The following is a 50,245-nucleotide window of genomic DNA, read 5'->3' on the forward strand; positions in this document are numbered from 1 at the left end:
CAAACTATTGGTACTTTAGGCGGAACAGGACGAGTGACTGGCCCTCACCTGCATTATGAGTTCCTAGTCAATGGTGTTCACAAGAACCCAAGAACCGTTAAACTTCCGCAATCTAAGTCATTAACTGGTAAAGATAAAGCCACCTTTATCGCCAACGCCAAGTTAAGGCTAGAAAAACTTGATCGCTACGGTGAACTGCTCGCGACTCGTTAAACTGTTTTAAGAAAAAGCCCGCTACTGCGGGCTTTTTTAATCTTCTACAATGATATTCGCGTTTTCTTCAACCTTGTGCTGCCGACCCAACATCAGCAAGCATGGTGTCAACACCAAAGTTAATACCGTTGCAAACGCTAGCCCTCCAGCAACGGCGGTTGCCAATTGCGACCACCACTGAGTGCTTGGCGCACCGAACTCAACTTTCTGATTAATCAAGTCGATATTCATCTCCAATACCATAGGTAGAAGACCTAGAATTGTCGTCACTGTGGTTAGCAGAACTGGACGCAAACGCTGCATCCCTGTCCTTAAAATCGCATCTCGCTTATCCATACCGCGCTTGAGAAGTTGATTGTAGGTATCAATCAAAACGATGTTGTTATTCACCACAATCCCCGCCAAAGCAATAACCCCAATCCCTGACATGATAACGCCAAATGGCTTTTGGAAGATAAGTAAGCCAACAAAAACGCCCACGGTGGAGAACAGCACAGCACTGAGGATTAAAAATGCCTGATAGAAGCTATTAAACTGAGTGATCAAGATTAACGCCATCACTACTAAAGCGATCAAAAATGCCTTCTGTAAAAAAGCGGAGGAGTTTTCCTGTTCTTCATTCTGACCACGAATTTTAAACTCTACCCCGTTAGGTAAGTTCAGGCCAGTAAGCGCTTGTTCAATGTTGGGCAGCTCCAACGCTAAGTTGTAGCCCTCTTTCATGTCGGCAAAAATATTGATCACTCTATGTCCGTCTATACGCCGGATCGTGTCCTGTTTGTGATCAGGAACAATGCTGGCAAAATTGGTGATAGGGACCATACCTGCGGCGGTTTTGACTTTAAGCTGATCGAAACGGCCAATATCTCGCTTATCCTCTGGGTAACGCACCAGAATATCGACCTCTTCAGTGGCATCGTCTGGTAAGTAGTCCCCAAGTTTGAGGCCATTAGTGACAAACTGAACTGTATTGCCTACCAATGTCGCATCAGCGAGAAAACGGGAGGCATCATCACGACGAATGTCTATCTGCCAGTCGATGCCTTCTTTACTCGATGTATCACTAATATTGGTAAAAGCAGGGGACGAATCGGCCCAGTGGCGAACCATTTTAGCAGCACGATCTAGCTCTCCTGGGGTACGCGTCGACATTTCGATAACCAGATCATGCTCCACAGGCGGCCCTGCATCTGGAAACTTGTACTCGATTTCTACTCCAGCATATTGGTCGGTCGTTTGCTTTAGTTCATCAATAATGGTTTTCACTTTACGACGGTACTGCCAATCCACAGGCGTGATCTGAATCTGTCCGATTTCATCGTCGCCACCCGTTTTGGTATAAACGCTTTCAAATTCATCATGACCTAGCATGACAGATTCGATATCACGCATGATGACGTCTTTTTCATTGATCGACAGATCGCCATAAGAACGTACTTTAACAGTAAAGAATGGCGGGTCTACTTCAGGGAAAAACTCTGCACCTAAGCCCGCTTTGGCATAGGTAAAGCCGACTCCCACAGCAAGTAAAATCGCGCTTAACAGAATCTTTAGTGGATGGCGTAAAGCGATGTTAAGTGTTTCAAGGTAGAGTTTAGTAAGCCCAGTGGCCTTGGAAAAGTCGCCATCATGCAGAGCAACCATTTTCTCACGTTGCTGTTTAGTGACATGCTGTGGCTTGCCAATCAAACCACCTAGTACAGGGACAAACAACAATGCCATCGCCAATGATGCTGCCAATGTAGCAATCAGTGTTAAAGGCAGGTATTTCATAAACTCGCCTGTAATGTCTGGCCAAAATAATAACGGAGCAAATGCTGCTAAGGTTGTTGCGGTCGACGCTGTAATAGGCCATGCCATACGTTTAGCGGCATCCCGATACGCATCTCGGCGAGCTGCTCCTTCTTGCATTCGACGATCAGCAAACTCCGTCACAACAATCGCCCCATCCACCAGCATGCCGACCGCCATGATCAACGAGAACAGCACCACAATATTGACCGTCAAACCAAAAACAGAAAGAACCAATAACCCTGTGAGAAACGAGCCGGGAATGGAAATACCCACCAATAGTGCCGTTCGGACACCCAAGATAGCGATGATCACCACAACAACCAGAATGATCGCTGACAGAATATTGTTTTGTAGATCATTGAGCATCATTTTGACGTCTTTCGACTGATCCCAAGTGTATTTCACTTGCAAATTATTCGGCCAGTCAGCGCGCTTTTGACCTTCCTCCATCACCTGCTTGATCAAAGCGACAGTCTCAATAATGTTTTCGCCCGCTCGCTTTTTAACATCCAAAACAATTGCAGATTCGCCATCAAGACGCGCGTAACTTTCAGGATCGCGAAACGCTCTGCGAACCGTTGCGACATCACCGAAAGTGATCACTTGTTTGCCTTCTACCTTAACTGGCAACTCTAGAACATCTTTCAACGAATCAAATACGGATGGAACTTTGACAGAGAAACGACCATAACCAGTGTCAACGAAACCTGCCGCCACGACTCGGTTATTGAGGGCAATCAGATTATAGATATCCGCTTGGTCTAATCCGTAGCTTTCCATTAATAAAGGGTCAACAATGATCTCGACAATGTCTTCCCTATCACCAGCGATATCGACTTCTAAGATCTGACGGAAACTCTCCAGCTTATCTCGGAGTTGACGGGCTATTTGCACTATGGTGCGCTCGGGCACCGTACCATACAAAACCACCGTCAAAGCCGGCTCTTCTGAAGCGAACGTTACCTCATTGACCGTCGGCTCATCACTGTCTTCCGGTAATTTGGGCTTCGCTAAGTCCACCGCTTCTCGCACATCCGCCATGGCTTTATTCAGATCCACACCGACACTGAACTCCAACTGCACAGAAGCATGCCCTTCGGAAGCGGTTGAGGTCATCTCCTTGACCCCTTCAATCGAGCGCAACTCTTGCTCGATTGGACGAACCAAGAGGCGTTCAGCATCGGTAGGTGAAATCCCCTGATGCCCCACGGATACATAAATGATTGGAATGGTGATATCTGGGCTGGATTCTTTAGGTACCGTCAGGTAAGTCATAACACCAGCTATCAAAACGAAAACCAATAGCACCAATATGGTACGGGTACGAGATAAAGCCGCATCAATTAAGGCGTACATAATGACTCCTTACTATTGCTGCTCGACAGCGATCACTTGATCGCCGTCTCGTACAAAACCTTGCCCGGTGGCGATAATACTGACCTGCTCACCCAAGCCTGTCAGCCACACGCCGTCCTGCTCTGCTTTTACTAGCTGAATCGGAATAAAGTGCACTCGTTCATCGACAAGCGTTTTAACCCCTAAGTTGCCAGATTCATCCAAGGCCAACATTGCTGGAGTCACCTTCACCGCCAATTGCTGCTTAAGATTGAGTTCCACTTCTGCACTGATCCCTGCAGGGATTTTTTGCTGTGGATTAGGCAGAATAATTTCGATCGGAAAAGTATTGGTTGAAGCTGAAGAAATCCGAGAAATATAACGAACCTTACCCTCGACTTTTTCGCCACCAATAAAACTGACTGACGCAGGCTGGTTTAGTGTGAGGTCTTGGATATGCCGTTCGCTCACATCGGCTTCAATCACTATCTGACTAAGGTCAATCAAACTAGCGACCGGATCACCAACGCCAACAAAATCGCCGAGTTCGATATCTAAACTGTCGACAATACCGCTAAATGGTGCCGTGACCGCGGTGTTTCTCAGAGCAATCTTGGCATTACTGACCATTGCTTTGGCTTCAACTAAGGCTGCCTGCGCATTGCTGAAAGCCACCTCACCTTGTAATCCTTTATCCTTAAGTGACTGAGCCGCCTTGTATTCTTTCTCACGCACTTTGAGCATGGCCTTAGCACGCTCAAGCTGGATCTCCAAATCCCCTTTATCAATCAAAGCAATGGTTTGCCCCTGCTTGACGCTATATCCCTTACGTACTTTTAACTCAACGATTTTACCCGCGATCTCTGCACCGAGCTTGGCCTGTTTTTCTGGTGCGGTTCTGCCGTATAAGTCGATAGATTTATGGGTACTTTGAGCAGTAAAGGTCTGAAAGGCCACTTTCGCCAATGGCACAACCTCTTGTTGATGCTCAGGCTGACCACCGTCCGCTTTGAGTGTACCAAGGCCAAGCCAAATTGATAAAATGAGAATAATAACGAGTGAAACAATGTAGGGTCTGACCGCGAGAAAACGGAATAGTGAAAATCTGCCCATAACAATCCTTTGCTGAGTAAAAGCACCAACGCTTATAAGCTCAGGATATAAATTAACCAATAAAAAATAAAATACAGTCGGACAGTAATTTAGCCGAGGTCTCAGTTCTGGCCGAGTTGCATAGATATTTGGCAGAAAAAAGCCGCGACTTAGCGCGGCTCTTCAGATAAAGCTTTTGATTTAGACACTGAATGAAGCGCCACAGCCACAAGTTGTTGTCGCATTGGGGTTACTAACAAAGAAACGTGAACCTTCCAACCCCTCGGTATAATCTACTTGACCACCAACAAGATACTGTAAGCTCATTGGGTCAACCACAAGCGTGACGCCGCTATTTACAATCGTGGTATCGCCGTCATTGACACTCTCATCGAATGTGAAGCCATACTGAAAGCCGCTGCAGCCCCCACCCGTAATGTAAACACGCAACTTCAGGTTTGGATTTTCTTCTTCAGCGATTAGCGCGCCGACACGTTGTGCCGCTGCATCTGAAAATGTTAGTGGGATATTTAGTTCGCTCACGATGACCTCTCTCACTCATGTAAATCCAAATCACTGCACACAGTTTTGGATAAATCATCTTTCTATAATCGGTCCATTATCTAATACCTGAGTTATCCGTTCAAGTATTCACCACCTTTCGTCGATTTTTTTCATAAAAACTCCGCTTTCTTGATGGAAAACTGCCCATAATGTGGCGTAAAGCGTTTTCTTGAATAGGAATCGGCGGGTACAATGCCAGCCAAATTGGTCCGAGCAATCAAAAGAGGATATATCCATGACCAAATCAGCAGAGCTTTACGAAAAAGCACAACAGACTATTCCTGGTGGCGTTAACTCTCCAGTACGTGCTTTCAATGGCGTTGGCGGCTCACCTATTTTTGTAGAACGTGCAGATGGCCCGTTGATTTTCGATGCTGATGGTAAAGCGTATATTGATTATGTTGGCTCTTGGGGTCCGATGATCCTTGGTCACAACCACGCGGTCATTCGCGAAGCAGTGATTGAAGCAGCGCAACGCGGTCTTAGCTTTGGTGCGCCAACGGAATTGGAAATCCAAATGGCAGAACTGGTCTCTGAGCTCGTACCATCAATGGAACAAGTCAGAATGGTCAGCTCTGGTACAGAAGCGACCATGAGTGCTATTCGCCTCGCACGCGGCTTTACCAACCGAGACAAAATTATCAAGTTTGAAGGCTGCTACCACGGTCATGCAGACAGTTTGCTTGTAAAAGCGGGGTCTGGTGCACTGACACTTGGTCAACCAAGCTCTCCAGGTGTTCCTGCCGATTTTGCAAAGCACACGCTAACCGCGACATTTAATGATTTAGATTCTGTTCGCGAACTGTTCGCAGCCAACAAAGGCGAAATCGCTTGTATTATCGTTGAACCCGTCGCGGGCAACATGAACTGTATCCCACCAGTCGCAGGATTCCACGAAGGCTTACGTCAAATCTGTGATGAAGAAGGTGCACTGCTTATCTTTGATGAAGTCATGACTGGTTTCCGCGTCGCTTTAGGTGGTGCTCAAGGCTATTACAATATCAAGCCAGATATCACTACCCTAGGTAAAGTCATCGGTGGTGGTATGCCTGTGGGAGCTTTTGGTGGCCGTAAAGACGTAATGCAATACATTGCACCAACAGGCCCGGTTTATCAGGCTGGCACACTGTCTGGCAACCCAGTAGCAATGGCAGCAGGTTACGCTTGTTTAAGCTTATTGAAAGAAGAAGGTAACGAGAAACGCCTAGCCTCAAAGACCAAACAATTAGCCGATGGTTTTAAATCTCTTGCCGAACAACACGGCATTCCAATGGTCGTGAATCAAGTCGGTGGCATGTTTGGTTTCTTCTTTACGGAACAGGAAGAGATAAACTGCTATGAAGACGTCACTAAATGCGACATCGAACGCTTTAAACGCTTCTTCCACCTAATGCTAGAGCATGGCGTTTATCTAGCGCCGTCGGCTTTTGAAGCCAGCTTTGCGTCGTTGGCGCATGGCAGCAAAGAGATTGAAGCGACATTAGAAGCAGCAGATCGCTGTTTTGCTATTCTAGCCAAAGAAGCGTAATTCAACATGATAATAAAAAAGGCTGCGCATGCAGCCTTTTTTATCGCCAGTTAAATACCACTAAAACTACCAGAAGAAAAAGAATCAGTGCGAACCAAGGAATTTTTCGCTTCGGCTTAATCCCCCCACAACAGGATTTATCATCATTACAACAGCCCATAATTTCATCCTACGCTGATAACATTTTGATATTGCATTGAAGACTCAATGTTTTACAGCCATTATACTGCTATCGCGATGAATAATTGGACAACAAACGTGTCAGAAAAACTAAAAATAACTTCCAGCCATTGGGTGTTGATTATTTCCTTACTTGCTGCTGGCTTTGCCTGTTTCCTGTTAGTTGAACCTTATATCAACTCAATTGTGATGGCATTTATCATCTCTCTACTGATGTTTCCTATTCATGAGTGGATTGAAAACAGAATGCCGAACTACAGAAATCTCGCATCGCTACTCTCTTGCACCTTGCTTACCGTTATCATAGTACTCCCGCTACTATTCGTTTTTGCCGCGATTGTTCAGCAGGGCTCCGCCTTTTCACAGAATGTGTATCAATGGGTAACGCATGGCGGCATCCAGGCTTTGTTTGAACATCCTTGGGTGGTAAAAGGCTTGTCAATCATCAATACCTACTTACCTTTTGATGAGATTCAACCTCAGGAAATCGGTCAGAAAGTGGCTCAGTTCGCCACATCATTTGGTTCGAACTTAGTCGGTATCAGTGCAAAAATCCTAGGCGATGCCACTAACTTCCTACTCAACTTTTTCCTGATGTTGTTTGTTTTGTTTTTTTTGCTTCGAGACCATGACAAAATCATTGCCGCGATTCGTCACATTCTACCGCTGTCTCGCAGTCAAGAGGACAAACTACTGGATGAAGTTGAACAAGTATCTAAATCCGCCGTTATGGGGTCATTCCTAACCGCAATCGCTCAGGGCTTTGCGGGTGGTCTTGGAATGTGGCTCGCTGGTTTTCCTGGCTTATTTTGGGGCACCATGATGGGTTTTGCTTCCTTTATCCCAGTCGTCGGCACTGCACTTATCTGGATTCCAGCTGCCGCTTATCTTTTCCTAACCGGAGATACTACTTGGGCAATCTTCCTAACTATTTGGAGTATTGCCATTGTCGGCTCGATAGATAACCTACTAAGACCGCTTCTTATGCAAGGCAGCGCAGGGATGAATACCTTGATGATTTTTTTCTCTCTGTTAGGCGGTCTTCACCTCTTTGGCTTGATTGGCCTTATCTACGGCCCTTTGATTTTCGCCATCACTATGGTGCTGTTTAATATTTACGAAGAAGAATTTCAGGACTTCCTCGACGAACAAGATCAAAACTAACATCTAAGGAACAGGAAAACTTCAAGAATGCGGGGGATTATGCGAAAATCCCCCGTCTTTTTTTCAGTCAGAGTCCATTATGTCTGCCTATATTGCACCGAGCCAAATTGCGCAACGACAACTCGCCTACTTTAAAGGTAAACATGTTCTTGTTGCTGGGGAATCAGAAGATCTGTTCCCTCTAGAGCTAACCAAACACTGTGAGTCCGTCACTGTGTTCACGACTAATTATGGATATTATCGTCAGCTGGAGCCCCACTCTCAGCTCACTACCGTGTTTGGCGCGGAGTTTACTCAGCAGACTCAAGCCGACATGATTCTACTGTACTGGCCTAAAGCAAAAGCGGAAGCGGAGTTTTTGCTGGCTATGTTGCTGGCCAAACTAGGGCCAGAAACTGAAGTCGTCGTTGTTGGTGAAAATCGCTCGGGGGTAAAAAGCATCGAAAAGATGTTTAAACCCTATGGACCAATCAATAAATTCGATTCAGCAAGACGTTGTTCTTTTTACTGGGGACAATGCCTTGAGCAGCCTGCTGAGTTCAATCTAAACGATTGGTTTAAGCAGTATCAGGTTAGCTATCAAGGGTATGAACTGACGATCAAAAGTTTACCTGGGGTATTCAGTCACGGTCAGTTCGATACTGGTAGCCAATTGCTGTTAGATTCTCTGCCAGCGCTGTCAGGAAAAGTATTGGATTTTGGTTGTGGTGCCGGAGTGATTGGCTCAGTGATAGCAATGCGCCATACTGAGATTGAACTCGAAATGTGCGACATCAGTGCACTAGCGGTTGAATCGAGTAAAGCGACACTTGACGCCAATGGATTACAAGGACGAGTGTTTGCCTCAGACATTTACTCTGATACCAGCCAAGATTATCAATTTATTATCAGTAACCCGCCTTTTCATTCTGGTCTAGATACCAGCTACAGTGCCACGGAGACCCTATTAGCTAATGCGCCAAAATACCAGAATACCAATGGTCAACTGTTGATTGTTGCCAATAGTTTTCTCAAGTACCCACCCATTATTCAACAGGCGTTTGGTAATTGTGAGACGCTAAATAAGACCAACAAATTCGCTATATACTACGCAAAGAAGTAATTAATAGGCCCGAACCTTCCCTTTCTATCGGGCTCATTTCTTCCAATATCGCAAAATTTGCGCATCTCACCACGCTTTAATTTAGACTTACTTGTCAAAGTAAAAAAACTCGTTAATTTTGTCATTCAAAGAAAGTTACGTTTTTACTTAGGCAAGTTTATCGCTTGCTTTGACAACGGAAAGTCTAGTTAGCTCATGTTCAAGTTGTATCGAAAACAAAGATTTAAGCGCCTACAACACACTTTGATGTTGGCTTTTCTGGTGCTTAGCATTACGCCTCTCACCATTATTGCGCTCTTCTTTTTACAATCTCACACCAAAGATCTACAAGAACAAAGTACCTCTCACCTAATCTCAGTGCGTGACAGCAAACAGCAGCAAGTCGTCGATTACATGTATGCCAAAGAATCAGAGATCATGGGCTTCGTGCGCTCCGAACTGGCTTATGCCAGTGGCGGCCGCTTTTATGGATTGGTCAATGCCTTTCGAAGTTTAGGTTTAGATATTGAGCAAGCCCGTGATTATGCGCAGCAACGTTACATTCCGGGCTCTGGAGATCAAATAAAAACGTCAATCCTTCCTCAATCCAATGTTTACAATGGCTCTGAACGGTACCGATTGCTTCATAAACGCTACCATCGCGCCTATCTAGAGCTGCTTAAACGCTCTGACTTCGACGATGTTTTGCTCGTCGACTTAGAAGGTAATGTCACCTATTCGATCTACAAAAACGATAACTACGGAACGAATCTACTGACTGGTCGTTTTCGAGAGACCAACTTAGGCAGCACTTTCCATGAGTTGAAAACTCAAGTCACCAAAAAGCGTAAATCCAATGAAGACTATACGCCCGTCATTGTTTCCGATTTCAAGATGGATAGAGGTAAACCTGTCGCTTGGCTCGGTGCTCCTATCGTCCAACAAGGCTACCTTCACAGCTATGCCATGTTCCGCTTACCAAACAATGGCATAACCAAGCTAATAGCCGATACAAACAATGCCTCAGCAATGAAAACCTTGCTGGTCGGTACTGACCATCAATCAAGAACGATGGCGTACGAGCAAAAAGATATCGACAAGAGCCGCGCAGTGGTTGATTTAGCATTAGAGGGCAAAACCGATTTCGGAACATACACAAATATGGTCGGTGAAGCGACTATTGCGGCTTACAGCCCAATTTCGTTTAAAGGTATCGACTGGGCGATTGTGGTAGAAGTTCCCGAAAAAGAGGCTTTTGCACGGGTCCACCAACTCGAAACTGTGTTTGTTTTTGCCATGCTATGTGCAATCGTGCTGGTAGTTGCCGCGTCTCATTATTTATCCAATTTTATAACCGCTCCTTTGTTGAAGCTAACCTGGGCTGCAGAAAAAGTCTCGGCAGGTGACCTCGATACTAATATGATCAATACCGAGCGGAAGGACGAGATTGGTCGACTGGCTATCAGTTTTGAACGCATGCAACGCTCTATTCGAGACAAAATACTGTTGATAAAACAGCAGAACGAGGAGCTAGAAAGTAATCTTAAACTGATACAAAAACAAAATGATGAACTGCAACTCGCAAATAAACTGAAAGACGAGTTCCTCGCCACCACTTCTCATGAACTACGCACACCACTCCATGGCATGGTAGGCATCGCAGAAGCACTAATCTCCGGTGCTAATGGGCCAATTACCGCCAATCATAAGTACCAACTTGACATCATCATCAGTAGCGGCCAGCGACTCGCAACCTTGGTTGACGACCTACTTGACTACCACAAAATGCGCTACGGAAATCTCGATATCGACACCCAAGCAGTCGATATCTCTGGTGCCACGCGCTTGGTACTCGAACTATCTAATCATTTATTAGGTAATAAACCCATTCGCATCATTAATCAGGTTCCTAACGAGCCGCTATGGGTAAGCGCTGATCCTCAACGCTTAGAGCAAGTGCTTTACAATCTCGTTGGTAACGCCATCAAATACACCACTGAAGGTAAAATCGTTATTTCCGCTACCCAAGTTGACGAAAATATCAGAGTACAGGTGGTGGATACAGGTCAGGGAATTCCAGCTGATCAGCTCGAGCACATCTTTGAACCACTTATTCAAGCAGGTAGCGATAGCAGCCGCTATCGGCAAGGTGCAGGTTTAGGGCTGTCCATAAGCCGTCAGTTAATCGATTTAATGCAAGGCACGCTGTACGTCAGCAGCCAACCTATGGTTGGTACAACATTTAGCTTCACTTTGCCCATCGCCTCAAGCGAGCAGATATCTTTAGCAAATCATATCGAAGGCGTACATTTCATTGCTCCAGAAAATAATGACCTCGAATTATTCGAAGGCTCAAACTTACCAGAAAACCCAGACGGCCCCTTACTCTTAGTAGTCGATGATGAGCCCGTCAACCTACGTGTCTTAGATAGCTTCCTTCGCCTTGAAGGCTACCGAGTACGCACCGCTAAAAACGGTGAAGAAGCTATTGAATCCGTTCATCATGAAAAACCGGAACTGATGCTACTCGATATCATGATGCCAGGAATGAGCGGTTACCAAGTATGTGAAGTATTGCGCAAAGACTACGACCATGCTCAGTTGCCCGTCATTATGCTTACCGCCTTGAATCAGCCCGATGATCGAGTTCGAGGTTTTGAAGCTGGCGCCAATGACTACCTATCAAAACCTTTTAATAAACAAGAGCTCGCTGCAAGGATTACAGCACATTTAACCGCTAGCAAGGCTGAAGTGCGTAGAATTGAAAACCAGCAGTTGCAAAATGAGCTGAAACAACGCGCCATGGTTGAAGCCAGTTTATTGGAGACACAAGGACGCTTATTAGAACAATTAGAGTCCGCACCGGAAGCTATTATCTGTGTTCGCGACGACAATAAAATACGCTTTACCAATGATGCCGCCTCGCGTCTATTTAAGCGCTCCACAGAACAGTTGAGGCGTTCCAACGCGGATGAATTAATTGCACCGAAATTCCTCATGGTAGATCAGCAGCACTACTGTGGCGTTATTGATATTTATGTTGAAGATGTTCGTCAACACTTATCCGCAGATATATTAAAACTTCCTGAAGGGTCAGGACTAAAATCCATGTATATTTTCGATGTTGGGGGCGGAGTCAATGCTGCGCGAATCACCAACCTTGAAACAGCCATCGAAGCACTATCTAGCTACGCTTTTGAAGGTGATAAAGCGAAGCTTCAGGAATTGAAAGAACTTGGTGGAGAATTCACACGCTTGGCTGATCGTGTGACTGCGGAAAACCAATCTAAGCAAGATACCATGCGTGAAGTGCTGGTCGATTCAATGGCGAGTGCTCTGCTCTACTGGGAGAATGTTACCGGCCAAAGCAAGTTTGTATTCGCTGAACAAAGTGGTTTGTGGCGTGTATATCTTGACCGGAGCACACTGCAAACCCGTACTTTAGATAAATACCTTCGAATAGAAACCTTACCAAAAACACCACGCTGGCGAACGGTTCTAAATTCCTTGGACTACATTTTGGAACATTGTCAGGAAATGAGTCCAGAACGCACTCATATTGAACACTTGCGAGACAAGCTTCAACACCTTCTTACCAACTAGATGCCTCAACTAAAAAGCCCGCCCAGCGGGCTTTGTTTTGTCTAACCTCTCTCAAAGACAAATTCATCAAATGAGTTGGATATCAAAAGTTTTTACACAAAATAAAACAACTTAAATTTAAGCGGAAAAATCCGATGCTATTTGGCCCTTACTAAACCAAAGTGGCCGTTATTTAGCAACTCATTGAAGAAAATAACTCAGTTTGCGAACATAATCACAACAAGACGGCAGAATTAATTTTCCGTTATAAATTAACCCTAAAACTCTTTAGTGACAATGGTCTCATATACTAAAAAACAGCATAAAAACAAAGAAAAAAAAGACAAAAAACGAAAGTAACTACTCACTTACAACCTTAATCATCTTCAATAATGCGATCCAACTCCAATCAAAAAACGAGTGAATATTTGAGCAGAAAAAGAGTGGATTAACGAAATTAACGTCTTTAGTGTGTTTTTTAACGTTTTTAACGAGATGGGCAATTGCCAAATTTAACGTAAAGGTGTTTTCTTAACTTGCCTAAGGCCTACAGGCCACTCAATCGCCTTATGCTCCTCCGCATATTAAGGATACGATTGAGGTAGGTTTTAGGGAGCGTCTATCCATTGACGACATTCGATTCCATACAGTGAAATGAAAGCAAATAGTAAGGAACAGCTATGCTTGCCAATATTAAAAGAACAACGCTAGCAACAGCAATTATTGCAGTAGCGACAATAGGATTTACTTCTGTCGCTACCGCCGCTGAACGCAGTGAACTAACAGTACACCCTAAAGAATTCACCACTTTTGTACGCAATTTCAACCCGTATTTAGGAGCCACTAACCTTCACACAACAACAGACTTCTTATACGAGCCTCTTGTTGTGTTTAACGAAATGCATGGTAACACTCCTGTATTCCGTTTGGCTGAAAGCTTCAAAATGTCTGATGACCTAATGAGCGTTACTTTCGATATTCGTAAAGGCGTGAAATGGTCAGATGGCGAAACCTTTGATGCAAACGACGTTGTTTACTCTTTTAACCTAGTAAAAGAGAAGCCAGAGCTGGACCAAAGTGGTATCAACTCTTGGGTGGCTGGTGTTGAAAAACTGAATGACTACCAAGTCAAATTCCGCCTAACTGAGGCGAACTCTAACGTTCCTTACGAAATTGCTAAGGTGCCAGTTGTTCCTGAGCATATTTGGAAGGATGTTAAAAACCCAGCGACCTTCACGAACGAAAACCCGGTAGGTTCAGGCCCGTTCACTGAAATCGATACCTTTACTGCGCAACTCTACATTCAGTGTCGTAACCCGAATTACTGGGATGCAGACAACTTGGAAGTGGATTGTCTTCGGGTACCTCAAATCGCCAACAATGATCAGTTCCTTGGAAAAGTGGTTAACGGCGAAATGGATTGGACGTCGTCTTTTATTCCAGATATTGACCGCACGTATGCAGCGTCAAGCCCTAGCCACCAATACTGGTATCCACCAGCGGGTACTCAGGCATTCGTCATCAACTTCAATAACCCAGATGCAGCTAAGCATGAAGCCTTGAACAATGTTGATTTCCGTCGCGCGTTCTCTATGGCACTGGATCGTCAAACCATCATTGATATTGCTTACTACGGTGGCGGTACAGTTAACGACTTTGCTTCAGGCCTTGGTTATGCATTTGAAGCTTGGTCTGACGAAAATGTTCACAATAAGTACAAAGCGTACAACACTTACAATGTTAGGGGTGCAAAAGCACTGCTAGACAAAGCAGGCTTTAAAGATGTCAATAAAGATGGCTTTGTAGACACGCCGTCAGGTAAATCATTTGAGCTCTTGATTCAATCACCAAACGGTTGGACAGACTTCAACAATACTGTTCAGCTAGCGGTAGAACAGCTCGCTGAAGTGGGCATCAAAGCCAAAGCTCGTACACCGGATTTCTCTGTGTATAACCAAGCCATGCTGGAAGGTAGCTACGATGTCTCGTACACCAACTACTTCCATGGTGCAGATCCCTACACTTACTGGAACAGTGCTTACAACTCAGCGTTGCAATCTGGTGATGGCATGCCTCGCTTTGCCATGCACTTCTACAAAAATGATCAGCTAGATGGCCTACTTAATAGCTTCTACAAAACAGCTGATAAAAACGAGCAGCTAGAAATTGCTCACGGCATCCAGCAAATCATTGCCGCAGATCAAGTAACTGTACCTGTCATGTCTGGTGCTTACATGTATCAATACAACACAACTCGCTTCACTGGTTGGTGGAATAAAGACAATCCCAAGGGCCGTCCAAACATTTGGGCTGGTATTCCTGAGCGTCTACTTCACGTTCTGGACCTAAAACCAGTTCAGTAAGCGTTCATCTGCGTGGCGCACATTCCGTGCGCCGCCTTTTCCCCAAAAACTTTAACCAATTAAAGTATGGCGCCAGTCGTCAGGGGGTTGTTCGCTCTCAATTTTGACTTTCGCTAGGAGCGACCTGAAACCAGAAACAGGGAAAATCTGGGCGAGTAAGGTGTAAGTTATGGGTTATTTTTTAAGACGTTTGTCATTTTACTTTGTCGCACTTTTAGTAGCCGCGACACTTAATTTTATCATTCCACGGGCAATGCCGGGCGATCCGGTCACCATGATGTTTGCTAACGCATCTGTCCAAGTGACGCCTGAGCGCATTGCCGCAATGAAAGAACTGCTGGGTTTTGTTGATGGTGGGCTCTTTGTCCAGTACGTCGCCTACATGAAAAACATACTCAGTTGGGAACTGGGGACTTCCATCCAGTTTTACCCACTCGCCGTTAATGACTTGCTAGGTAGCGCATTTGGCTGGTCACTATTTTTGGCGGGCACAGCGGTCATTCTGTCTTTTTCTATCGGTTCTATTCTGGGCATCTACGCGGCTTGGAAGCGCGGTAGCAAGTACGACGCATTCATTACACCGGGCATGCTAATCATTCAAGCCGTACCACAAGTCGTCATTGCTATGATTGCAATGTTCATATTTGCTATTGGCTTGAAGTGGTTCCCGACTGGCTATGCGTATACCGCCGGTACTTCTCCAGATTGGACGAGTTGGGCATTCATTAAAGATGTGGCTTATCACGCTGTCCTTCCTCTTTTCTGCGCGTCTGTTGTTCAGATCGGTGGCTTCCTTGTCAATATGCGCAACAACATGATTAACCTGCTAGCAGAAGACTACATCACAATGGCCAAAGGCAAAGGCTTGAGTGAGAACCGTGTGGTCTTCAATTACGCAGCACGAAATGCTTTGTTACCTAGTGTAACCGCCTTATCCATGGCGCTAGGTATGGCGATTGGTGGTCAGTTGATCATCGAAATCATCTTCAACTACCCAGGTTTAGGTTCAGTACTTTTCAATGCGATTAAAGCTCGTGACTATCAAGTTCTTCAGGGCCAGCTACTGATCATGACGCTATTCATGCTGTTCTTTAACTTATTGGCTGACATGCTTTATGTCGTTCTTGACCCTCGCCTACGTAAGGGAGGCAAATAATCATGAAGGGATTCATCAAACTCATCATAGGTAACCCAATCGCTTTGATTGGTAGCATCATCATCGGCATCTTCTTGTTTATTGCACTTGCAGCACCTCTGCTCAGTAAACACGCACCGGACAAACGTACAGGTAACCCACACGAGTACCCAGCTTTCATCGTGAAATCAGCGCAAGCCAACCCAGACGGCTGGGTGGCAGAAAACCTAGCAACAGACCGCCGCACGCTGTTGATGTCGAAAAAAGCCGATCACACACTGGGGACCACCCGCATGGGACGTGATGTCTGGTCGCAGTTTGTCCACGGTGCTCGAGTATCACTTGCCGTCGGTTTTGGTGCTGGTATTACTGTGTGCTTTCTAGCCACTGTGATCGGCATTTCAGCAGGTTATTTCGGTGGTCGCATCGATGACTTTTTAACCGCAGCAATGAACATCATGTTGGTTATTCCACAGTATCCTCTACTCTTCGTATTGGCCGCGTTCATTGGCGAGGCCGGACCATTAACCATCGCCGTGATCATTGGCCTAACTGCTTGGGCCTGGGGAGCTAGGGTCATTCGCTCACAAACTTTAGCTCTGCGTGAGAAAGAGTTCGTTAAAGCCGCAGAAGTACTCGGCGAATCATCTTGGCGCATCATCTTTGTCGAGATCCTACCTAACTTAATTCCAATTGTTGGCGCAAGTTTCATTGGTTCAGTGATGTACGCCATCATGATGGAAGCGACCATTTCCTTCCTTGGCTTAGGTGACCCTAATACCGTTAGCTGGGGCATCATGCTGTACAACGTTCAAACTTCATCCTCAATGCTTATTGGCGCTTGGTGGGAACTGTTTGCACCCTGTGCGGCCCTTATCTTACTTGTGACTGGATTGGCATTACTTAACTTCGCTGTAGACGAAATTGCTAACCCGCAGCTGCGCTCGCACAAAGGGATGAAGCGTTGGAAAAAACTAGCCCAGCAAGACAAAAAAGAACGTGAGCCAGAACTGGCACCACAAAATGCACTTTGGAGCGGAGATAAATAATTATGACAGCCCCACTCATTTCTATCCGTAACTTATGTGTTGATTACATTACAGCAGCGGGCGACGTGCGAGCCTGTAACAATGTCAGCTTTGATATCGCTCCAGGTGAAGTCTTTGGCTTAGCGGGCGAATCAGGCTGCGGAAAATCAACGGTCGCGTTCTCGTTAATGCGACTGCACAAGCCGCCTGCATTTATTACCGGGGGCCAAGTCATCTTCAATGGCGAAAACATTCTCAACTACAGCGATGAAAGAATGCAAGCCTTTCGCTGGAGCGAAATGTCAATGGTATTTCAGAGTGCGATGAATGCGCTGAACCCCGTTCTAACCATGGAAGAACAGTTTTGCGATGTGATTATGCGTCATACCAACATGACGCGTGAGCAAGCACGTAAACGCGCAGAAGGGTTACTAGAAATTGTAGACATTCATCCAAGCCGTTTGACTGACTACCCTCACCAGTTTTCTGGTGGAATGCGCCAGCGTTTGGTTATCGCCATTGCCCTCGCACTCAATCCTAAAATGATCATTATGGATGAGCCAACCACTGCTTTGGATGTTGTGGTCCAACGCGAGATTCTTCAGAAGATCTACGCTCTGAAAGAAGAATTTGGTTTCTCTATCTTGTTCATTACCCACGATCTCTCGCTGATGGTCGAATTCTCAGATCGCATCGGCATTATGTACTCCGGTGAATTGATCGAAGTCGCGCCATCAAAGCAAATTTTAGAAAGCCCTTACCACCCGTACACCAAAGGGCTGGGAAGCTCTTTCCCTCCACTCACTGGTCCAAAAACCAAGTTGACTGGTATCCCTGGCAACCCACTCAACCTGCTGGAAATTCCACAAGGTTGTCGATTCCAAGCAAGATGCGATCGTGTCCACGAAGCCTGTACCAAGATACCAACTCAACTGAAACAGATAGAACCAAGTCGTTTCTCAAACTGCCACCTATATGGTGAGCCAATAGTCCAAGCCAAACTCTAGCGCTGGAAGACAAAAACATAACGATTACTGGAGACAATAATGAGCAAAGAATTTGGTGAACTACTAGTGGAAGGGAAAAACCTCGTTAAAGACTTTCCTATTAACAGTAATGCGCTGCAGCAACCCATGATGCGCGCGATAAACGACGTATCATTTAAAATGTACAAAAGTCGCGGCTTGTCAGTGGTTGGCGAGTCAGGCTCAGGCAAATCGACCACTGCCAAGATGATCGCAAAGATGTATGCCCCAACCAGCGGCACCATTGAATATAAGGGGCGTGATATCCAGAGCATTGGCTCTCGTTCTGATCTAATGGCCTATCGCGAAGGCGTGCAAATGGTCTGGCAAGACCCCTTTGGATCTCTAAACCCAACCCATAATATTTTCCATCATATTGCCCGTCCATTGCTGATCCATAAAAAGGTCAAACCGGGCAATAAGAAGGAATTGGAAGAACGTGTTTACGACTTGCTTGAGCAAGTAGGACTCATTCCGCCTAAAGAAACCGCGCAAAAATTCCCGCACCAACTTTCCGGCGGTCAACGCCAAAGGGTCAACCTAGCTCGTAATATTGCTGTTGGCGCTGAGGTAGTACTCGCGGATGAACCAACATCCATGTTGGATGTCTCGATTCGCGCGGGCGTTCTTAACTTGATGGAAGAGATGAAGTTTGAAAAACAGATGTCACTTCTCTACATCACTCATGACATCGCAACCGCGCGCTACATCGCAGAAGATCTTGCCGTAATGTACGTCGGTCACATGGTCGAATGGGGAGATACAGAACAGATCATTCACACTCCCCAGCATCCATACACTCAATTACTGGTTTCCGCTGTGCCGGATCCAAGCAAGTCGATCCATGAACAGCTTAAAGGCAAGAAAGGAGAGATCCCTCTTTGGACACCTAACTCCCTAGGCTGCCCGTTTGCTGGACGTTGCCAGCATGCAACCAATCAATGCCGTGAACAATTGCCAGAAGTCACTCAACTGTCAGACAACCACTTTGTGCGTTGTTACTTGTATCAAAGCTAACACCATGTTGAAGCCAGCCTATAAAACTTGGCTCATCAGATTTGCTGGGAGATTTTAATGCTGCTACTTACGAACCATATTGGTTATGAATCTCTGGGACCAAAACAGGCTATTTTGATGGCAGATGTTCCCAACCTACCATCTTCCACTGCCCTTTTGGTCTGTGCAGATAGCCATCAGACTGTTGCATCACTGGATGTTGAGATTGGGACTCGAGTGGCAAATTGGCACCAGGGGTATTTTTTTCGCATTGATTTTTCCAGCGTGGAAACACTAGGGCGCTATTACCTTAAGTACAATAGTTGCCAGTCTTCTATTTTTTCGATCGCACAAGATCTGCTCTTCACCTCCACACTGTCTGACGTACTGCACTATTTTAAATCCCAACGCAGCAGCGGCATCTACGATCATCAGGATCAAAACATACCGCTACTAAACAGCAGTCAAACTGTCGACGTTCGTGGAGGCTGGTACGATGCCTCTGGTGACGTCAGCAAATATTTAAGTCATCTCTCTTATGCCAACTATCTGAACCCACAACAAATTCCAATGGTGGTGTGGAATATACTCAAAGGTCTTAAGTTATGCAGTACCAACGCAAAGCTGGCAGGCTTTACTCAGTTACGTCTCAAAGAAGAAGCTTTATTTGGTGCCGATTTTCTAGTCCGGATGCAGCACGAATCGGGATATTTCTATACCACAGTATTTGATAAGTGGTCGAAAGACCCAGAGCAGCGTGAAATATGCTCTTACGCAACGCAAGACGGCCACAAATCAGATGACTTTCAGGCTGGCTTTCGTCAAGGTGGTGGCATCGCCATCGCAGCATTAGCGGCAGCTGCACGTTTGGATACCCATGGCGACTTTACCACGCAGCAATACCTGAATGCTGCTGAGTCCGGTTACCACCACCTAAAAGAACTCAATTGTCACTACCTCAATGATGGCGAAGAAAACATTATTGATGAGTATTGCGCACTGATGGCCTGCGCAGAACTGTACAAAACAACGCAAAAGCATTTCTATCTTGAAGAAAGCCGATACTGGGCGGCACGTTTAACGCAGCGACAGCAGTCAGATGCACTTATCCAGAACTTCTGGTCAGCGAATAAGGACGGCTCACGTCCTTATTATCATGCGGCGGAAGCTGGCTTACCTGTCATTGCTCTATGCCTGTATTTAGAGATCGAAGATGACTCACAACAACGCCAATCAACAGTCGATACCATCACGTATGCCTGTCAATTTGAACTGACGGTTTCCACTAAAGTCGCCAACCCTTTTGGCTATCCACGTCAGTATGTTAAAGGCGTCAATCAAGTAAAAAAGGACGCTTTCTTCATCGCTCAGGATAATGAGAGTGGCTATTGGTGGCAGGGAGAAAATGCCCGTTTAGCGTCATTGTCTGCAATGGCGTACCTCGCTCAGCGGCATCTATGCGACGCTGAGCAAAAAAACAAGCTGAACCAGTTTGCCCAAAATGCTCTCAATTGGATTCTCGGCCTTAACCCGTATGACATGTGCATGTTAGATGGACACGGACGCAACAATCCCGACTATTTACCACACCTTGGATTTTTTAATGCCAAAGGAGGGATTTGTAACGGCATAACGGCAGGCTTCGACGATTCAGACGATATTGCATTTAACCCAGTAGGGCAAAAAGACGACATGCTACAAAACTGGCGCTGGGGCGAGCAATGGATTCCTCATAGTGCATGGTATTTACTTGCCATCATGGCTCAGCAAGCTCATTTCAGTCGCATAGAGGAGCACTAACATGACTGAGTATTTTGTCGGAATAGATGGCGGAGGCACATCTTGCCGAGCACGCATCAGAGATCAACACGGTAAGCAACTTGGAGAAGGTAAAAGTGGCAGCGCCAATATTCTTTTAGGGGTCGATGTGGCACTTCATTCTATTGTTGACGCAGTAACAATCGCTGCGCAAAAAGCCGAACTCGACTCATCTCAACTAAAACACATGCATTTAGGGTTAGCCTTGGCTGGTGCAGAACAAAGGTCGGTTTGGCATGAGTTTATGGTTCAAGCCCACCCTTTCGCTTCTATCGTACTCAACACTGATGCTTATGGGGCGTGCTTAGGCGCTCACAATGGCGACAGTGGAGCGATTATGATTGCTGGGACAGGATCTTGTGGCATTTATTTGTCCGGTAATGAGCAGCATGTTGTAGGGGGGCGAGAGTTTCCTATTTCCGATCAAGGCGGTGGCGCCATGATGGGGCTGACATTAATTCAAAAAGTGCTTATTGCTGAAGATGGTATTGGTGAAAAAACGCCTTTATGCCAAGAAGTGATGACCCACTTCTCCAACGATGTCGACCAAATTGTGAGTTGGTCGAAAAACGCCTTACCCCGTGACTATGGCCAGTTTTCGCCAATGATTTTTCGCCATGCGGCCCAAGCCGATTCATTAGCTATCTCGTTGCTTAAACAAACTGCAGCCGACATTGAAATGTTCATTCTCGCCTTACATAAGAAAGGTGCCAACCGAATCTGCCTAATGGGCAGCATAGCAGAGCGTATGCATGACTGGCTTTCGCCTCCTGTTCAACAGTGGATTGTTGAACCCCAGTTCGATGCCATTGAAGGGGCATTAATGTTTGCTGGCAAACCAGAGCATAACCTGTATTAAAGGGGATACCATGAGTTATCGTATTGACCTCACCGTTCTGTCTGAGCATAAGCAATACTGTCGCTTTGGTCTGACGCTACACAACCTGTCGGATCAAGCACTAAACAATTGGCATTTGCAGTTCATCATTGACCGCTACATCCTTCCTGATAGCTTTAGTCACGGTTCGATCAAACAAACAGGCAGCTTTTGCGTTGTTACTCCGGATAGCTACACACTCGACGCAAATCAGCATTATTACTGCGAATTTAGCATCAATACAGCGCCATTGCGCTTTTACACTGACGGCCTCAAAGATGCTTTGATTGTCAGTGACAATGATGCTAATGAGTTAGCAGTGACGTTGACGCCTATTGCTATCGCCTCCCCCTATCAAGAGCGCACCCAACTTGACCCGATACCTGCTGCGGAGCACTCACTGATCCCGGCACCCAACCAGATCAGTTATCAGGGTGGAACCTTTCATTTATCGGCCTCCAGCCAGATTACCCTGCAAACTGCGCAAGCCGAAAAAGCAGCGACTTGGCTAGAGACAGAACTAACTACTATTTTTGGCTATCAGGCCAAGGCCATTGGTCAAAGCGAAATCCTGTTTCGCAATAATCCAACCTTGGATGAAAGTCAGTATCAGCTGATCGTATCCGCTACAGGTGTCAGGATTGAATCGGCATCGGCTGCAGGTTTCGTACATGCCAGTGCCACGTTAATGCAACTCATAAAACAAGATAACGACCAATTATCAGTACCTTATGTCAAAGTAGTGGATAAGCCTCGCTTTAAATACCGAGGCATGATGCTCGACTGCGCTCGCCATTTCCATTCAATCGACGATATCAAACGGTTAATTAACCAACTCGCTCACTACAAGTTCAATACTTTTCACTGGCATTTAACCGATGATGAAGGCTGGAGACTGGAGATCAACGCTTTTCCTCAGCTCACGCAAGTAGGGGCATTTCGGGGAAGAGACTCGGCACTCAAGCCGCAATTTAGTCATCTTTCGCCAGTATATGGCGGGTATTATTCTCAGCATCAGGTAAGAGAAGTGATTGCTTATGCTCAAGAGCGAGGTATTACCGTCATTCCTGAAATTGATATTCCGGGTCACTGCCGAGCAGCGATTAAAGCCCTTCCAGAATTACTGCTCGATCCGAGCGACAAATCGGCATATCGCAGTATTCAGCATTACACCGATAATGTTCTCTCTCCTGCAATACCAGGTACTTACGAGTTTCTCGATAAAGTGCTTGAAGAAGTCTCCAGTCTGTTTCCAGCCCCTTGGGTGCATATTGGCGCCGATGAAGTGCCTGATGGCGTTTGGCTCCAGAGCGCGAATTGCCAAGCATTAATGGAATCTGAAGGATACCAGAATACTAAAGAACTTCAGGGGCACCTGCTGCGATATGCCGAGCAAAAATTACGCTCTTTGGGCAAGCGTATGGTCGGCTGGGAAGAAGCTCAGCACGGAGATAAAGTCAGCAAAGATACCGTAATTTATTCTTGGTTGAGTGAAGAGGCAGCCCTCAAGTGTGCCAAACAAGGTTTCGATGTTGTCCTACAACCAGCCCAATCGACCTATCTAGATATGGCACAGGATTATTCCCCTGAAGAACCTGGCGTCGACTGGGCGAATGTCATTCCTCTCGAAAGCGCGTATCGCTATGAACCTCTGGCTGACATTCCACAAGAAGACCCTATCCGTAAACGTATTCTCGGCATTCAGTGCGCGCTATGGTGTGAACTTGTCTCCCACCAGCAACGGCTGGACTACATGGTGTTCCCTCGCCTGACAGCCATAGCAGAAGCTTGCTGGACAATGAAACAACATCGCGACTGGTACGACTATCAAGCAAGGTTGAAAGGCCACTTATCTTTACTCGATAAACAAGGCATCAATTATCGCAACCCTTGGAAATAACTTTTGCTGGCGGCCATAGCCCTTAGCAGTTTTCTCTAGCAAATACATTAAGCCACCGTTTCAGTGGCTGTAGGAAAAGGAATAAAACATGAAATACGGCTATTTCGATAACGAGAATCGTGAATACGTCATCACTCGCCCTGACGTACCTGCGCCATGGACAAACTACCTAGGCACTGAGAAGTTCTGTACGGTTATCTCGCACAATGCGGGGGGCTATTCGTTCTACAACTCGCCAGAATACAACCGTGTTACTAAATTCCGCCCGAATGCGACCTTCGATCGCCCAGGACATTACGTTTATCTGCGTGATGATGAAACAGGTGATTATTGGTCAATCTCTTGGCAACCAGTGGCCAAAAGCCTAGATGAAGCAAACTACGAAGTCCGTCATGGCTTGTCATACTCTAAGTTCAAGTGTGAATACAGCGGCATTTCCGCGACGAAAACACTCTTCGTCCCTAAAGGCGAAGACGCTGAAATTTGGGATGTGGTGCTCAAGAACACCTCTGAAAAACCACGTACCATCAGCGCGTTCTCTTTTGTTGAATTCTCATTCAGCCATATCCAATCTGACAACCAAAACCATCAGATGTCTCTGTACTCCGCAGGTACGACTTACAATGAAGGTGTAATTGAATACGACCTGTACTACAACACCAACGATTTCGAAGGTTTCTACTACCTTGCTTCGACGTTTTCTCCAGATTCTTACGACGGTCAGCGTGACAGCTTCCTAGGTCTTTACCGCGACGAAGCCAACCCAATCGCCGTGGAAAAGGGCCAATGCTCCAACACGGCTCAGACTTGTTACAACCACTGCGGTTCTCTACACAAGCAATTTACCATCCAACCAGGTGAAGAAGTTCGCTTTGCTTACATTCTAGGTATCGGCAAAGGCAATGGTGAGCGCCTACGTGCTAAATACCAAGACCTAGCAGAGGTCGATAACGCCTTCGCTGGTATCAAAGCCCACTGGGATGAGCGTTGTGGCAAGTTCCAAGTGAAATCACCAAACGAAGGTCTAGACACCATGATCAACGCATGGACACTATACCAAGCAGAAACCTGTGTCGTGTGGTCTCGTTTTGCATCCTTTATCGAAGTGGGTGGTCGTACTGGCCTTGGTTACCGCGATACCGCACAGGACGCGATTTCAGTCCCTCATGCCAACCCAGCAATGACACGCAAGCGTATCGTTGATCTACTGCGCGGTCAGGTGAAAGCGGGTTATGGTCTGCACCTATTCGATCCAGACTGGTTCGATCCAGAGAAAGCAGATGTGAAACCGTCTAAGTCGCCAACGGTTGTTCCTACCCCATCCGACGAAGACAAAATCCACGGCATTGAAGACACGTGTTCGGATGACCACCTATGGTTAGTGCCAACCATCTGTAAATACGTAATGGAAACCGGTGAGCACAACTTCTTCGACGAAATGATCCCTTACGCAGATGGTGGCGATGCCAGCGTTTATGACCACATGAAAGCAGCATTAGACTTCTCTGCTGAATACGTAGGTCAAACCGGTATTTGTAAAGGTCTACGCGCAGACTGGAACGACTGTCTAAACCTAGGCGGTGGCGAATCTTCAATGGTGTCGTTCCTCCATTTCTGGGCTCTGCAAGAGTTCATCGACCTAGCGAAATATCTAGGTAAAGACTCTGACGTTGAGAAATATACCGAGATGGCAGCAAATGTCCGCGAAGCATGTGAAGCACACCTTTGGGATGATGAAGGCGGTTGGTACATCCGCGGCCTAACCAAGAGCGGTGACAAAATCGGTACAGCACAACAAGCAGAAGGTCGTGTACACCTTGAGTCAAACACCTTAGCTGTACTCTCTGGCGCGGTATCCCAAGAACGCGGCGAGAAAGCAATGGATGCCGTAGATGAGAACCTGTTCTCTGAATATGGCTTACACCTCAACTCGCCGTCTTTCGCAACACCTAACGATGACATCGGCTTCGTGACTCGCGTTTATCAAGGCGTGAAAGAAAACGGCGCTATCTTCTCACACCCAAACCCATGGGCTTGGGTTGCAGAAGCAAAATTGGGGCGTGGTGACCGTGCAATGAAATTCTACGATGCACTCAACCCATACAACCAAAACGACATCATCGAAAAACGGATTGCAGAACCTTACTCTTACGTACAGTTCATTATGGGCCGTGACCACCAAGATCACGGGCGGGCGAATCACCCATGGCTAACTGGCACATCGGGTTGGGCTTACTTCGCAGTCACCAACTTTATTCTCGGCGTACGTACAGGTTTTGACGGACTGACGATTGATCCGTGTATCCCAACCAACTGGCCGGGTTTCGAAGTGACTCGTCAATGGCTAGAGGCAACGTACAACATCAAAGTGGAGAACCCAGACTCAGTGAGCAAAGGGGTCAAATCGATCCTAGTCAATGGAGAAGAAGTGTCTGGCTCCGCGATACCCGTACAGCCAAAAGGCAGCGTTAACGACGTCGTCGTTGTACTTGGTTAACTACCCAATGAGCCTCTCTCGCAGAGGCTCTTTTGTTCAATAAAGGATTAAAGCAATGATTAAGTTTGGTACTGGTGGCTGGCGCGCATTTATCGGTGAAGAATTTACCAAAGATAATGTTCGCTTGGTTGCCCAAGCGCTGGCAAACATCATCAACCATGAGAAAGTCGCCGACAAAGGGTTCATTATTGGTTACGACCGTCGTTTTTTATCTGACAAAGCGGGTCGCTGGTTCGCCGAGGTGCTTGCCGCTAACAATATTCCCGTTAGCTTCATCGACAAATTTGTTCCGACGCCAATTGTGATGTTTAAAGCCAAAGCGATGGGTTGTGCCTACTCGGCATGCATTACTGCGTCCCACAACCCAGCAGATTACAACGGTATTAAAGTCTTTATTGAAGGAGGCCGTGATGCCGATGAGATAATCACTGAAAAGATCGAAACTCAAATTGTAACTTTAACTGGCGATAAAGTGCAAAGCGTAGAGTTTGAGCAGGCGGTTGAAGATAAACTGATTACCATCATTAACCCAATGAACGAATTCGTCGACTCGATCATCGACTTTATCGACATAGAAGCGATCAGAAAAGCCAATTTACGTGTACTGATTGATCCCATGTTTGGTGTGGCTAAAAACGCGCTGCAAACGGTATTGATCAATGGTCGCTGTGACGTTGATGTGATTAACGATGGCAAAAACCCTGACTTTGGTGGCTTGATGCCATCTCCCAGCGCTGCCACATTGTATCGTCTAAAACATCTTGTTGCAGAGCAAGGTTACGACATTGGTATTGGCACCGATGGCGATGCTGATCGTCTCGGCATCATCGACGAAAAAGGTCACTTTATTCACCCTAATGAAGTGTTGATCCTGCTTTACTACTACTTGCTTGAGTACAAAGGCTGGTCCGGTTCCGTAGTTCGTAACATCGCGACCACTCATATTCTAGACAAAATAGCAGCAGACCATGGTGAGAAGAGCTTTGAAGTACCCGTGGGCTTTAAGCACATCAGCTCACAAATGGAAGCCAATGATTCGCTGATTGGTGGCGAAAGCTCGGGCGGTTTGACGATTCGTGGCCATATCAAAGGTAAAGATGGCGTATTCGCCTCCAGTCTATTGGTTGAAATGATTTCAGTAACAGGTAAAAAGCTTTCTGAGCTTCTTGATGAAATTTATACCAAATACGGCTATGCCTATACGGCAGAAGGAGACTGTAGCTTTAAAGCCGGGCAAAAGCAGGCACTGCATCACATGATATATGTCGAGAAGCAACTACCACAGTTTGAGTTTGAAATTGAACACGTGAGCTACGAAGATGGCGCTAAAGTCTATTTCAAAAATGGCGGCTGGGTCATTGCCCGATTCTCTGGTACCGAGCCTCTTCTGCGTATCTTTGCGGAGATGGCGGACAAGGAGACCGCAGAAGGCATCGTTGAGCAGTTCAAAACATTCTTACAACTATAACTAGCCTAGAGATCAAAACACCCAGCGATTTGCTGGGTGTTTTGTCATTTAAAAAGCCAATACGCCTTGCGTTTCAACTTTAACCGCAACAGGTTGACCTATCGACAGTGGCTCTGAGGAGCTGGCCAATAATCGACTACCGCTTGCATCAATCACATAACGACAATGGTCACCCATAAACTGTTGCTCCAAAACCGTCACACTACTCTCCTCAGTAGCACTGATCTGAACATGCTGTGGGCGCAGCAACAGCTCACATTCTGCTTGTAGCTGAATTTCTTGCTGAGCTTGCGCCTCAACCACCCCTAACTCAGTTTCAAACTCAGACTCAGACACACGCTTCGCGATCAAGTAGCTGCCGCCTCCTAAGAAATCCGCAACAAATTTGCTCGAAGGCTGATAGTAAAGCTCACTCGCCGTACCATACTGTTCAATCACGCCGTGGTTCATCACCGCCATCTTATCAGCGAAGGCAAACGCCTCTTCCCGACTGTGAGTAACAAATATCGCCGTGACGCCATGCTTTTTGAAGATCTTACGGATTTCTGCAATCAACTCATGGCGAACCTGAGTATCAATGTTAGAGAAAGGTTCATCTAACAACAATAAGTCAGGCTTGTATGCCAATGAACGAGCAATAGCAACACGCTGCTGCTGTCCACCGGACAACTGATGTGGATAGCGCTCTTCGAACCCTGTCAGGTGAACCAGATCAAGCATTTCTGCCACTTTGGCTTTTCTGTCACCATTAGCCAACGCCTTCAGACCAAAAGCCACATTTTCCTCAACGGTTAAGTGCGGAAAAAGAGCGTAATCCTGAAAAATCATACCAATATTACGCTGCTCAGGCGGCAGCCAGTGTTTACCGTCATCAATTGTCATACAGTTCAAACTCATTGAGCCAGAACTGAGCGGTATTAAGCCCGCAATCGCTTTAAGTAAAGTGGTCTTCCCGCAGCCACTCGCGCCCAGTAAGCAAACAATCTCACCGTGTTCCACCTCTAGTGATAGTGATTCCAATACGGTTGTCTGTTCATCGTACTTACAAGTTAACTTATTGATTGATAATGCGCAGCTCATCAGTGTGTATGCTCCAGTGAACGGTTAACCATAACTAAGGGAATCAATCCAACTAATACCAGTAGCACCGCAGGTAAAGCGGCTAACTCAAGTTGTTCGTCAGAGGCAAAGTTGTAGACATAGGTTGCCAGTGTTTCGAAGTTAAAGGGCCTAAGCAGCAGCGCTGCATTCAGCTCTTTCATTGATTCAATGAAAACCAACAAACCGGCAATCAAAGCTCCACGACGAATCAGCGGGAAATGCACTCGCCACAACATCTGATTGGAATTACACCCCATAGTGCGAGAAGCCATATCTAGAGAAGGTGAGACTTTGTTTAGGCTGCTTTCAATACTGCCGATTGCGACTGCAGAGAATCGGACGACCAATGCAAAAATAAGCGCAAACATTGAGCCTGAAAAAATTAACCCCGGCCTACCCCACTCCATAAACTTAGCAATGTCATTGACCAAATGATCCATAAACAAAACGGGAACCATTACCCCAATCGCTAATACTGTCCCTGGTACCGCATACCCCATCGAAGACAAGCGCATGAACGCCAGTCCCTGACGGTTGGTTGCTAAGCGATTATAAAAATTCACTGTGATGGCGACAATGACTCCAATGACGGCGGCCGATAGAGAAACGTAGAGGCTATTGAGCGCATACTCTCGGAATTCCGGAGTCCAGCTCTGTACAAAATACTTGAAAGCGTAAATCACCAATTGCAACAGTGGGAGCAAGAAGGCAATTGCGACTAACCCCCAACACCAAGTCAACGCCAGCCACTTCTTCCAGCCTGATAACTCGTAGCGAAAGTCTTCTCGGCTACTGAACTGATTCTGGAATAGTTTTTGTTTACGACGACTGTAGCGCTCTGCGCTAAGCAGGAGAATCACAAACACCAACATAATGGCCGAAATCTTAGCGGCCGCAGTCAAGCTTGAGTAACCGAGCCAGGTATCATAAACCGCCGTGGTCAGAGTATTGACGGCAAAATAGCTCACCGTACCGAAATCACCAATGGTTTCCATTGCAACCAACGACAGACCGACGGCAATGGAGGGGCGGACAAGTGGAAGCGAGATGCGACAGAAACTTTCCCAAGGAGAGCATTTTAGTAAGCGCGCTGATTGCAGCAAAGAAACGTTTTGCTCCATAAATGCAGCACGACACAGCAGATAAACGTAAGGGTAAAGCACCAATGCCAGCACAATGATAGCACCAGTCAACGTTCTGATATCAGGAAACCAATAATCTCCGGGTCCCCAACCTGTTAAATCACGCAGCAAGATTTGTACTGGTCCGGCAAAGTCGAGCCAATCAGTAAAAATGTAACCAACGATGTAACCCGGCATAGCCAGAGGCAACACTAAAGCCCATTGTAAAATCCGCTCGCTGGGTATCCGACACATGGCCATAATCCAAGCAGACGGGATACCAAAAACTAGGGACAGAACCATAGTACCTGCGGCCAAGACGACCGTATTAAAGGTATAGGTTGGCATTACCGTCGACATCAGATGCGAGAATAAGTCATCAGTCTCGCCGATAGAGGTAAGGAATATCGCTAAGATCGGCAAAACCAGTAGCAGGGCCAACGTCCCACTACTGGTTTTCCATAAATAATTATTTTCTTTCATCGCCTAACAATCACAGGTATACATCGCTTAAATGCACTTGCTAATACATCTCATATACCTTTAATACGCTTAAGGGTCTGTTATACCCTTATAAACAAACAACCTCAAGTGACCCTTGTAAAAGAGCGACTTGAGGCTGTGTATATAAAGCGTCAAACGATTACAGGTCGAACTTCACTTCATCAAGAAGCTTGATTGCTGCTGCGTGGTGGTCGGCAATTTCATCGAGAGAAATCGTGTCAGCTTTGAAGTCGCCCCAAGACGCTACTAGGTCAGAACGCTTAACGCCTTCTTTCACTGGGTACTCGTAGTTCACTTCAGCGTACATGCTTTGAGCTTTATCACCCGCTAGGAATTCCATTAGCTTAAGTGCGTTCTCTTTGTTTGGAGAGTACTTAGCCATTGCCATACCAGAGATGTTTACGTGAGTACCAGTTGTGTTCTGGTTAGGGAAGTTAATGTAAACAGCATCAGCCCACGCTTTCTGCTCTTTATCGTTAACCATCTTACCTAGGTAGTAGCTGTTACCCAGAGAAACGTCACATAGACCTTCTTTGATCGCTTTAACCTGTGCACGGTCGTTACCTTGAGGTTTACGCGCTAGGTTAGCTTTAACACCTTCTAGCCACTCTTTAGTTTCCGCTTCGCCTTTATGAGCAATCATGGAAGAGACTAGAGAAACGTTGTAAGGGTGCTTACCACTACGAGTACAGATTTTGCCTTTGAATTCAGGCTTAGCAAGATCAGCGTACGTGAAATCATCACCTAGCTTACCAACACGGTCACGTGAAGAGTAAACGCTACGAGTACGGGTTGTCAGAGCAAACCACTCATTGTCAGCATCTTGGTACTGAGCTGGAATGTTCTTTTCAAGAACAGCGCTTTCTACAGACTGAACCAAGCCTTGCTTAGTTAGCTCAGACAAACGGCTGATGTCTACCGTCAGAATCACGTCAGCTGGGCTATACTCGCCTTCTTGAGCTAGTTTCTCTGCTAGGCCTTTCTTTGCGAACTTAACGTTTACTTTGATGCCTGTTTCTTTAGTGAACTCGTTGAACATAGGTTCAACTAGGAAAGGTTGACGGTAAGAGTAGACGTTCACTTCTTCAGCAGCCATCGCAGTCGGTGCTAATGTTGCACATGCTAAAGCAGAAAGAGTCAGCAGTTTTTTCATTGGTTCAGTCCTTTAACTTCGTAATGATAACGTTTATCAGTTGCGTTATTATATTCATGATGATTTAGAAAACAATGCTGTAAAACGCAAAAACCTGCCGGAGTTGGCAGGTTTTTGAGTATTTTATTTGTAACAGTCTATGTCTTGTTCTGACTTACTTCACAGTAACAAATTCAGGGTAGGCACCAACACCACAGTCGTGCATGTCCATACCTTCCAATTCTTCATCTTCGGACACTCGGATACCAATCGTTGCTTTAAGCACTGCCCACACCGCAAGACTTGCACCGAACACCCAAGCAAAGATAACCGCCGCACCCAATAGCTGAGCACCAAACGTTGCATCACCATTACTCAGTGGCACAACCATCAGGCCGAAGAAACCACATACACCGTGCACCGAAATCGCACCCACTGGATCGTCAATTTTAAGCTTATCAAGAGCAATAATGCTGAACACAACTAGCGCACCTGATACTGCACCAATGGCCACAGCATAGATTGGCGATGGAGACAGCGGATCGGCAGTGATGGCAACTAGGCCAGCCAGTGCGCCGTTGAGGATCATCGTCAGGTCTGCTTTACCCCACGTCGTTTTACACACCAGAAGAGCTGCAATCGCACCAGCCGCTGCTGCTGCATTTGTGTTAAGGAAGATTTGACCTACTGCCGTTGCATTCTCAAAGTCAGAAACCATCAACTGAGAGCCACCGTTGAAACCAAACCAACCGAACCAAAGGATAAAGGTACCCAGTGTCGCCAGGGGCATGTTCGAACCTGGAATTGGGTAAATCTCACCATTTTTCCCGTATTTACCTTTACGAGCACCTAGTAGCAACACGCCTGCTAATGCCGCGGCTGCGCCAGCCATGTGTACAATACCTGAGCCAGCAAAGTCACTAAATCCCGCTTCTGCCAAGAAGCCTCCTCCCCAAGTCCAGTAACCCTCCATTGGGTAGATAAACGCCGTCAGTACCGCGGAGAAAATGAGGAATGACCATAACTTCATTCGCTCTGCGACCGCACCAGACACAACAGACATAGCTGTCGCAACAAACACCACTTGGAAGAAGAAGTCAGATTCTAGAGAGTGGTCTGCGCCTTCCCCTTGTGTTCCAATCAACGTACCCAATGAAGGTAGCCAGCCGCCTTCACCATTGTCGACATACATGATGTTGTAGCCAACGACCAAGTACATGGTACATGCAATTGCATATAAGCAAACATTTTTGGTCAGAATTTCAGTGGTGTTCTTTGAACGAACTAAACCCGCCTCAAGCATGGCAAAACCAGCCGCCATCCACATGACCAACGCACCTGAAATGAGGAAGAAAAAAGTGTCTAGTGCGTAACGTAATTCGGTTACTGTGGTTGTTAATTCCATTTTTTTATCTCCAGTTCTTTGAATTCTTAAAGCGCCTCAGCGTCCATTTCACCAGTACGAATGCGCACTGCCTGGCTCAGGTCATAAACAAAGATTTTTCCGTCACCGATTTTTCCTGTGTGCGCCGCTTTGGATACAGCTTCAATCACGCGGTCTACATTTTCAGCCTGTGTTGCTATCTCGAGTTTCACCTTAGGTAAGAAATCCACTTGATACTCTGCACCACGATAAAGCTCGGTGTGGCCTTTCTGACGTCCAAACCCTTTCACTTCGGATACCGTCATACCTTCGATACCGACATCAGCTAGTGCCTCTCGAACATCGTCTAATTTGAATGGTTTGATAATCGCATTAATAAGTTTCATCGCATCCTCTCTGAAGCTGTCATCCTTTTTATCTTTATAATCCAAGTGACATGCCAACTTATTAAGCATTTGATAATTAATGGTTTATTAATCGCAGAGGGCCAAATACACAAAAAGGCGCACCATAACGGTGCGCCTTTATCACAATAATGAGGCAATAATTTCATTCTTCACTATATCAGTGCAGATTTATTTGGTGGTCAGAAACTCTTTCCATTGTTCAATCAGCAGCTCAAAGTCATCTAAGCCACAACTGGCTGTACTCTCACTGTCATAAAAATTAAACTCGCTGTCTTCAGCCATCGCTTCCCCATGCGCCAATACATTCTCTTGAATGGTGACTTCATCACCATGAATAGAGATGGAAATCTCAGTACCCAGCATGGTGTGTTCCTGAAGTGGAGACTGGTGTACAGCCTCTAGCATAGACTCGACCTGCTCTATCTTCTGCCAATCCTTACCGATTTCTTCCTGCAACCAGCGACCAGCAATTTCATGGCCCATACTCGACTTAACGTAGTACTCGCCCATTAAAGTGTTTCTAATGAACTCAAATTCCATAGGGCACCTCTTGCGGTTCTGCCTAACTCAATGGGCGGGAGTATACAAGGACTAAAGGTGTGAGGCGAGGTATAGACGACAAAGTCCATTCTTATGATTAATTGCAACTCACTCTCGTCATCCTCAAGAATGAGGAACGAATGAGTTGGGGATCTTTTAAAACAACGACATACTTGAAGAGATTCCCTACTCGTTCCTTCGTCAGTCTATGGAATGACAGGTTCAATCAATTTGGAAATTGGTAGCTTTAGAAACAAAAAAAACGCCTACCGAAGTAGACGCTCTCAATTCTATGCCTCAATCAAATATGACAAGGGATTATGCAGGCTCTTGAAAAATCACTGAATCCGCTTTCTTAGTGTACTGATCCATCTTATGGAAGTTCAAGTAACGGTAGGTATCTGCGGCTGTCGCGTCGATTTGCTTCGCGTACTCTAGGTACTCTTCCTTAGTGGGAATCTTACCTAGAATCGCACCAACCGCCGAAAGCTCAGCAGAAGCAAGATAAACGTTAGCACCGGTACCTAAACGGTTCGGGAAGTTACGTGTCGACGTTGACATTACTGTCGCCTTATCTGCCACACGTGCCTGGTTACCCATACATAGTGAACACCCTGGCGTTTCAATACGAACACCAGCACGACCGTATATACCGTAGTAACCTTCTTCGGTTAGCTGATCGCGGTCCATCTTCGTTGGTGGAGCCACCCATAGGCGAGTATCTAACTGACCACCGAACTGTTCTAGTAGCTTACCTGCAGCGCGGAAATGGCCGATGTTAGTCATACAAGAACCAATGAAGACTTCATCGATATTGGTACCCTGAACTTCAGAAAGTAGACGAGCGTCATCTGGATCGTTTGGTGCACACAGAATAGGTTGATCAATTTCTGCTAGGTCGATTTCAATGATGTGAGCGTATTCCGCATCTGCGTCTGCTTCCATCAACTCTGGCTTCGCCAACCACTCTTCCATCGCAGTGATACGACGCTCGATAGTACGACGGTCACCGTAACCTTCGGAAATCATCCACTTAAGCATGGTGATATTCGAGTTTAGATACTCTTCAATCGACTCTTGAGACAATTTAACTGTACAACCAGCCGCTGAACGCTCTGCAGAAGCATCTGAAAGCTCGAACGCCTGCTCAACCGTTAGGTGCTCAACACCTTCAATCTCAAGCACGCGGCCGGAGAATTCGTTGATCTTACCCGCTTTCTCAACTGTCAATAGACCTTGCTGAATTGCGTAGTAAGGAATCGCATGAACTAAATCACGTAGCGTGATACCTGGCTGCATTTCGCCTTTAAAACGAACCAAGATTGATTCCGGCATATCAAGCGGCATAACACCTGTCGCTGCAGCAAATGCAACTAGACCAGAACCAGCTGGGAATGAAATACCCAGAGGGAAACGAGTGTGCGAGTCACCACCTGTACCAACAGTATCAGGAAGAAGCATACGGTTTAGCCATGAGTGGATAACGCCATCGCCTGGACGAAGAGAGACACCACCACGGTTCATGATGAAATCAGGCAACGTATGGTGCGTGTTGACGTCGACTGGTTTTGGATACGCAGAAGTATGACAGAATGACTGCATCACTAGATCAGCTGAGAAGCCAAGACACGCAAGGTCTTTTAGCTCATCACGCGTCATAGGGCCAGTTGTATCCTGAGAACCAACTGTCGTCATCTTAGGTTCGCAGTATTGACCCGCGCGAACACCTTCAACGCCACATGCTTTACCGACCATCTTCTGAGCCAGTGTGTAACCCTTGCTTGATGCGGAAGGATCAATCGGCTTGGCAAACAGATCGGTTTCTTCTAGGCCAAGAGAAGTACGAGCACGACTTGTTAAACCACGACCAATGATCAATGGAATACGGCCACCAGCGCGCACTTCATCAAGCAGTACCTTGCTCAGCTCAAAGTTTGAAATTTCTGCGCCACCTTTGCGCACAACACCTTCATATGGGTAAATTTCAATCACATCCCCCATGTTCATGTCTTGAACGTTTAGCTCAATTGGTAGTGCACCTGAGTCTTCCATCGTGTTGTAGAAGATTGGTGCGATCTTACCGCCTAAACAGATACCGCCTGTACGTTTGTTTGGTACAAATGGGATATCTTCACCCATGAACCAAAGTACAGAGTTAGTCGCTGACTTACGTGAAGAACCGGTACCCACGACATCACCGACGTAAGCCAATGGAATACCATCTTTTTGTAGCTCTTCGATTTGTTTGATAGGACCAACGCTTCCTGGTTCGTCTGGGTTGATACCATCACGTTCCATTTTCAGCATCGCTTTCGCGTGCACTGGGATATCTGGGCGCGACCATGCATCAGGCGCCGGAGACAAGTCATCGGTGTTAGTTTCACCAGTGACTTTGAATACTTTAACGGTAATTTTCTCAGCAACTTTCTCTTTCGAGGTAAACCACTCAGCATCAGCCCAAGATTGCAGTACTTGCAGTGCGTAAGTGTTACCTGCTTTCGCTTTCTCCTCTACGTCATAGAAAGCATCAAACATGAGTAGAGTGTGAGATAGTGCTTTTGCAGCAATAGATGCCAACGCGTCATCATCAAGAAGGTCAACTAGCGGAGCGATATTGTAGCCACCCTGCATCGTACCCAACAGCTCAGCTGCTTTTTCACGACTTACCAGTGGCGATTCCACTTCGCCTTTGGTAATAGCCGTCAGAAAACCTGCTTTGACATATGCAGCTTCATCTACGCCAGGTGGGATACGATTTTCTAGTAGGTCAAGAATTACGGTTTCTTCACCTTGAGGGGGATTTTTCAGAAGTTCGACAAGACCAGCAACTTGCTCGGCGTCTAGTGGTTTAGGAACAACTCCTTCAGCAGCACGCTCTGCGACGTGTTTACGATAGGCTTCAAGCACGACTTTTTCCTCTCATTGCGGTTCCTCCGTTATTATTACTATTATTCAACGTAACGAAGTGAACATCCTTGGAAACTTGGCTCTCCTTTTTGCCATATTTTTCATTCATCTTGAGTGAGAAACAGTGCCAGAGAGGCCAAACTGTGGGCAGTAGGATAGCAAATTTAACGATAAATTAAAATCTCATCATTTTGACCAACATAGCAACTTAAGACTAAAGTTCTATGATTTTCTTTGCTTAATTTCATCAATTCCCTGCTTTGACAATAGATGATTGATTGAATGAATTATTGAATGGCTATTTAAAACTTGTCCCTATAATCAAGTATATAGAATCGTAGTTTTGTTCTGTTCTGCCATAGCCAAACATGATTGGCCCAACGGGAGAATCAACCCCGGCAAACAGAGAACCTGCAGCGTACAATGGCGCCGAATCGAGTTTGATGCTTGGATCTGACCAAACACCACCGTATTCAAAAGACGCACCTAAATAAAATGGTGAAGAAAATAATCCAAAGTCATTGTCGAACCAACGGTAGCGATACACCAGACTACCAAACGCTTTGTTCTGACCAATCAAGCTATTACGTGGGATACCAGATAAATTGAGGAAGCCGCCAAGCTCTTTGGGGTCGATAATAAGAGAAGAATTTTTGCTTTCTACCACTCCAACATCGAGATTCGCAACCAAAGTATGACGCGAGAAGCTATTGGCATAGACGATCTTAGCACCATATTCATACGCCGTATCTTCATCATGACCAGCGAAAACACTACCTGAACTGCCGACACTTTCATCATGTGACACTAGGTAATCCAGATTCAAGTACAGCCCTCTATTGGGCAAACTGTAGTTATCTAGGGTATCGATGCGATAATTGGCAAACGCACCTAATCGCTTAAATGAGACGTCACCCAATGATGGCAGCGACGCGAGTTCTCCTGAGCCATCAGTATATCTGACACCGATTTTAAATCGTCGCCACAAAGTATCTTGATACCCAACAGCCCACTCGGATTCCCACTCAGTGAAAGATATCGGGAAAAAATCTTGAGTCGCTTTGAGTGACGGTACTTCTCCTCCATCCTTGGACACATTGACCTTTTCATTGCTGAACGTGACGCCCAAAGTAGTGAACACGTCAGAACTGGAAAAAATTGGGCTATAAAACTCCCCTTCTATAAGTTTATCTGTGCCCATCTCAACATTAAGAGTCAGTTCAGCGCCAAGCTCATTAATATCGGTAAAATTGGTCGATACCCCTATTGCGTATTGACTGTCAGTATCAAAGTCATCTTCGAGAAAGAAACGGAAGTTGACATAGTTAGGACCCCAAGACTTTTCTTTGACGTTTACAATTAAAGCGTCCTGATCGTCAATTTTATCATAGCGATAAGTGATCAACTCAAAACGATCCAGCGCGTAAAGGTTCTGAACACCCTGCTCGACTTCGGACGTTTTATAGCGATGACCCGAATCAAGACCCAAGTGTTTTTTCAGCACATCATCACTGTAATGAGTGTGGTTATGAATAACGACTTTATCGACCAGAATTTCATCGCCATATCTCAGTTTTCTACGTACATCTTCTTTGTGATCAATGTAATCCTGATACTCAGATGAAGACACGCTGTAGCGTTTGAGTGATGCTTGATTTTGAATGGCAATTTGATACCCCTTTTTAAACGCTTCGGGCATCTTGTTAAACTCTGTCGTTTCCATATCGCCAACTTGTGGCTTAAGGAACACATCGTCTTCCGTCAGCGTCTTCGCTTGGCGATTAGTCGTGCTGCGCACTAAATAATTCGACAATTGATCCGCTACGCTGAACAGAGTAGTAAAATCATCTTCGTCTTTGTAATCAGTACTGATATCAACTGCAATAACGATATCTGCGCCGAGATCTCGTGCAACATTGACAGGCATATTGTTGGTTACCCCACCATCCACCAGAAGCTGATCATTGAGTTCGTAGGGAGGTAACGCTCCAGGAACCGACATGCTAGCCATCATGGCATCTACAAGGTAACCATTTTCGATAACAACAGGTTTGAGCTCAAGAATGTCAGTTGCGACTGAGCGATAAGGAATGGCAAGTTCATCAAAGGATTTAAACGGTGGAAGGTTGCCAGACGATTCACGTAGGATTTTGAGCATTCCCTGCCCTTGCACAATGCCACGGGCAGCACGTACTTCCCCCCAGCCAAGACCTAAATCTGTCGTCAGTTGGAATCTGTCTTCGTATTCTTTGTCACGCACACGACGCTGGCTACGATCAACCCGATCACGGTAGCCACGGTTCCAATCGATGGTCTCAGTCAGGCTTTCAATTTCATCCGCACTCATGCCTGTTGCATACAAGCCACCCACATAAGCCCCCATACTGGTGCCCGTGATATAGTCGACTGGAATTCTGAGCTCTTCAAGCGCTTTCAAAACACCGATGTGCGCCGCCCCTTTGGCGCCACCACCAGCTAGAACCACCGCGATTTTTGGCCGTTCTGGTACGGCATGTTCTCTTGTATCAGAAAGCACCATGCGCGGTAACACAAACGCAGATGTACATAAAAGCCAGGCTAGTTTTTTCACTCTAGAGTTCCCGTATTATTCGCATACGTACAGAAGTCGATGGTTTTATATTATTGACACAAGCAACTGTTTACCAACTAAATATGTTCTTTATCCACTGAGTAGGCTGACTGTCACATTGCTGTTGAAGCACACCATTTTTATCCCAAACGGGTAACTTAAACGAATTCTTACAGTCCAGTTGCAGGCTGCCTTGTTCTGTGGATGCAAAACCGAGGGTGCTGACTCCTTTTGGCCAAGGTAGCGACAGCTTTTCCGGTATGCGGTGATTGAGATATTCCGCATAGACTCTTAACGCACCGCTGGAGCCCGTAAGCTTGGTTGGCTTATTATCATCTCGGCCAAGCCAGATAGTTGTCACTTCGCGTCCATCAACACCAACGAACCAGCTGTCACGCGTATCGTTACTGGTCCCGGTTTTCCCTGCTAACGCCGCCCAGCCAAACTGGCTGTTGAGATAACGGCCAGTGCCCTCCAAAACGCCCCGTTTCATAGCATAGGTCGTCAACCAAGCGGCTTGCTGGTCAATAGTTTGAGACATGCGCGGCAGTGACTGAAAAAGGGCATTACCTTCTAAGTCAACCACAGAGCGTAGCGCAGACAATGGCGCTTTCTTACCCGAATTGGTCAACGTCTGATACATCTGCGCGACCTGAAATGGCGTCAATGTGAAAGAACCAAGAAACATTGATGGCACTGGACGGATTTCATTGCGATCGACCCCCAACTTTTCCAAAGTATTGACAACATTTGGAATGCCGAGCTGCATACCCAGCTGCACTGTAGGTACATTGAGAGATTTTGCCAACGCCATGTACAAAGGGACATCCCCGCGGAACTTACGATCATAGTTACGCGGCGACCAAACGCTGCCTTTTGAACCCTTAAGGCTGATGGGTTTATCGTGCAAAGTGGTAGCAAGATTGTACTTATCAGGCTGTTCCAGAGCAGTGAGATAGACCGCTGGTTTAGCTAGTGAGCCAATTTGACGACTGGCGTTCAACGCACGATTGAATCCGTCATAGCCTGTCCGCTTACCTCCGACCATAGCACGAATTTCTCCGGTATGGCGGTCAACGGCGATTGCAGCCCCTTCAAGCGATTTACCTGCGATTTTACTAAGCTGAGGTATTTTCTTGGCAATGGCCTGCTCCAACTCTTGTTGAGAAACTGGATCGAGAGATGTAAACACCCTGAGGCCAATATCCGACTGAAACGCCTCACCAACTTTCTCTTTCAGCTCAATCTTCAACTGCTGGAAGTAAGCCGGTTGCCGGCTCGCAATACGCGGATTATCCTGAATATCCAGCGGACGACTCGCCGCCATGTCGTACTGGTTAGCGCTCAGGATCCCCTGCTGCATCATCAGACGAAGCACTAAGTCTCGACGTTCTTTGGCTCGCTCCGGGAAACGCACTGGGTTGTAGTAAGATGGCCCCTTAACCATACCCACCAACAACGCCAACTGGTCAATGCGCAGTTCTTGAATCGGCTGTCCAAAATATAGGCGAGAAGCCAGTCCAAAGCCGTGAATGGCTTCTCCACGACTTTGCCCTAAATACACTTCATTCAGATAGCCTTCCAGAATGCGATCTTTGCTGTAGCGATAATCGATGATCAATGCCATGTAGGCTTCACGGACCTTACGCCACAGCGTTCGGTCACTGGAGAGGAAAATATTCTTCGCGAGCTGCTGCGTTAGGGTGCTCCCCCCTTGCACCGTGCGGCCCGCCTTAACGTTGGCAACTAATGCACGGGCAATGGCAAACGGTGAGACGCCATCATGCTGATAAAAATCTCTGTCTTCAGTCGCCAGCAACGCATCCACCATGACCTCAGGAAACTGATCACGCCTTAAGAACAGGCGCTGTTCATCGTGATTTTTCTCCAACATCCCCAACATCTTCGGCTCGACCCGCAAATAACCAAGGTCTCCCGCTGATTCGAGCGACTGAATACGAAGTAAGCCTGAACCATCAAAGTGCAGCATCACATGGCGATCTGGCTCTGGCCCATCGGTAAACTCAAACGGGCGGCGAATCAGTTCAATTTTAGTTGACGACGACGAATATTCACCTGGATAACGGGGCTGACGTACTTTACGGTAATTGAGTACATCGAGTTCATTGCGAACTTCCTGAATCGAGATCGAATCACCCGGAGAAAGGTTAAGAATGCGAGCGTAAACCACGGTCGGCAAGTCAAACAACTGTCCTTCAAAACGCTGTTTAACCACACTGTCTAGGTAAATGCCGACAAACAATAACAAAGCAAACCCAGCTAAACCTAGCTTCCAAGTCACCCCCCATAGAGTTTTTAACCAGCGACGTTGGCCATTTGGCGTGGTTTTACGTTTCACTGTTGCCCGCTTGCGAGCAGGCTTTTTCGTTGCTTTGGTTTTACTGCTCGCAGGTGTTTTTTTCTTGGTCATGATTACAGTTGTCGTTTAGTTTTGGTCGTTGCCATATGGTTAGCCGGATCGTCTGGCCAAACATGCTTGGGGTAGCGCCCTTTCATTTCTTTTTGCACATCTTTATATGCACCAGACCAGAAGCTCGCTAAATCACCTGTGACTTGGAGAGGCCGTTGTGCTGGAGAGAGTAATTCCATAACCAACGTTTTGCGGCCATCAGCAATGTTTGGCGACCTCTGCTCACCAAACATTTCTTGCATACGAACAGAAAGCACAGGCTCTTGGCCTTGTTGATAGCGTATCTTCTTCTTTGAACCTGTAGGCACGACGTAGTGTGTCGGTAGCCATTGGTCAATTTCCTGATTAAGTGGCCAAGCGATATAGGCCATCAGAGCAGGTCCCAAATCCACTTTAGCTAGCGCTTTGATTGAACTTACTCCAACCAGATAAGGCTCTAACCAAGTCTCAAGATTTTCCAACAATTCTGCATCGGAAACACCGGGCCATTGATGTTCTGGCAACCATTCAGCAGCACATCGGATGCGTTCAAGAGTGTCTTTGCTTCTATCGGACCAGTTTAATATATCTAACCCTTTGCGACGTACACAATTTAGTAAAGCCTCGGTCATTTTTTGTTTGTCTGGCTCAGGGAGTGGACAACGCTCAATCACTAAGCGCCCCAGATTACGCTGATGTTCTGCTATCAACCGCCCTTTTCGCTCATCCCAATCGACACTTTCTTTTGCCACAATCAATTGAGGAAGCCATTTCTCGATTGCAACGATATCTAGTTCTGCAGCAAGAAAAATTCTCGAGGAATCAGAGTAGCTGCGCATCAGATCAGCGACTACCAGATACTCAGCGGTCGCGAGGCGTTCATCATCGGCCATTTCAGCACCATGACCGTTCGCCAATAAGAACTTCCCCGTCTGCGATTTTCTTCGTTGACCGATACGGTCAGGAAAAGCCGTCGCCAAGATCACGGCGACTAATGACTCATCAATAGCCTCAAGAGAAAAATTTATCGACAATTTACGTGCTAACACTTGGCCACGTTGCTGCGCGACTTTCTGTTTACTGTGAACACCGCGCTTAAAGCGATCAACACTGTGCATGAAATCGAGGACGTTATGTTCCGGTTCTTCTAGTAAACTAGCCACCGCTGAGGCTGTATTCTTCCAAACTTGCAGTTCAGTGTGCACCAACATCGCCGCAATTCGCGGCTCAACGCCGAGTTCATTTGTCAGGCGGCCATGTTCGGTTAACTGGTATTTGTCATCCAAAAGTCCCAGTTTGTTGAGCAAACGACGTGATTGATTCAGGCTATTCTGAGGAGGGACATCGAGCCACTTCAGTTCAGCAGCATTCGCTGCGCCCCACTGTGCTAATTCTAATGCTAATGCTGCCAAATCTGAGTGAAGAATTTCAGCCTGTGGGACTTCTGGTTGCTGATTCAACTGGCTTTCACTATACAGACGCAGGCAAATTCCGGGTTCAATACGCCCAGCACGACCAGCCCGCTGTACCGCTGAAGATTGCGCAATTCTGCTTTGTTCCAGTTTTGTCACACCACTTTTTAAATCAAACTTCGCGACTCGTTCTAACCCTGCATCCACGACCAAGCGAATTCCTTCGATGGTTATTGACGTTTCAGCAATATTGGTCGCTAGCACCACCTTACGCTTACCATTTTTTGCTGGCTGAATGGCCGCGTGCTGCTGAGCAAAACCAAGTTGCCCGTATAAAGGGCATACTTCGACGTTATCTGGCAGGTCACTCATTCTATCAGCAACACGCTTTATTGCCGCGACACCAGGTAAAAAAGCCAAAACAGAACCGGATTCTTTGCTCATTAGCGAAGCAATTTGTTTGGCCATCACCTCTTCCAATCGCTCATTGGGCTTTAGTGGCTGATAGCGATATTCAACGGGAAAACTGCGACCTTGAGATTCAATATATGCCGCATCCGGCATCAGTTGTCTTAATGCTCGTTGGTCAAGTGTTGCCGACATTACTACCAGTTTTAGATCCTCTCGAAGAGCATCTTGAATCTCAAGACTAAATGCCAAGGCGGTATCAGCATGAATACTACGCTCGTGAAATTCATCAAAAATTAGTAGTGAGACACCATCCAGTTCAGGATCTGACTGGACCATTCGGGTCAGGATTCCTTCGGTGACAATCTCTAATTTAGTCTCTGGGCCTATCTGGGTTTCTCCCCGCACTCGATACCCTACTTGCTGTCCGACCTTTTCTCCCAGTTGCTGAGCCAAATAACGAGCAATATTGCGTGCAGCTAAGCGTCTAGGTTCAAGCATTATAATTTTCCCATCCACGACGCTCTCGCGAAGTAATTGCAGAGGAAAGCGGGTCGATTTACCGGCACCGGGCGCAGCTTTGAGGATAACTTGAGAACGAGTTCGCACGCTTGAGAGTAGCTCATGCATCACGCTCTCGATAGGCAGCTGTGACAATGGAAAAACCTTATGGTGTAATAATGTGAGTATTGTACATAAATCCAGTCCCAAATGAAGTTTGATCCCCAACTCGAATCAGCAATCCTAATTAAACGCTATAAACGTTTTTTGGCAGACATCCTATTGCCCGATAACAGCGAACGTACTATCCATTGTGCCAACACTGGCGCGATGACAGGGTGTGCAACTGCAGGCAACACGGTTTGGTACTCCACATCCGACAACCCGAAACGCAAATACCCTAACAGTTGGGAACTAACACAAACCTCGCATGGGCACTATATTTGCGTTAACACTGCGAGAGCCAATCAGTTAGCGGTAGAGGCCATTGAATCGGGAGTTATCAGTGAATTACAGGGCTATGAAGAGCTGAAAACAGAGGTTAAATACGGCATTGAAAATAGTCGGATTGATATCTTGCTCAAGTCACAACATCAACCAACGTGCTATATAGAAGTAAAAAGTGTTACGCTGTTCGATGAGGAACAGCAGGGACGGGGCTATTTTCCCGATGCAGTGACCACTCGTGGCCAGAAGCATCTGAGAGAGCTCACAGAAATGGCACAAAATGGAAGCAGAGCAGTACTTTTGTTCACTGTTTTACATTCAGGCATTGAAAAAGTCTCTCCAGCACACCATATAGACGCAAAATATTCACAATTGTTGAAAAGCGCACAAGGGCAAGGGGTGGAAGTTTTGTGCTACAAAGCAAAGCTTTCAAACACTGAGATGAAATTGATGGAACGCATCGATTTCACCTGTTGAGAAAAAATGATGTCATCTTCACATTGACAACAAGTTTACGCTCCAGAGTTTGCCTCATATTGTTCTTTTTGCTATAGATAGCCGCCTTAAAATCTAACTGCGGGCGCAGTTGATTAGGTGTTAGTAGGAGATGCTGCATGCCAGAACCGAAGAAAAAAGCGCTAGGCATCCTAGCCATTGCAGGGGTTGAGCCATATACAGAGAAGGCTGGTGAAGAATACATGTCACCGGAACAAATGGCTCATTTCACAAAAATTTTGACAGCATGGCGCAACCAGCTCAGGGAAGAAGTTGATCGCACCGTTCACCATATGCAGGATGAAGCGGCGAATTTCCCAGATCCAGTTGACCGTGCATCTCAAGAAGAAGAGTTCAGCCTTGAACTTCGTAACCGAGATCGCGAACGTCGTCTCATCAAAAAAATAGAGAAAACGTTAAACAAAATCGAAGAAGATGAGTTTGGCTTCTGTGATTCTTGTGGTGTCGAAATTGGCATTCGTCGCCTTGAAGCACGCCCGACCGCTGACCTGTGTATTGATTGTAAGACGCTGGCAGAAATTAAAGAAAAGCAGATGCAAGGCTAAGCACTTCGCGGTTAATAAACACGGTAAGAGGGAGCATACGCTCCCTTTTTGATTTTGATACGATAATAAATGATGAGTTACACAGGCCGTTTTGCACCATCCCCTTCTGGCCCATTACATTTTGGCTCTTTGATCGCCGCTTTAGGCAGCTACTTTCAAGCCAAGGCCCAACAGGGAAAATGGTTGGTTAGAATCGAAGATCTCGACCCGCCTAGGGAGATGCCAGGCGCTGCAGACTTGATCCTTCGTACGCTCGACGCGTACCAACTCCACTGGGATGGTGAGGTTGTGTATCAAAGCCAACGACATGAGCGATACCAGGCCCAGATTGAACAGTGGTTGGGCTCATACCAAGCCTATTATTGCCAATGTACTCGTAAGCAAGTCAAAGCCATGGGTGGCTTTTATAATGGAGCGTGTCGTCATCGGCTACTCGACAATCAAAAAGAATGTGCCGTGCGTTTAACCATGACACATCCTGTTTATTGTTTTGACGATCAAAAGCACGGACAATTAAGTATCCCTAGTCAACTGGCAGATGAAGATTTTATTATAAAGCGTCGAGATGGATTGTTTGCTTACAATCTTGCAGTAGTATTGGATGACATTGATCAAGGGGTCACAGAAGTGGTTAGGGGTGCAGATTTAATTGAGCCTACAGGTCGCCAAATAAGTATGTATAACGTGTTGGGTGTCCCCCCTATCAGCTACCTCCATTTGCCATTGGCACTGGATAAGAATGGTCATAAATTATCCAAGCAAAATCATGCACCAGCCATTGATAACTGCCAGCCTAAACCAGCTTTAATCGAAGCAATGCGTTTTTTAGGTTTTGAGTTGCCAAAGGAAATAGAGCAAGCTAATGTCCCAGAAATCATTGAGTGGGGAGTCTCAAACTGGCAAGTTAACCAGTTACCAGACTCGACTGAGATCACACCAATATTCTCAAATCGCTCACTGTGAGCTATCATTAGCCGCAAATCCGCCCCTAGGGCATAAACAGAATCAGAAGCAAGTCCTGACTAGGCACACTCAAACGCAGCTCACAACCAAAGAGATCAGCGTGACGAGTCACTAAAGCACATGAATAAAAACGACTATACACCAAGCGAAAAAGAAAATTATCCAGAGCTATCTCTGAACATTATTACTCGCCAAGAGCATAATATCTCTCGCAAACAAATCAGTGACAATGCATTGAAGGTGCTATACCGACTTCATGGTGCAGGCTTTGAGGCCTTCCTAGTCGGTGGTGGCGTACGTGATCTACTACTGGGTCAAAACCCGAAAGATTTTGATATCGCTACCAATGCCACTCCTGAGCAAATTCGTCAATTGTTTAAAAACTGCCGCTTAATTGGTCGCCGTTTTCGTCTTGCACACATCATGTTTGGCCGCGACATCATCGAGGTAGCGACATTCCGTGGTCACCATCAGGAAACCAGTAAAAACATCTCTCAACAATCCAAAGAAGGGATGCTGTTGCGCGACAATGTCTATGGCACCATAGATGAAGATGCTGAGCGGCGTGATTTCACCATCAATGCAATGTATTACAACATCGGTGATTATGCGATTCATGACTATGCTGGCGGCAATGAAGACTTAGAAGACCGATTAGTACGCCTGATTGGCGACCCTGAAACGCGTTATCGTGAAGATCCAGTGCGCATGCTACGTGCCATTCGTTTTGCCGTAAAGCTAGACTTCGATATCGAAGAAGAAACGGCCGCACCTATTGAACAGATGTCACCGCTGCTACGTGATATTCCATCGGCACGCCTGTACGAAGAGTCACTGAAAATGCTGCAATCAGGATATGGCCTAGAAACTTATCACCTGATGCGCGAATACAACCTTTTCCAGCAATTGTTCCCTATCATCTCTGCTGATTTCACTGCAGACTATGCTTCCAAAACGGAGCAGATGCTTGACTTAGTTCTTGATTCAACCGATCAACGCATAGAAGAAGGCAAACGTATCAACCCTGCATTTATGTTCGCTGCTATGTTGTGGTATCCGTTGCAGGATCGTGCTGCCTTACTAATGGAAAAGCGCAAACTGCCTTACTACGATGCTATCATGGAAGCGAGCAACTACATTCTTGATGATCAGGTTCGTACTATTGCCATTCCACGCCGTCATACCGCCACTATTCGAGAAATTTGGCAATTACAACTGCGCATGCCACGCCGAAATGGCAAACGCGCCTTCCGCTTGATGGAATTGAATAAGTTCAGAGCAGGGTATGACTTCCTCGAAATGCGAGGAGAAATTGAAGGCGGTGAAACTGAAGAGCTAGCAAAATGGTGGGAAACCTTCCAAAACGCTGGACGTAACATGCGCCAAGCTATGGTTGCCGATCTCGATGTTGATTCGCCTGAGCCAGGTAAAAAGCGACGCCGCAAGCCATTTCGTAAAAAAAAGAGCAAGGCTCAATCATCATGATCACGGCATACATTGCTGTCGGCAGTAATCTTGCCGAACCTGTTGCTCAAGCAAAAAGTGCTATTGAAGCTCTAAAAAAGCTACCAAGATCTGAGTTTTGTCGGACTTCTATGCTGTACAGTAGCACTCCGATGGGACCACAAGACCAGCCGGATTACATTAATGCGGTGGTAGAGATCCACACTGAATTAACGCCACTTGAACTACTTGATTGCACACAGGCGATCGAGCAAGAGCAAGGGCGTGTCCGTAAAGACGAGCGTTGGGGACCAAGAACCCTCGACTTAGACATCGTTCTTTATGGCAATGAGGTGATTGATTCCGAGCGCCTGACAGTTCCTCATTATGGGATGAAGGAGCGCGAGTTCGTGCTTTATCCGCTCGCAGAAATCGCACCAAATTTAACCCTCCCATGTGGGACCAGACTGGAAGAATTACTCAAAGTAGTCAAACAAAACGGTCTGCGTACTTGGCAATCATAGCCAACTCCTTAAAAGGAAAAATCATGAAAAAAATTACCATAAACGACCTGATGAAATGGAAGCAGGAAGGTCGTAAATTCGCGACTTCCACCGCGTACGACGCCAGCTTTGCTCAGCTATTTGAAAGTGCGGAGATGCCAGTACTGTTAGTTGGTGACTCACTGGGAATGGTGTTGCAAGGTACACGCGATACGTTACCTGTTACGGTAGAAGAAATTGCTTATCATACACGTTGTGTACGTGCAGGTAGCCCTAATTGTTTGTTAATGGCCGATATGCCATTCATGAGCTATGCCACTCCAGAGCAAGCTTGCGACAGCGCCGCAAAGCTCATGCGCGCAGGCGCAAACATGGTAAAAATTGAAGGTGGCGATTGGCTAGTCGATACCGTAAGAATGCTGACAGAACGCGCGGTCCCAGTGTGCGCTCACCTTGGTCTCACACCTCAATCAGTGAACATTTTTGGTGGCTTCAAAGTCCAAGGTCGCGATCAAGATAAAGCAGATCGAATGGTTCGTGATGCGCTAGCTCTTCAAGACGCAGGTGCACAAATCATTCTATTGGAATGTGTTCCAAGCGAGCTTGCCGCTCGCATTACAGAAGTATGTGATGTCCCTGTTATTGGCATTGGCGCGGGTAATACGACCGATGGTCAGATTCTAGTGATGCACGATATGTTTGGTATTTCAGCCAACTATATGCCGAAGTTCTCAAAGGACTTCCTTGCTGAAACAGGTGATATGCGTAAAGCTGTCGCTATGTACAAAGACGAAGTTGAAAGTGGTGTCTTCCCCGGTGAAGCCCACACAATTGCGTAAGGATTTGACTGATGCAAACTTTTGCTGAAATTGCCGCTCTCCGTGAGCAGCTCAAACCGTACAAGCGTGATGGTCGCAGAATCGCCTTTGTTCCAACGATGGGTAACCTCCATGAAGGCCACCTCACTCTGGTTCGTAAAGCGCGCGAGCACGCTGACATTGTTGTGGTGAGTATTTTTGTCAACCCAATGCAGTTTGAACGCAGCGATGACCTCAACAATTACCCAAGAACTTTAGAAGACGATCTCACTAAGTTAGGGGCCGAAAGTGTAGATTTCGTTTTCACCCCGACACAAGAAATCATCTACCCTGAAGGTCTGGATAAACACAGTTCAATTGAGGTTCCTGGTTTATCAAACATCCTTGAAGGTGCTTCTCGTCCCGGTCATTTTCGTGGTGTTGCGACTGTCGTCACTAAACTATTTAACATCGTTCAGCCAGATGTTGCTTGCTTCGGTGAAAAAGATTTCCAACAGCTCGCCGTGATTCGCAAGATGACTGAAGATTTAGCCATGGACATAGAGATCGTAGGCGTGGCCACTGTTCGTGAAATGGATGGTCTGGCGATGAGCTCACGCAACGGCCTACTGACGATTGATGAACGACAGCGTGCCCCTGTTTTGTCTCGCACAATGCGTTGGATCAGCAGTGCTATGCGTGGTGGGCGTGATGATTATACCTCAATCATTGAAGACGCTAGTGACCAGTTACGTGCCGCGGGCTTACAGCCAGATGAAATTTTTATTCGTGATGCTCGAACGCTGCAAGCGATCACTGCCGATACCACTCAAGCTGTAATTCTAATGTCTGCTTTCTTAGGTAAAGCTCGCCTGATCGATAACCAAGTTGTCGAAATTGTGGTTGAATCAAAAGAAGAAGAAACCGCTGAAGCGCCCTCGGAAAGCGCTGAATAGCGAGAAGCGAGAAGCGAG

At 46.3% G+C, this 50,245-nt stretch carries 35 protein-coding genes (1 of these 35 only partly in view); 22 read left to right on the plus strand and 13 right to left on the minus strand.

What is annotated here, in order from left to right:
* Window positions 1-213, plus strand: partial view of a peptidoglycan DD-metalloendopeptidase family protein gene (locus tag TW84_RS13850; RefSeq protein WP_045976224.1) — the 3' end only. 1,074 nt of this gene lie to the left of the window's left edge; only the last 213 of its 1,287 coding nucleotides appear in the window; its start codon lies off the left edge, out of view; its stop codon occupies window positions 211-213.
* Between the two features lie 36 nt (window positions 214-249).
* Here TW84_RS13850 and TW84_RS13855 read toward each other — a convergent pair whose 3' ends face one another.
* The 3 genes from TW84_RS13855 to erpA form a co-directional block, all read right to left on the minus strand.
* Window positions 250-3,363, minus strand: coding sequence for an efflux RND transporter permease subunit (locus TW84_RS13855; protein ID WP_045976225.1), 3,114 nt, complete (start codon window positions 3,361-3,363; stop codon window positions 250-252).
* A gap of 12 nt (window positions 3,364-3,375) precedes the next feature.
* Window positions 3,376-4,455 carry an efflux RND transporter periplasmic adaptor subunit gene (locus TW84_RS13860; protein WP_045976226.1) on the minus strand — a complete coding sequence of 360 codons (1,080 nt, stop codon included), beginning with the start codon at window positions 4,453-4,455 and terminating at the stop codon, window positions 3,376-3,378.
* A gap of 180 nt (window positions 4,456-4,635) precedes the next feature.
* The gene (erpA, locus tag TW84_RS13865; RefSeq protein ID WP_045976227.1) at window positions 4,636-4,977 is read right to left on the minus strand and encodes an iron-sulfur cluster insertion protein ErpA; all 342 of its coding nucleotides are present in this window, start codon (window positions 4,975-4,977) and stop codon (window positions 4,636-4,638) included.
* 256 nt (window positions 4,978-5,233) lie between these two features.
* On the opposite strand from erpA, the gene hemL reads away from it, so the two are divergent.
* The 14 genes from hemL to TW84_RS13935 all read left to right on the plus strand — a co-directional run bounded on the left by hemL (window position 5,234) and on the right by TW84_RS13935 (window position 27,640).
* Window positions 5,234-6,526, plus strand: coding sequence for a glutamate-1-semialdehyde 2,1-aminomutase (gene hemL / locus TW84_RS13870; RefSeq protein WP_045976228.1), 1,293 nt, complete (start codon window positions 5,234-5,236; stop codon window positions 6,524-6,526).
* Window positions 6,527-6,784: 258 nt separating this feature from the next.
* Complete coding sequence (locus TW84_RS13875) at window positions 6,785-7,870, plus strand: AI-2E family transporter (RefSeq protein ID WP_045976257.1); 1,086 nt, start codon at window positions 6,785-6,787, stop codon at window positions 7,868-7,870.
* A 79-nt stretch (window positions 7,871-7,949) separates the two neighbouring features.
* Window positions 7,950-8,972 carry a 16S rRNA (guanine(1207)-N(2))-methyltransferase RsmC gene (rsmC, locus tag TW84_RS13880; protein WP_045976229.1) on the plus strand — a complete coding sequence of 341 codons (1,023 nt, stop codon included), beginning with the start codon at window positions 7,950-7,952 and terminating at the stop codon, window positions 8,970-8,972.
* Window positions 8,973-9,167: 195 nt separating this feature from the next.
* Entirely contained in the window at window positions 9,168-12,554 is a 3,387-nt protein-coding gene (locus TW84_RS13885) for a response regulator (RefSeq protein ID WP_045976230.1), read from the plus strand.
* A 659-nt stretch (window positions 12,555-13,213) separates the two neighbouring features.
* Entirely contained in the window at window positions 13,214-14,896 is a 1,683-nt protein-coding gene (locus tag TW84_RS13890) for an ABC transporter substrate-binding protein (protein ID WP_045976231.1), read from the plus strand.
* Window positions 14,897-15,065: 169 nt separating this feature from the next.
* On the plus strand, window positions 15,066-16,052 hold the full coding sequence (locus TW84_RS13895; protein ID WP_045976232.1) for an ABC transporter permease: 987 nt from the start codon (window positions 15,066-15,068) through the stop codon (window positions 16,050-16,052).
* Between the two features lie 2 nt (window positions 16,053-16,054).
* Window positions 16,055-17,080 (plus strand): ABC transporter permease, encoded by a 1,026-nt coding sequence (locus TW84_RS13900; protein WP_045976233.1) that lies wholly within the window; start codon window positions 16,055-16,057, stop codon window positions 17,078-17,080.
* Between the two features lie 2 nt (window positions 17,081-17,082).
* Window positions 17,083-18,066, plus strand: coding sequence for an ABC transporter ATP-binding protein (locus tag TW84_RS13905; RefSeq protein ID WP_045976234.1), 984 nt, complete (start codon window positions 17,083-17,085; stop codon window positions 18,064-18,066).
* Window positions 18,067-18,105: 39 nt separating this feature from the next.
* Window positions 18,106-19,101 (plus strand): ABC transporter ATP-binding protein, encoded by a 996-nt coding sequence (locus tag TW84_RS13910; RefSeq protein WP_045976235.1) that lies wholly within the window; start codon window positions 18,106-18,108, stop codon window positions 19,099-19,101.
* 57 nt (window positions 19,102-19,158) lie between these two features.
* A complete protein-coding gene (locus TW84_RS13915) occupies window positions 19,159-20,880 on the plus strand; it encodes a glycoside hydrolase family 9 protein (RefSeq protein WP_045976236.1) in 1,722 nt (573 codons plus the stop codon).
* Window position 20,881: 1 nt separating this feature from the next.
* The gene (locus TW84_RS13920; protein WP_045976237.1) at window positions 20,882-21,757 is read left to right on the plus strand and encodes a glucosamine kinase nucleotide-binding domain-containing protein; all 876 of its coding nucleotides are present in this window, start codon (window positions 20,882-20,884) and stop codon (window positions 21,755-21,757) included.
* 10 nt (window positions 21,758-21,767) lie between these two features.
* The gene (locus TW84_RS13925; RefSeq protein ID WP_045976238.1) at window positions 21,768-23,675 is read left to right on the plus strand and encodes a beta-N-acetylhexosaminidase; all 1,908 of its coding nucleotides are present in this window, start codon (window positions 21,768-21,770) and stop codon (window positions 23,673-23,675) included.
* An 88-nt stretch (window positions 23,676-23,763) separates the two neighbouring features.
* Window positions 23,764-26,172: a glycoside hydrolase family 94 protein gene (locus tag TW84_RS13930; RefSeq protein ID WP_045976239.1), complete on the plus strand. Its 2,409-nt coding sequence runs from the start codon at window positions 23,764-23,766 to the stop codon at window positions 26,170-26,172.
* 55 nt (window positions 26,173-26,227) lie between these two features.
* Window positions 26,228-27,640: a phosphoglucomutase/phosphomannomutase family protein gene (locus TW84_RS13935; RefSeq protein ID WP_045976240.1), complete on the plus strand. Its 1,413-nt coding sequence runs from the start codon at window positions 26,228-26,230 to the stop codon at window positions 27,638-27,640.
* 48 nt (window positions 27,641-27,688) lie between these two features.
* Here the strand turns inward: TW84_RS13935 and TW84_RS13940 are convergent, their stop codons facing one another.
* The 10 genes from TW84_RS13940 to hrpB all read right to left on the minus strand — a co-directional run bounded on the left by TW84_RS13940 (window position 27,689) and on the right by hrpB (window position 44,213).
* The gene (locus TW84_RS13940) at window positions 27,689-28,720 is read right to left on the minus strand and encodes an ABC transporter ATP-binding protein (RefSeq protein ID WP_045976241.1); all 1,032 of its coding nucleotides are present in this window, start codon (window positions 28,718-28,720) and stop codon (window positions 27,689-27,691) included.
* Window positions 28,720-30,345, minus strand: a complete 1,626-nt coding sequence (locus tag TW84_RS13945; protein WP_045976242.1) for an ABC transporter permease — start codon at window positions 30,343-30,345, stop codon at window positions 28,720-28,722. The genes TW84_RS13940 and TW84_RS13945 overlap by 1 nt, the downstream gene beginning before the upstream one ends.
* 160 nt (window positions 30,346-30,505) lie before the next feature.
* Window positions 30,506-31,519, minus strand: coding sequence for a Fe(3+) ABC transporter substrate-binding protein (locus TW84_RS13950; RefSeq protein WP_038163353.1), 1,014 nt, complete (start codon window positions 31,517-31,519; stop codon window positions 30,506-30,508).
* Window positions 31,520-31,673: 154 nt separating this feature from the next.
* Window positions 31,674-32,903, minus strand: a complete 1,230-nt coding sequence (locus TW84_RS13955; protein ID WP_045976243.1) for an ammonium transporter — start codon at window positions 32,901-32,903, stop codon at window positions 31,674-31,676.
* A gap of 26 nt (window positions 32,904-32,929) precedes the next feature.
* Window positions 32,930-33,268, minus strand: coding sequence for a P-II family nitrogen regulator (gene glnK / locus TW84_RS13960; protein ID WP_004742633.1), 339 nt, complete (start codon window positions 33,266-33,268; stop codon window positions 32,930-32,932).
* A gap of 189 nt (window positions 33,269-33,457) precedes the next feature.
* A complete protein-coding gene (locus TW84_RS13965; RefSeq protein ID WP_045976244.1) occupies window positions 33,458-33,829 on the minus strand; it encodes a YacL family protein in 372 nt (123 codons plus the stop codon).
* 318 nt (window positions 33,830-34,147) lie between these two features.
* Entirely contained in the window at window positions 34,148-36,736 is a 2,589-nt protein-coding gene (gene acnB, locus TW84_RS13970) for a bifunctional aconitate hydratase 2/2-methylisocitrate dehydratase (protein ID WP_045976245.1), read from the minus strand.
* A gap of 298 nt (window positions 36,737-37,034) precedes the next feature.
* Window positions 37,035-39,275 carry a patatin-like phospholipase family protein gene (locus TW84_RS13975; RefSeq protein ID WP_084720235.1) on the minus strand — a complete coding sequence of 747 codons (2,241 nt, stop codon included), beginning with the start codon at window positions 39,273-39,275 and terminating at the stop codon, window positions 37,035-37,037.
* Window positions 39,276-39,396: 121 nt separating this feature from the next.
* A complete protein-coding gene (gene mrcB / locus TW84_RS13980; RefSeq protein ID WP_045976246.1) occupies window positions 39,397-41,757 on the minus strand; it encodes a penicillin-binding protein 1B in 2,361 nt (786 codons plus the stop codon).
* A gap of 2 nt (window positions 41,758-41,759) precedes the next feature.
* Window positions 41,760-44,213: an ATP-dependent helicase HrpB gene (gene hrpB / locus TW84_RS13985; RefSeq protein WP_045976247.1), complete on the minus strand. Its 2,454-nt coding sequence runs from the start codon at window positions 44,211-44,213 to the stop codon at window positions 41,760-41,762.
* 54 nt (window positions 44,214-44,267) lie between these two features.
* On the opposite strand from hrpB, the gene sfsA reads away from it, so the two are divergent.
* The 7 genes from sfsA (at window position 44,268) to panC (ending at window position 50,227) form a co-directional block, all read left to right on the plus strand.
* Entirely contained in the window at window positions 44,268-44,981 is a 714-nt protein-coding gene (gene sfsA, locus TW84_RS13990) for a DNA/RNA nuclease SfsA (protein WP_045976248.1), read from the plus strand.
* Between the two features lie 137 nt (window positions 44,982-45,118).
* Entirely contained in the window at window positions 45,119-45,565 is a 447-nt protein-coding gene (gene dksA / locus TW84_RS13995; protein ID WP_045976249.1) for an RNA polymerase-binding protein DksA, read from the plus strand.
* Window positions 45,566-45,637: 72 nt separating this feature from the next.
* The gene (gene gluQRS, locus TW84_RS14000) at window positions 45,638-46,528 is read left to right on the plus strand and encodes a tRNA glutamyl-Q(34) synthetase GluQRS (RefSeq protein WP_045976259.1); all 891 of its coding nucleotides are present in this window, start codon (window positions 45,638-45,640) and stop codon (window positions 46,526-46,528) included.
* A 120-nt stretch (window positions 46,529-46,648) separates the two neighbouring features.
* Window positions 46,649-48,013, plus strand: a complete 1,365-nt coding sequence (pcnB, locus tag TW84_RS14005) for a polynucleotide adenylyltransferase PcnB (protein WP_045976250.1) — start codon at window positions 46,649-46,651, stop codon at window positions 48,011-48,013.
* Window positions 48,010-48,495, plus strand: a complete 486-nt coding sequence (folK, locus tag TW84_RS14010; RefSeq protein ID WP_045976251.1) for a 2-amino-4-hydroxy-6-hydroxymethyldihydropteridine diphosphokinase — start codon at window positions 48,010-48,012, stop codon at window positions 48,493-48,495. Before pcnB ends, folK begins: the two co-directional genes overlap by 4 nt.
* A 23-nt stretch (window positions 48,496-48,518) precedes the next feature.
* Window positions 48,519-49,313 (plus strand): 3-methyl-2-oxobutanoate hydroxymethyltransferase, encoded by a 795-nt coding sequence (panB, locus tag TW84_RS14015; RefSeq protein WP_045976252.1) that lies wholly within the window; start codon window positions 48,519-48,521, stop codon window positions 49,311-49,313.
* An 11-nt stretch (window positions 49,314-49,324) separates the two neighbouring features.
* A complete protein-coding gene (panC, locus tag TW84_RS14020) occupies window positions 49,325-50,227 on the plus strand; it encodes a pantoate--beta-alanine ligase (protein ID WP_045976253.1) in 903 nt (300 codons plus the stop codon).
* Window positions 50,228-50,245: the final 18 nt, after the last annotated feature.

This window comes from Vibrio neptunius (assembly GCF_000967495.1).
Taxonomy (GTDB): domain Bacteria; phylum Pseudomonadota; class Gammaproteobacteria; order Enterobacterales; family Vibrionaceae; genus Vibrio; species Vibrio neptunius.

Excerpts from the sequence above, each read along its gene's own strand:
- glnK (WP_004742633.1), bottom strand. The coding sequence starts at position 33,268 with ATGAAACTTATTAATGCGATTATCAAACCATTCAAATTAGACGATGTT.
- TW84_RS13905 (WP_045976234.1), top strand. The coding sequence starts at position 17,083 with ATGACAGCCCCACTCATTTCTATCCGTAACTTATGTGTTGATTACATT.
- TW84_RS13900 (WP_045976233.1), top strand. The coding sequence starts at position 16,055 with ATGAAGGGATTCATCAAACTCATCATAGGTAACCCAATCGCTTTGATT.
- TW84_RS13895 (WP_045976232.1), top strand. The coding sequence starts at position 15,066 with ATGGGTTATTTTTTAAGACGTTTGTCATTTTACTTTGTCGCACTTTTA.
- TW84_RS13915 (WP_045976236.1), top strand. The coding sequence starts at position 19,159 with ATGCTGCTACTTACGAACCATATTGGTTATGAATCTCTGGGACCAAAA.
- rsmC (WP_045976229.1), top strand. The coding sequence starts at position 7,950 with ATGTCTGCCTATATTGCACCGAGCCAAATTGCGCAACGACAACTCGCC.
- gluQRS (WP_045976259.1), top strand. The coding sequence starts at position 45,638 with ATGAGTTACACAGGCCGTTTTGCACCATCCCCTTCTGGCCCATTACAT.
- sfsA (WP_045976248.1), top strand. The coding sequence starts at position 44,268 with ATGAAGTTTGATCCCCAACTCGAATCAGCAATCCTAATTAAACGCTAT.
- TW84_RS13930 (WP_045976239.1), top strand. The coding sequence starts at position 23,764 with ATGAAATACGGCTATTTCGATAACGAGAATCGTGAATACGTCATCACT.
- TW84_RS13935 (WP_045976240.1), top strand. The coding sequence starts at position 26,228 with ATGATTAAGTTTGGTACTGGTGGCTGGCGCGCATTTATCGGTGAAGAA.
- TW84_RS13885 (WP_045976230.1), top strand. The coding sequence starts at position 9,168 with ATGTTCAAGTTGTATCGAAAACAAAGATTTAAGCGCCTACAACACACT.
- TW84_RS13940 (WP_045976241.1), bottom strand. The coding sequence starts at position 28,720 with ATGAGCTGCGCATTATCAATCAATAAGTTAACTTGTAAGTACGATGAA.
- panB (WP_045976252.1), top strand. The coding sequence starts at position 48,519 with ATGAAAAAAATTACCATAAACGACCTGATGAAATGGAAGCAGGAAGGT.
- TW84_RS13955 (WP_045976243.1), bottom strand. The coding sequence starts at position 32,903 with ATGGAATTAACAACCACAGTAACCGAATTACGTTACGCACTAGACACT.
- TW84_RS13975 (WP_084720235.1), bottom strand. The coding sequence starts at position 39,275 with ATGGTGCTTTCTGATACAAGAGAACATGCCGTACCAGAACGGCCAAAA.
- pcnB (WP_045976250.1), top strand. The coding sequence starts at position 46,649 with ATGAATAAAAACGACTATACACCAAGCGAAAAAGAAAATTATCCAGAG.
- TW84_RS13925 (WP_045976238.1), top strand. The coding sequence starts at position 21,768 with ATGAGTTATCGTATTGACCTCACCGTTCTGTCTGAGCATAAGCAATAC.
- TW84_RS13910 (WP_045976235.1), top strand. The coding sequence starts at position 18,106 with ATGAGCAAAGAATTTGGTGAACTACTAGTGGAAGGGAAAAACCTCGTT.
- dksA (WP_045976249.1), top strand. The coding sequence starts at position 45,119 with ATGCCAGAACCGAAGAAAAAAGCGCTAGGCATCCTAGCCATTGCAGGG.
- TW84_RS13965 (WP_045976244.1), bottom strand. The coding sequence starts at position 33,829 with ATGGAATTTGAGTTCATTAGAAACACTTTAATGGGCGAGTACTACGTT.
- TW84_RS13920 (WP_045976237.1), top strand. The coding sequence starts at position 20,882 with ATGACTGAGTATTTTGTCGGAATAGATGGCGGAGGCACATCTTGCCGA.
- hemL (WP_045976228.1), top strand. The coding sequence starts at position 5,234 with ATGACCAAATCAGCAGAGCTTTACGAAAAAGCACAACAGACTATTCCT.
- TW84_RS13890 (WP_045976231.1), top strand. The coding sequence starts at position 13,214 with ATGCTTGCCAATATTAAAAGAACAACGCTAGCAACAGCAATTATTGCA.
- panC (WP_045976253.1), top strand. The coding sequence starts at position 49,325 with ATGCAAACTTTTGCTGAAATTGCCGCTCTCCGTGAGCAGCTCAAACCG.
- TW84_RS13860 (WP_045976226.1), bottom strand. The coding sequence starts at position 4,455 with ATGGGCAGATTTTCACTATTCCGTTTTCTCGCGGTCAGACCCTACATT.
- mrcB (WP_045976246.1), bottom strand. The coding sequence starts at position 41,757 with ATGACCAAGAAAAAAACACCTGCGAGCAGTAAAACCAAAGCAACGAAA.
- TW84_RS13950 (WP_038163353.1), bottom strand. The coding sequence starts at position 31,519 with ATGAAAAAACTGCTGACTCTTTCTGCTTTAGCATGTGCAACATTAGCA.
- TW84_RS13855 (WP_045976225.1), bottom strand. The coding sequence starts at position 3,363 with ATGTACGCCTTAATTGATGCGGCTTTATCTCGTACCCGTACCATATTG.
- TW84_RS13945 (WP_045976242.1), bottom strand. The coding sequence starts at position 30,345 with ATGAAAGAAAATAATTATTTATGGAAAACCAGTAGTGGGACGTTGGCC.
- folK (WP_045976251.1), top strand. The coding sequence starts at position 48,010 with ATGATCACGGCATACATTGCTGTCGGCAGTAATCTTGCCGAACCTGTT.